47 protein-coding genes and 2 pseudogenes (1 of these 49 running past the window's edge) are annotated in these 57443 nt (G+C 72.3%); 27 read left to right on the top strand and 22 right to left on the bottom strand.

The genetic code is table 11. The features are described 5' to 3' along the window. From AC0680_RS28470 to AC0680_RS28450, 5 genes are all read left to right on the top strand, one after another. Positions 1-574: the 3' portion of an SDR family NAD(P)-dependent oxidoreductase gene (locus tag AC0680_RS28470; RefSeq protein ID WP_478634287.1), read on the top strand. It extends 413 nt beyond the left edge of the window; the window shows 574 of its 987 coding nt (coding positions 414-987); its start codon lies beyond the left edge, outside the window; it ends in the stop codon at positions 572-574. Between the two features lie 67 nt (positions 575-641). Next, positions 642-1007, top strand: coding sequence for a hypothetical protein (locus AC0680_RS28465; RefSeq protein ID WP_384489020.1), 366 nt, complete (start codon positions 642-644; stop codon positions 1005-1007). Positions 1008-1478: 471 nt separating this feature from the next. Then, positions 1479-2654 carry a macrolide family glycosyltransferase gene (locus tag AC0680_RS28460; RefSeq protein ID WP_478634136.1) on the top strand — a complete coding sequence of 392 codons (1176 nt, stop codon included), beginning with the start codon at positions 1479-1481 and terminating at the stop codon, positions 2652-2654. Between the two features lie 454 nt (positions 2655-3108). Next, on the top strand, positions 3109-3963 hold the full coding sequence (locus AC0680_RS28455; protein ID WP_478634133.1) for a dienelactone hydrolase family protein: 855 nt from the start codon (positions 3109-3111) through the stop codon (positions 3961-3963). Between the two features lie 162 nt (positions 3964-4125). Further along, on the top strand, positions 4126-4743 hold the full coding sequence (locus AC0680_RS28450) for a flavodoxin family protein (protein WP_478634130.1): 618 nt from the start codon (positions 4126-4128) through the stop codon (positions 4741-4743). A gap of 115 nt (positions 4744-4858) precedes the next feature. On the opposite strand, the gene AC0680_RS28445 is transcribed toward AC0680_RS28450, so the two are convergent. Next, on the bottom strand, positions 4859-5467 hold the full coding sequence (locus AC0680_RS28445; protein ID WP_478634127.1) for a hypothetical protein: 609 nt from the start codon (positions 5465-5467) through the stop codon (positions 4859-4861). A 206-nt stretch (positions 5468-5673) separates the two neighbouring features. Beyond that, positions 5674-6492 carry a polyphosphate kinase 2 gene (gene ppk2, locus AC0680_RS28440; RefSeq protein WP_478634124.1) on the bottom strand — a complete coding sequence of 273 codons (819 nt, stop codon included), beginning with the start codon at positions 6490-6492 and terminating at the stop codon, positions 5674-5676. Between the two features lie 355 nt (positions 6493-6847). Between ppk2 and AC0680_RS28435 the strand changes: the two genes are divergently transcribed. Continuing rightward, positions 6848-7966: a PP2C family protein-serine/threonine phosphatase gene (locus tag AC0680_RS28435; RefSeq protein ID WP_478634122.1), complete on the top strand. Its 1119-nt coding sequence runs from the start codon at positions 6848-6850 to the stop codon at positions 7964-7966. 75 nt (positions 7967-8041) lie between these two features. Here AC0680_RS28435 and AC0680_RS28430 read toward each other — a convergent pair whose 3' ends face one another. Further along, positions 8042-8881 carry an alpha/beta fold hydrolase gene (locus AC0680_RS28430; RefSeq protein ID WP_478634119.1) on the bottom strand — a complete coding sequence of 280 codons (840 nt, stop codon included), beginning with the start codon at positions 8879-8881 and terminating at the stop codon, positions 8042-8044. A gap of 80 nt (positions 8882-8961) precedes the next feature. Here AC0680_RS28430 and AC0680_RS28425 point away from each other — a divergent pair, with 80 nt between their 5' ends. Continuing rightward, the gene (locus AC0680_RS28425; protein ID WP_478634116.1) at positions 8962-9444 is read left to right on the top strand and encodes a MarR family winged helix-turn-helix transcriptional regulator; all 483 of its coding nucleotides are present in this window, start codon (positions 8962-8964) and stop codon (positions 9442-9444) included. Positions 9445-9523: 79 nt separating this feature from the next. Here the strand turns inward: AC0680_RS28425 and AC0680_RS28420 are convergent, their stop codons facing one another. Next, a complete protein-coding gene (locus AC0680_RS28420) occupies positions 9524-9937 on the bottom strand; it encodes a hypothetical protein (RefSeq protein WP_478634115.1) in 414 nt (137 codons plus the stop codon). 108 nt (positions 9938-10045) lie between these two features. After that, on the bottom strand, positions 10046-11149 hold the full coding sequence (locus AC0680_RS28415; RefSeq protein ID WP_478634112.1) for a GlxA family transcriptional regulator: 1104 nt from the start codon (positions 11147-11149) through the stop codon (positions 10046-10048). A 159-nt stretch (positions 11150-11308) separates the two neighbouring features. On the opposite strand from AC0680_RS28415, the gene AC0680_RS28410 reads away from it, so the two are divergent. Continuing rightward, positions 11309-11899, top strand: coding sequence for an isochorismatase family protein (locus AC0680_RS28410; protein ID WP_478634110.1), 591 nt, complete (start codon positions 11309-11311; stop codon positions 11897-11899). A gap of 178 nt (positions 11900-12077) precedes the next feature. On the opposite strand, the gene AC0680_RS28405 is transcribed toward AC0680_RS28410, so the two are convergent. After that, positions 12078-12323, bottom strand: coding sequence for a hypothetical protein (locus tag AC0680_RS28405; RefSeq protein WP_478634108.1), 246 nt, complete (start codon positions 12321-12323; stop codon positions 12078-12080). 427 nt (positions 12324-12750) lie between these two features. Between AC0680_RS28405 and AC0680_RS28400 the strand changes: the two genes are divergently transcribed. Next, the gene (locus tag AC0680_RS28400) at positions 12751-13920 is read left to right on the top strand and encodes a macrolide family glycosyltransferase (RefSeq protein ID WP_478634105.1); all 1170 of its coding nucleotides are present in this window, start codon (positions 12751-12753) and stop codon (positions 13918-13920) included. Between the two features lie 214 nt (positions 13921-14134). On the opposite strand, the gene AC0680_RS28395 is transcribed toward AC0680_RS28400, so the two are convergent. The 9 genes from AC0680_RS28395 to AC0680_RS28355 form a co-directional block, all read right to left on the bottom strand. After that, positions 14135-15673: a hypothetical protein gene (locus AC0680_RS28395; RefSeq protein ID WP_478634103.1), complete on the bottom strand. Its 1539-nt coding sequence runs from the start codon at positions 15671-15673 to the stop codon at positions 14135-14137. A 330-nt stretch (positions 15674-16003) separates the two neighbouring features. Beyond that, positions 16004-16417, bottom strand: coding sequence for a DUF7144 family membrane protein (locus tag AC0680_RS28390; RefSeq protein WP_478634100.1), 414 nt, complete (start codon positions 16415-16417; stop codon positions 16004-16006). 119 nt (positions 16418-16536) lie between these two features. Further along, positions 16537-16947, bottom strand: coding sequence for an SHOCT domain-containing protein (locus AC0680_RS28385; protein ID WP_478634098.1), 411 nt, complete (start codon positions 16945-16947; stop codon positions 16537-16539). A 147-nt stretch (positions 16948-17094) separates the two neighbouring features. Further along, positions 17095-18693 (bottom strand): MFS transporter, encoded by a 1599-nt coding sequence (locus AC0680_RS28380; RefSeq protein WP_478634095.1) that lies wholly within the window; start codon positions 18691-18693, stop codon positions 17095-17097. 138 nt (positions 18694-18831) lie between these two features. Beyond that, positions 18832-19392, bottom strand: a complete 561-nt coding sequence (locus AC0680_RS28375; RefSeq protein WP_478634093.1) for a hypothetical protein — start codon at positions 19390-19392, stop codon at positions 18832-18834. Beyond that, positions 19385-20734, bottom strand: a complete 1350-nt coding sequence (locus AC0680_RS28370) for a hypothetical protein (protein ID WP_478634091.1) — start codon at positions 20732-20734, stop codon at positions 19385-19387. Before AC0680_RS28370 ends, AC0680_RS28375 begins: the two co-directional genes overlap by 8 nt. Before the next feature lie 85 nt (positions 20735-20819). Beyond that, positions 20820-22226 carry a DUF2252 domain-containing protein gene (locus AC0680_RS28365; protein WP_478634089.1) on the bottom strand — a complete coding sequence of 469 codons (1407 nt, stop codon included), beginning with the start codon at positions 22224-22226 and terminating at the stop codon, positions 20820-20822. Beyond that, positions 22223-22423, bottom strand: a complete 201-nt coding sequence (locus tag AC0680_RS28360; RefSeq protein WP_478634087.1) for a hypothetical protein — start codon at positions 22421-22423, stop codon at positions 22223-22225. The genes AC0680_RS28365 and AC0680_RS28360 overlap by 4 nt, the downstream gene beginning before the upstream one ends. A 105-nt stretch (positions 22424-22528) precedes the next feature. Then, entirely contained in the window at positions 22529-25291 is a 2763-nt protein-coding gene (locus AC0680_RS28355; RefSeq protein ID WP_478634084.1) for a winged helix-turn-helix domain-containing protein, read from the bottom strand. A gap of 447 nt (positions 25292-25738) precedes the next feature. Here AC0680_RS28355 and AC0680_RS28350 point away from each other — a divergent pair, with 447 nt between their 5' ends. Next, on the top strand, positions 25739-27121 hold the full coding sequence (locus AC0680_RS28350; RefSeq protein WP_478634081.1) for a diacylglycerol/lipid kinase family protein: 1383 nt from the start codon (positions 25739-25741) through the stop codon (positions 27119-27121). Here AC0680_RS28350 and AC0680_RS28345 read toward each other — a convergent pair. Next, positions 27070-28011 carry an MBL fold metallo-hydrolase gene (locus AC0680_RS28345; RefSeq protein WP_478634078.1) on the bottom strand — a complete coding sequence of 314 codons (942 nt, stop codon included), beginning with the start codon at positions 28009-28011 and terminating at the stop codon, positions 27070-27072. The genes AC0680_RS28350 and AC0680_RS28345 overlap by 52 nt on opposite strands. A gap of 182 nt (positions 28012-28193) precedes the next feature. Here AC0680_RS28345 and AC0680_RS28340 point away from each other — a divergent pair, with 182 nt between their 5' ends. The 10 genes from AC0680_RS28340 to AC0680_RS28295 all read left to right on the top strand — a co-directional run bounded on the left by AC0680_RS28340 (position 28194) and on the right by AC0680_RS28295 (position 39239). Beyond that, positions 28194-28403 (top strand): hypothetical protein, encoded by a 210-nt coding sequence (locus AC0680_RS28340; protein WP_478634284.1) that lies wholly within the window; start codon positions 28194-28196, stop codon positions 28401-28403. Beyond that, positions 28390-29781, top strand: a complete 1392-nt coding sequence (locus AC0680_RS28335; protein WP_478634076.1) for an amidase — start codon at positions 28390-28392, stop codon at positions 29779-29781. The genes AC0680_RS28340 and AC0680_RS28335 overlap by 14 nt, the downstream gene beginning before the upstream one ends. A gap of 69 nt (positions 29782-29850) precedes the next feature. Further along, complete coding sequence (locus AC0680_RS28330; protein WP_478634281.1) at positions 29851-30405, top strand: TetR/AcrR family transcriptional regulator; 555 nt, start codon at positions 29851-29853, stop codon at positions 30403-30405. A gap of 137 nt (positions 30406-30542) precedes the next feature. Beyond that, the gene (locus AC0680_RS28325) at positions 30543-31016 is read left to right on the top strand and encodes a carboxymuconolactone decarboxylase family protein (protein ID WP_478634073.1); all 474 of its coding nucleotides are present in this window, start codon (positions 30543-30545) and stop codon (positions 31014-31016) included. A 150-nt stretch (positions 31017-31166) separates the two neighbouring features. Then, positions 31167-32102, top strand: a complete 936-nt coding sequence (locus AC0680_RS28320; RefSeq protein WP_478634071.1) for an RNA polymerase sigma-70 factor — start codon at positions 31167-31169, stop codon at positions 32100-32102. 131 nt (positions 32103-32233) lie between these two features. Beyond that, positions 32234-33700 carry a membrane-associated oxidoreductase gene (locus AC0680_RS28315; RefSeq protein ID WP_478634068.1) on the top strand — a complete coding sequence of 489 codons (1467 nt, stop codon included), beginning with the start codon at positions 32234-32236 and terminating at the stop codon, positions 33698-33700. 233 nt (positions 33701-33933) lie between these two features. Continuing rightward, the gene (locus AC0680_RS28310) at positions 33934-34773 is read left to right on the top strand and encodes an SDR family oxidoreductase (RefSeq protein ID WP_478634067.1); all 840 of its coding nucleotides are present in this window, start codon (positions 33934-33936) and stop codon (positions 34771-34773) included. Between the two features lie 67 nt (positions 34774-34840). Beyond that, positions 34841-36355 carry a cytochrome ubiquinol oxidase subunit I gene (locus tag AC0680_RS28305; RefSeq protein ID WP_478634064.1) on the top strand — a complete coding sequence of 505 codons (1515 nt, stop codon included), beginning with the start codon at positions 34841-34843 and terminating at the stop codon, positions 36353-36355. Next, entirely contained in the window at positions 36352-37392 is a 1041-nt protein-coding gene (locus AC0680_RS28300) for a cytochrome d ubiquinol oxidase subunit II (RefSeq protein WP_478634062.1), read from the top strand. Before AC0680_RS28305 ends, AC0680_RS28300 begins: the two co-directional genes overlap by 4 nt. A gap of 47 nt (positions 37393-37439) precedes the next feature. Next, positions 37440-39239, top strand: a complete 1800-nt coding sequence (locus AC0680_RS28295; protein WP_478634060.1) for a cation:proton antiporter — start codon at positions 37440-37442, stop codon at positions 39237-39239. A 17-nt stretch (positions 39240-39256) separates the two neighbouring features. Here the strand turns inward: AC0680_RS28295 and AC0680_RS28290 are convergent, their stop codons facing one another. Then, positions 39257-41092 carry a glycoside hydrolase family 15 protein gene (locus AC0680_RS28290; RefSeq protein ID WP_478634058.1) on the bottom strand — a complete coding sequence of 612 codons (1836 nt, stop codon included), beginning with the start codon at positions 41090-41092 and terminating at the stop codon, positions 39257-39259. Positions 41093-41399: 307 nt separating this feature from the next. Here AC0680_RS28290 and AC0680_RS28285 point away from each other — a divergent pair, with 307 nt between their 5' ends. The 3 genes and pseudogenes from AC0680_RS28285 to AC0680_RS28275 all read left to right on the top strand — a co-directional run. Further along, entirely contained in the window at positions 41400-44258 is a 2859-nt protein-coding gene (locus AC0680_RS28285) for an AfsR/SARP family transcriptional regulator (protein ID WP_478634055.1), read from the top strand. A 118-nt stretch (positions 44259-44376) separates the two neighbouring features. Further along, a complete protein-coding gene (locus AC0680_RS28280; protein ID WP_261958127.1) occupies positions 44377-44541 on the top strand; it encodes a hypothetical protein in 165 nt (54 codons plus the stop codon). A gap of 91 nt (positions 44542-44632) precedes the next feature. Beyond that, a pseudogene (locus tag AC0680_RS28275) lies at positions 44633-45028 on the top strand (MauE/DoxX family redox-associated membrane protein); the annotation flags it as partial. 132 nt (positions 45029-45160) lie between these two features. On the opposite strand, the gene AC0680_RS28270 reads toward AC0680_RS28275, so the two are convergent. Further along, on the bottom strand, positions 45161-46519 hold the full coding sequence (locus AC0680_RS28270) for a phosphomannomutase/phosphoglucomutase (RefSeq protein WP_478634051.1): 1359 nt from the start codon (positions 46517-46519) through the stop codon (positions 45161-45163). 136 nt (positions 46520-46655) lie between these two features. Beyond that, positions 46656-47099, bottom strand: a complete 444-nt coding sequence (locus tag AC0680_RS28265; protein WP_384433044.1) for a DUF3499 domain-containing protein — start codon at positions 47097-47099, stop codon at positions 46656-46658. Positions 47100-47367: 268 nt separating this feature from the next. Between AC0680_RS28265 and AC0680_RS28260 the strand changes: the two genes are divergently transcribed. Then, on the top strand, positions 47368-47826 hold the full coding sequence (locus AC0680_RS28260; protein ID WP_384433047.1) for a metallopeptidase family protein: 459 nt from the start codon (positions 47368-47370) through the stop codon (positions 47824-47826). Between the two features lie 361 nt (positions 47827-48187). Here AC0680_RS28260 and AC0680_RS28255 read toward each other — a convergent pair whose 3' ends face one another. The 3 genes from AC0680_RS28255 to AC0680_RS28245 all read right to left on the bottom strand — a co-directional run bounded on the left by AC0680_RS28255 (position 48188) and on the right by AC0680_RS28245 (position 54191). Beyond that, on the bottom strand, positions 48188-49783 hold the full coding sequence (locus AC0680_RS28255) for a DUF5719 family protein (protein WP_478634048.1): 1596 nt from the start codon (positions 49781-49783) through the stop codon (positions 48188-48190). Beyond that, positions 49780-53610: a glycosyltransferase family 2 protein gene (locus AC0680_RS28250; protein ID WP_478634045.1), complete on the bottom strand. Its 3831-nt coding sequence runs from the start codon at positions 53608-53610 to the stop codon at positions 49780-49782. The genes AC0680_RS28255 and AC0680_RS28250 overlap by 4 nt, the downstream gene beginning before the upstream one ends. Before the next feature lie 317 nt (positions 53611-53927). After that, positions 53928-54191, bottom strand: a complete 264-nt coding sequence (locus tag AC0680_RS28245) for a WhiB family transcriptional regulator (protein WP_003983763.1) — start codon at positions 54189-54191, stop codon at positions 53928-53930. Between the two features lie 705 nt (positions 54192-54896). Between AC0680_RS28245 and AC0680_RS28240 the strand changes: the two genes are divergently transcribed. The 3 genes and pseudogenes from AC0680_RS28240 to AC0680_RS28230 form a co-directional block, all read left to right on the top strand. Next, positions 54897-55406, top strand: a complete 510-nt coding sequence (locus AC0680_RS28240; protein ID WP_478634042.1) for a cysteine dioxygenase — start codon at positions 54897-54899, stop codon at positions 55404-55406. Positions 55407-55439: 33 nt separating this feature from the next. Further along, a complete protein-coding gene (gene cofD, locus AC0680_RS28235; protein WP_478634039.1) occupies positions 55440-56450 on the top strand; it encodes a 2-phospho-L-lactate transferase in 1011 nt (336 codons plus the stop codon). Positions 56451-56514: 64 nt separating this feature from the next. Then, a pseudogene (locus AC0680_RS28230) lies at positions 56515-57390 on the top strand (coenzyme F420-0:L-glutamate ligase); the annotation flags it as partial. Positions 57391-57443: the final 53 nt, after the last annotated feature.

The raw sequence follows: 57443 nt of genomic DNA, 5'->3' as shown, positions 1-57443 counted from the left end.
GGCCGGCGGCCGGCTGGCCCTCATCGGATCGGTAGGCGGCTTGCTGGCGGTGCCCCACCTGTTGCCGTACTCCTGCGCCAAGGCGGCGGTCGCCGCGCTCGCGGAGGGGCTGCACGCGGAGGAGTCGGCGCACGGCGTCACGGTGACGGGTGTCCACCCTGGTCTGATGCGCACCGGCTCGCATCTGCATGCGCACTTCGGTGGGGACCGACGGCGGGAGTACGCGTGGTTCCAACCGCTGGCCGGTGCTCCGCTCCTGTCCATGAACGCCGAACGAGCGGCGGAGCGCATTGTGTCTGCGGTGCAACGACGACGAACCCGGGTTGTCCTCACACCGGCGGCCAAGCTGGGCTCCGTGGCCCATGGTGTGGCACCCGTGGCCACCACCCGGCTCATGTCGGCGGTGAGCCGCCTGCTCCCCCGCAACGCCACCCAGCACGAAATCCGGCAAGGAGCCGAAGTCGCCGCGGAGGATCAGCCGCCCGCGCGGCGGCTCCGCGGCATCCTGGGCGTGCTCAACGAGAGGGCGGCCGACAGGTTCAACCAGCGTGACGGAACAGGAGGCAGACGGTAGCGGCCACCGGGGTGCGGATCTGTCAGCGGGTCCGCAGGCTGAAGGTAGAGGGGAAGGAGACGACGACATGTCCAAGGAGCGGAAGTCCTCCCATCCGAAGATGGGTGAGGGACCCAGCAGGCACAAGGGAACCGAGCAGCACGGATGGTCGCCCGACGTCGACCAGACCGAGCAGCAGAGGAACGAGAGTGCGCATCGGTCCTTCCACCCGGAGCGTTATGCACCCGAGGCGGACGCCGGTAAGGAAGGCAAGGGTCGGGAGAAGGTGCCGCCGGCGAGCGACGTGAAGAGCGACACCAAGAGTGGCGAGCAGCGCGCCGCCGAGACCGATGAAAAGGGCATGCGGGATCTGGGCCCCAAGGGTCGGTCGCGTCGGCCGAGTGGAACTCGGGATGACGAGGCGCAGACGGGTGTCGATCCGAAGGATTCCTGAGCGGCTCAGGGCGGGGTGAGAGTGGCCAGGACGAACCCGGCCCCGCCATGGTCAGCCACGAGCCCCGGAGCACTGTCTCGGGCTTGATGTGGAAGACGACGGTCAGGAGAGAGCCGAACACGTAATCGCCGAGCTTCGGGCGCTTCGAGCTATCTGTGGCGCTCATCTGTGCCGAGCATCGCTGAGCGCCCCGAGCCATGACGGCCGGCCCCGAAGCCGCCCGGACCGGCACCCGCGTGCGGCGGCCCTGAACGGCGGCCGACGGAAATTGTGGTGCTCACAAGCCCGAGCGCGGCTACAGTCGCGGGCATGCACCTCCCACAGATCTACGGCTGACAGGGCCGGGGCGCAGCGCCCCGACCTCCCCCCCGCATGTCCCTGTGCGCCCCCACGACCGAGCCTTCCTCGGAGAGGCCGGCGCACTGGCTTGTGGTACCCCTTTCGCCATAGACCTGAAATGAGTGAGCTTCCATGTCCCGTCGCCGTGCCCACATCGCGATGGTCGGCATCCCCGCCGTCAGCCACGTCCTGCCCAGCCTGGAGATCATCCGCGAGCTGGTGGCCCGCGGCCACCGGGTGACCTACGCCAACGACCCGGCGGTTGCCGACCTGATCGAGTCCACCGGCGCCGAACTCGTCCCCTGCACGTCCCGACTGCCGGTCGCCGACAACGACTGGCCCGACGACCCGATCGCCGCGATGGGCCTCTTCCTCGACGACGCCATCCAGGCACTCCCGCAGTTGCGCGCCGCCTACGACCAGGACCCGGCGGACCTGTACCTGTACGACATCGGCGCCTACGCCGCGCGCGCCCTCGCCGAATCGCAGGACCGGGCACTCGTGCAGCTGTCCCCGACGTTCGTGGCCTGGGACGGCTACGACCAGGACGTCGCGGCCCACCTGCGCCAACTGCCGGGCGCCGACGCCTACCGGGCGAAGTTCGCCCAGTGGCTCGCCGGCTGCGGGGCGTCCACCACCGACGTGGACGCCTTCTCCGGCCCGCCGTCACGGGCCCTGGCTCTGATCAGCCGGGCGATGCAGCCGCACGCCGACCAGGTCGACACCGACACGGTGACCTTCGTCGGTCCCTGCTTCGACCCCCACGGGGACGCGGACGGCTGGCTCCGCCCGGCGGATGCGGAGAACGTGCTGCTGATCTCCCTGGGCTCGGCGTTCACCCGTCAACCGGAGTTCTACCGCCAGTGCCTGGCGGCCTACGGCAACCTGCCCGGCTGGCATGTCGTCCTCCAAATCGGCAAGTACACCGACCCGCGGGAACTCGGCCACATCCCGCCCAACGTCGAGGTGCACCCCTGGGTCCCGCAGCGGGCGATCCTGGAGCAGGCGGACGCCTTCGTCACCCATGCCGGTATGGGCGGCTGCGGCGAGGGACTGCTGGCGGGCGTCCCGATGATCGCCGTACCGCAGGCCGCCGAACAGTTCATGAACGCCGACCGGCTCGTGGAACTGGGGGTGGCCCGCCGCATCGACACCGCGGAAGCAACCGCCGACACCCTGCGGACGGCCCTGAAGGACCTGGTCACCGACGCGGAGGTCGCCCGCCGCTCGGCCCGGCTACGCGCCGGCGCACGTGCCGAGGGAGGCACCCCGCGCGCCGCCGACCTCATCGAGAACATGCTGACCTGAGCCCTGCCCGCCACAACCGGGGGTGGTGAAGCAGCACTTCGCTGTTCACCATCCCCTCCCGTGCTTGTTGTCGAACCAGCCGAGATACGGAACACGTGCGCCGGGCACGTAGCCCAGTGCAGTCACCTGGCCAGGTGGGCCTCATCAACTCCCCTCGGACATCGGACAGGTCATGGGAAACGGCGCGCGTCGCGACATGCTTGAGGAGCGTTGCGCAGGCCGGCGATGCCGTCGCGGTGGGGGAGGGGGAGTGGACGGGTTGGCGTAGCCCTCCCGATTCGACCTGGCGATGCGTCAGGGAAGTCGGCAGGTGGTCGGCACGAGTCCAGAAGAAACCTGGGGAACGCTGCCCGGAAACGCAACGCGCTGTAGGGTAGGCAAACCGCATTTGACCTGCAAAAACGCAGGCAGGGAGCCTAGACCCGGGAGTGCCTCGATGATGCGCACGATGTCCATGGCAGATCATGACCTGAGCGGCTTCGCACGCGGCACCTTCACCCACGACGGCAGCACCCGCCGGATCCTGCGGCGCGGTACGGGGCCCGCGGTGATCGTCATCGCGGAGATCCCGGGGATCACGCCCAAGGTCCTTCAGTTCGCGGAACGCGTGGCCGCGATCGGCTGCACCGCGGTGCTCCCGGTGCTCTTCGGTACGCCCGGACGCTCGGCTCACCCGAAGGTCGACGGCCGGTTGAAGTCCGGGCTCTACACGGCCTCGTCGGTGTGGCGGGTCTGCGTGAGCCGGGAGTTCACCGTGCTGGCCACCGGGAAGACCTCCCCCGTGGTGACCTGGTTGCGGGCGCTGGCCGCAGCGGAGCACCGGCGCTGCGGCGGCCCCGGAGTCGGGGCCGTCGGCATGTGTCTGACCGGCGGCTTCGCCCTGGCCATGGCCGCCGATGAGCGCCTGCTGGCTCCCGTTCTGTCCCAGCCGTCCCTGCCGCTGGCCCTCACCAAGAGCCGGGCCGGCGGCATCGACATCTCCGCCGAGGACCTCGCCGCCGTACGGGGCCGCTGCGAACGGGACGGCCTGCGGGTCATGGGTCTGCGCTTCCGCGGGGACCGGCTGGTGCCGGGGGACCGATTCGCCTTTCTGCGACGCGAACTCGGCGACGCCTTCACCGCCGTCGAACTCGACGACTCCACCGCGAACCCCCAGGCCGCGATGCCGCCGCACGCCGTACTCACCGAGCACCTCATCGACGCACCCGGCCAGCCGACCCGCGCGGCGCTGGACCAGGTGCTCGACCACTTCCGTACCCGCCTGCTCGAAGAGCCCGGTGGTGCCGCGGAGACGCGGTCGGGCGCCTGACGCACCGCTGACCGCCGTCTCGTTCGGCCACGGCTCGTTCACTGTTGGAATATCCCCTGTAGACGGCGGGTTGGAGGCGAGGAACTCACCGTTTTCCCCGGGCGGCGGTCGGCCTCACGCCGCTGCGGCGGCCTCGCCCGGGGGTCCGAGACCGGAGCAGACATGACCACCGACGCGCCCCAGGGCACGGACCGTTCGTTCCTCTTCGTCCTCGGCAGCTCCCGCCCCGAGGGCAACACCGAGATCCTCGCCCGGGCCGCCGCCGAGCAACTGCCCGCCGATGTGCCGCAGCGGTGGGTGGACCTGGCCCGGCTGGCGCTGCCCGACTTCCAGGACGGGCGGCACGAGACCGGCGGCTGGCCGGCCGGGGAGAGCGAGGAGATACTGCGGCAGGCCACGCTGGACGCCACCGACATCGTCCTGGCCTCGCCGCTGTACTGGTACAGCCTCTCCGCCCACACCAAGCGCTACCTCGACTACTGGTCGGGCTGGCTGTCGGTCCCGGGTCTGGACTTCAAGGAGCGGATGGCGGGTCGGACCCTGTGGGGGGTGACCGTCATGGCGGACCACGACGAGGTCGTCGCCGACGGGCTGAGGACCACCCTCCACCACACGGCGGCGTATCTGCGGATGCGATTCGGCGGGGTGCTCCTGGGCAACGGTTCCCGCCCCGGTCAGGTGCGGGACGACGAACGAGCGGTGATCCGGGCCAAGACGTTCTTCCAGGGGGCGGCCCCGCTCGCCCGGTTCCCCTACGAGGACGGGGCCGCGGAGCGGTAGCCGACGAGCCGGCCGCCGCCGGTGCACCCCGCAGCCGGCCAACAGCGGGGGTCCCTGGGGGCGGTCGTCGGGCGCGCCGTGACGGTCGTCCGGAGGCCGGACGCGAACCGCCCCGTCAGGACTGACTGTTGAGGAAGCCGATCAGGCTGGCGCCCCACCAGCCGAGCTGGCTGACGGTGGCGACCGTACCGGACCGGACGAGCAGACGGCGCGGCGCCTCGGCGTTCCTGTACTGCTCCAGGCGCTGGCCGAGCCAATGGGCGTGGAGGCCGTTGAGGGTGATGACCAGGACCAGTGCGAGCTTGATCCGGGTCAGCGGCGAAGCCAGGTCCGGGTGGAGGAACAGGCCGGTGACGACGAGCCCGGCCAGCCCCAGCCAGATGGGGAACTGCAGGGTGCAGGCGGTGTGCAGGACATCGGCCAGGCGTCGCCGGCCGAGCAGCCACAGGATGGCGAACCAGTCGACGGCGAGCACGGATCCGAGGCCGACGACGAGTGCGACGAGATGCACGAAGCGGGCCGCGGTCTGCAGCGGTGGGTCGGCATGGAGGTGGCCGGCCACCCAGCACAGCACCGCGAGCGCGGCGGAGCAGAAGACGCCCAGGAGGATCAGCGCCCAGACCGGCGTGGGCGGGTGGGGCGCGGAGGCCCCGCGCTCGGCGGGTGCGGGCCGCCCCGGGCACCCGGCGGACCGGGGGACCGCGGCGGCCAAGGATCTAGGCATGGCTGAAAACTTTCGTTCTTAGGTAAGGTTAGGCGAACCTAAAGGGCTGACGTGCGCGAGTCAAGCTGGCCCATAGCGCAGACATTGCGAGCAAATCAGGCACTTCGGGGAGTTCCCGCTCGGCCGTAGAGCAGTTGACGCGCCATCGGAAGTCGAGCCCGCCGCATCGATTCCGGGGTGAGGGTCGGTATCGAGACGCGTCGCGGTCACTCCAGCCCGGCCGCGTGGTCGGGCACATAGGTCTGCAGGTCCCGGGGCGGTCGCCGGTAGCCGGTGGCCGGGGGCCGCGCCGGGAGCTCGAGTGCCGGCGGGGCGACGTCGCGGTAGGGCACCGTGGACAGCAGGTGGGCGATCATGTTCAGCCGGGACCGGCGCTTGTCGTCGCTCTCGACGACGTACCACGGCGCCTCCGCGATATCCGTGTGGACGAACATCTCGTCCTTGGCCCGCGAGTACTCCTCCCAGCGGGTCAAGGACTCCAGATCCATGGCGGAGAGCTTCCAGCGCCGCGTCGGGTCCTCCAGGCGGCGCCGGAACCGCTGCTCCTGCACCTCGTCGCTCACCGAGAACCAGTACTTGCGCAGCAGGATGCCGTCCTCCACCAGCATCCGCTCGAAGACCGGGCACTGCCGCAGGAACAGCTGGTACTCGGCCGGGGTGCAAAAGCCCATCACCCGCTCTACGCCGCCCCGGTTGTACCAGCTCCGGTCGAACAGCACGATCTCGCCCGCCGCCGGCAGATGCTCCGCATAGCGCTGGAAGTACCACTGGGTACGCTCGCGCTCGGTCGGCCGGGGCAGCGCCACGATCCGTGCCACCCGGGGATTGAGGTACTGGGTGACGCGTTTGATCGCGCTTCCCTTGCCCGCCGCGTCGCGCCCCTCGAAGACCACCACGAGCCGGGCGGCTTCGGCCCGCACCCACTCCTGCAGCGCCACCAGCTCCGTCTGCAGCCGGTACAGCTCCCGCTCGTACACCGAACGCGGCAGCTTGGCGTGTCCTGTACCGCCCTGTTTCTCTCCCATGCCGTCCCGCCCCTCACAATTCAGCCCCGGGCCGCGCCTTCCTGGACGCGACCCGGGGCCACCGGAGTTATCTTCATACTTGCATCGAGCGCCGGGCACCGCGCGTTGTCGTCGTCCGGACGGGGTACGGCGGCGCATCCCGCCGGCGTCCTTGTCGCGATCCGCGCCCCGGCGAGGTCGCCTCGCCGCCCTCGCCCCGTCACCCCGCCGGCCCCGTCCCGAAGCCGCCCACCTGCGCTTTCCCCGTCCGGCCGAGGACCGGCGCGGACCCGTACGGCCGCGCCACGACTGGCAGCCGCAATCCCGCACGAGGATGCTGGACACGTCGCACGGCGGACAGAGCGGGAGCGGGTACGTGAGGGCACCGAGCGCGGGTCGCACCACCGTCAGACGCTGGTGTCTGCGCCACCTCCAGCTGCTGCCCGTCATCCTGCTCGCCGGAGGCGCCTTCCTCGATTACCACACCTCCCCGCACTTCAGCGGAGAGGCCTTCTACACGGCCGCACCGATGACCGCCGCGGCACTGCTGTCGCTGCGCGCGACGGTCCTGGCGGCCGTCGGTGCCTGTGTCGCCGACTTCGCGCTGCTCAGCCACTTCGGTTTCATAGGGGGTTCCGGCGGGCGGAGCGAGCTGGCGGCGGTCGCGACCGTCTCGGCCTTCGCCATCGTCGTCAACCGCCTCATGTACTACAGCGACGTGCGGCTGCAGTCGGCCCGCAGAGTCGCGCTCGCCGTGCAGCGCGCCGTGCTGCCGGAGCTGCCGGCGTCGGTCGGGCCGCTGCGGATCGCGGTGCGCTACCAGGCAGCGGTGAAGGACGCTCAGATCGGTGGCGACCTCTACGGCGCACAGGACACCCCGTACGGCGTGCGCTGCCTGGTCGGCGACGTACGGGGCAAGGGCATGGAAGCCGTCAAGGTGGTGACCGTGGCCATGGGGGTGTTCCGGGAGGCCGCCGAGGAGGAGGCCACGCTCGCCGGGATCGCCGCCAGACTGGAGCGGGCACTGGTGCGGGAGAGGGCCCGGAGGGCGGGCCCCGAGCGGACCGAGGGGTTCGTCACCGGCGTGCTCGTCGAGATCCCGCACGGCGGCGAGGAGCTGCGGCTGGTCAACCGCGGCCACCCCGCACCCCTGCTGCTGCACGCCGGCCATGTGCGCAGCGCGGATCCCTCCGAGCCGACCCTGCCCTGGGGGCTGGCCGAGCTGGGCGCCGACCAGGACCGTGCCGACACGGTGCCCTTCCCCCCGGGGGCGACCCTCCTGCTGTACACCGACGGCCTGACCGAGGCGCGCGACCGCGCCGGGGACTTCTACGACCCGGCCACCGGGCTGACCGGGCGTGAGTTCCCCGGCCCGGATGCGCTGCTCGACACCCTCCTCGCCGAGGTGGGCGAGCACACCGACGGCCGCATCACCGACGACATGGCGCTGCTCGCGGTCACCCGCGACAAGGGCCGCACCCAGGATCCGGCGTAGGAACGCCGCGCTCCCCGCGGATGCCCGAGGCGCGGAGCGGAGAGGGGGTGGGACGGTCTTCGCCGTGCGGGGCGATCAGCCCAGGAACTCCCTCAGCAGCCGGTTGAGTCCGGCCGGCCGCTCGGTCGGGAGGGAATGGTGTGAGGCGTCCGGCACGGTGGCGACGGCCACGTTCGGCAGGAGCCGACGAGCCGCGACGGCGACCCGCCGGACATCGTGCGCCCGGCTGCGACCGGCCAACAGCACGAGGGTGGTGACGGTGCAGGCCCTCAGCTCCGCCGCCCCGGGACGGCGCATCACCACGACCTTCGAACGCCGGGCGCTCGCGGTGCTGTCCAGGAACTCCTGCCACCCGGGGTCGTCGGGGGCGCCGCCGGTCTCCCAGCGGCGAAAGGCGCGTTCGCGCTCGGCGGTGCGCCTCAGCAGCAGTGGCGCCGCACGCAGCAGGTAGCGCGGGCTCAGCGGGGCGAAACAGCCGGTGGGTTCGAGCAGGGCCAGCCGGCCGACCCGGCGGGGCGCGTGGAGCGCATAGCGCAAGGCGATCCAGGCCCCGTAGGAGTGGCCGCACAGCTGCGCCTCGTCCAGCCCCAGTGCCTCGTAGACCTCGTCCAGCCACGCCATGAGGTCCTCGGCACCGCGCAACGGCGCCCCGTCGTGGACGCTACGGCCGATGTCGCCCATCAGGTCGACGGCGTACACCCGATGGCTGCGGGCGAGTTCCTCGACGTTGGCGAACCACACCATCGACGTGGTTCCGCCGCCGGGCAGGAGGACGAGCGGGGCTCCGTCCGCGGGTCCGCAGACATGGACCCGCGTGGTGCCGAAGGCGGACGGTATGTCGACGCCGCGCACCGCCACCGGCCATCGGCGCAGCGCGGCGTCGTACGCCGCGGAGAAGACCTCCTCGTCGCCCACGACCACCCCCAGGCAGAATGACCCGACATCACTCGACAACCGAAACTCTCGATCATCGAGATAATAGCTCGGAGGGACGCATGGACGACCAGGACCCCGCACTCCAACTGGTCCATCTGCTGCGAGCCGTGACGGTGGAACTCGACCTCTTCGGCGCCGAGTTCGCCGACGACAACGGACTGCACCCCACGGACGTGCGGGCACTGATCCACCTGCTGGACGCCGGCCGGGCCGGTCGCACCGCCACCCCCGGATGGCTCGGCGCCCAACTGGGGGTGAACTCGGCATCGACCACCGCACTGATCGACCGGCTGGAGCGGCTGGGGCTCGTCCGCCGGGAGCGGGACACCCGCGATCGCCGCCGCGTGCTGCTGGCCGTGGAGGACAAGGCCGTCGCCATGGGCTGGTCGTTCTTCGGACCGCTGATCGACGAGATGGTCGCGGCGACGGGCTCCTTCGACGAGGCGGAGCTGGCCGCCGTACGACGCTTCCTGCTGGCGATGCGCGACGTCGTGGCCGCCGGACGGCAGGGCCGACGCGCGGCGGCGCCCGATGGTGCATGACACCGTCGGGCGCCGGGCGGCCGGGGGCGGGCGGACCGTCTGGAACGGGTTGTCCCGGGCCCTTTCGAAGCCCGTTGCCTCAGGCCCTGTAGAGCGCCTCTTCCAGGTTCCGCTTCACGACCGCTTCGTGCTCGCGGCCCCGGCGCTTGTCGCCGTCACGGTTGGCGTCCAGGGCGCTTCGGGCATGCTGCTCGGCCTTCTTGAGCAGGTCCCTGACCCGCTCCCTGTTGTGCGAGTGCCGGCAGGCGGGCACGGCGTGGTCGATCTCCCTGACGGTGGCGGAGTTGTACCGCGCGGCCTCCCTGGTGTCCCCGTCATTGCTGGACATGATGGCGTAGTAGTTGCGCGAATTGGCGTAGTCGATCCGGCTCTTGCACTCCGATGCGGCAGCGGCGGGCTGGGCCGTCGCGAGAGGGATGAGGAACGTGGCCGCGGTCACTGCGAGCGTCGTGGCCGCTCCCGCCGTCCTGAACTTCCCCGTTTTTCCACGCATGGCGACTCTCCTCGGTTTCGGGGCGCCTGCCGGGCCCCGTGGTGGTCGGCTGGTGGTCGTCCAGCAGCCACCCATCATGCCGATCTTGGTGAGGACGTCGCATCCTCTTCAGGTCGCAGACCTCTCCGCCGCGTGGGGGAGAGGGCCGGCGGGCGGTCCCGCTGATCGTGCTCCCTGCCCGCCCGGTCGAACGGTACCGTCGCCCGGCGCCTCGACCGCGGGGCCGCCGGAATGCCGGAAGCGATTGCGGTACTCCGTCGGTGTCGTACGCAGTTGCCGGCGGAAGGCACGGATGAGGGTGGCGGTCGTGTTGAATCCGCAGGCGGACGCGATGCGTTCGAGGGTGTCGTCGGTGGATTCCAACTGATTCCGCGCCACTTCGACGCGGGCCGATTCGAGGTAGGCGGCCGGGGTCATGCCGAGTTCCGTCTTGAAGATGCGGGTGAGCTGCCGATCGCTCACGTGGGCGTGTGCGGCGAGATCGGCGACGGTGAGCTGCTCGGCGATGTTCCGAGTGATGTAGTGCCGGAGGTCGTCCATGCGCCGCGTCGTCGAGACCGGTTCGATCGGGACGCTGAACTGGCTCTGCCCACTGGGTCGTTTCAGGTACATCACCAGCTGGCGGGCGACGCGCAGTGCGACGGCCTCGCCGAAGTCCTCGGCGACCAGGGCGAGGGACAGGTCGAGGCAGGCGGTGATGCCCGCGCCGGTCCACACCTCGCGGTCACGGATGAAGATCGGGTCGGCGTCGACCTCGATCGACGGATGGTCGGCCGCGAGTTGTTGCGCGGTCGACCAGTGGGTCGTGGCGCGTCTGCCGTCCAGCAGCCCGGCGGCCGCGAGGAGGTGCGCTCCCACGCAGACCGATGCGATGCGTCGTGACCTGCCGGCGAGCGTCTTCACCCAGTGGACCACCGTCGGGTCGGTGACGGCGTGGGCGCGCCGTTCTTCGTCGACCTCGACCGAGCCGGGGACCAGGAGGGTGTCGATGCTCTTCCTGGCCGCGTCCTGGAACGTGGTGTCGGGGAGGACGCGCACCCCGGCAGCGGTGGTCACGGGGTCCATGGTCTCGGCGGCCAGCACGACGCGGTACCCGGTCGCGTCGTCCACCTCCCGCCGCAGCAGGGAGAACACCTCCGGCGGGCCGGTGACGTCCAGCAGGTCGACGCCGTCGAAGAGGAGGACGACGATGAACCGTTCCATGCCGCTCAAGGGTTCTCCATCCGCTCGGCCCAGCGAGGTGGCGGCGCACCGAGTGTCGGTATCTGCAAGTTGCATGACATTGCCGCCATGTGAGGCGGATCGTAGCGTGGAATGCGCCACCGAGTGGTGGCCCGATTCTTTCGACACATGACCCAAGAAGGTGCGGCAATGCCTACGACGACTCTGCGGGAACTCAATGGCTTCGATCAGACGCCGGCGTCGCTGGCCGACGCGACCTTGATCCTGATCGACTATCAGAACACCTACACCCGCGGTGTGATGGAGCTGGCGGGATGGCGGCCCGCCCTCGACTCGGCCGCCGCGCTGCTGGCCCGAGCCAGGCGTGCGGGTGCCGAGGTCATCCACGTCATCAACGACGGCGGCGAGGGAACCCCGTACGACGTCCAGGCGGAGATCGGGCAGATCCACCCCCGTGTGGCGCCCGTCGAGGGTGAGTCCGTCGTCGTCAAGACCGCGCCCGACGCGTTCGTCGGCACCGCCCTCGGCGACCACCTCGACGCCGCCGGCAAGAAGGACGTCGTCATCGCCGGGTTCATGACGCACATGTGTGTGGCCTTCACGGCGGCGGGTGCGTTCCTGCGCGGCAACCGGCCCACCGTCGTCGCCGATGCCTGTGCGACGCGACCGCTGAGGACGGCGGTGGCCGACCTGTCCGCCGAACAGCTCCACCACGGCGCGCTCGCGACGATCGACGACCTCTACGGCGTCGTTGTCCCGTCCGGCTCGTCCTTGAACTGACCGCCGGATCACGGTACTTCGCTTCGCGGAACGCCGCGGCCCGCCCCGCGGGACCGCGGCCGGTGATCCGCCCGGCCGCCGCTCCGGTGTCGTCGGCGGCGAGCAGGATTTCCAGCCGGGCGAATATCACCCGGCATAAAAACATACGAATAGGCCGGGCAAGGTATTTGCTGCCCGGTTACTTCCTGAAGGCGTTGTTGCAGCCGATGGACGACCCAAGAGTGGTGGACTGCAGACCGCCGACGATTCCGACCTCGCCGAGGACATCCACGCCCAGATCGTGTGACCTGCACGAACTGCCCTGCAGGATCTGAAGCGAGGGGCCGCCGCCCGGTCCGCCGTCGGCATGGGCGGTTCCGGCGCAAAGGACGGCGACGCTACCGAGGGCGGCGATCCCCACGGCAGCCTTGCGAAGCTTGCACATTTCATCTCCGGTGGATTGAGCGAATGAAGATCTGCGATTGATCGACTTCGTGAGGTTACGAAAGGCTAATACGAAATAGGTGGCAATCTCCCGGCGGCGCGCCGAATCCCGTGAGCGCCGCGAACCGGTGCCGGTCGTGCGACGGATGCCCCTGCAGCCGACGTGACCGCAGGGGCTCCGAGCGGATGACCGGTGCCTGTCCGCCGGCGCCCGGCTCGGTGCGCTTGGGCGTCGCCCGGCCACCTGACCGTCGGACAACCTCGATCGGACGGCTTCGAACTCGCGCCTCGTGACGGAGGGCCGTCGACGATTCCCTGAACCGCGCCCACGGCCTGCGGCCCGTCATGGCCTCACCGTGTGGTGCGGGTCTCGTCATGTGGTAGGGGGAGCCCGAGGCCGGCGAATGCGGGCTGGGTAGCATCGGGGTATGCCGAAACACCTGTTATTCGTAGCCCTTTTGGGGCACGGGCACGTCAACCCCACATTGCCGTTGGTCGAGGAACTGGTACGGCGCGGGCACCGCGTGGACTACGCCACCACGGCCGAACACGGCGACATCGTCACCCGGTCCGGTGCCCGCTGGGTGGAGATGCCGACACCGGAACACATTCCGGTGCCCCACGAGTTCGGTCCCGAGACGTTCGGTGTCTTCATTCGCCATCTCTTCACGGCGATGAGTGCGACCTACCCGGTCCTCCAGGAGTACTGCGCCACAGAGTCGCCCGACGCGATCTGCTATGACGCGATGAGCTGGGCACCCCGCGTTCTCGCCGAGCAGCTGGGCCTGCCCGCGGTGCGCTGCATTCCGAACCTCGCCTCGAACGAATCGTATTCGTTGATGGGCCAGTTCCTGGAGGGGCTCGGCGAGGACAATCCCGTCGCGACCGCGGTCGCCGAAGGCTGTGCGGCATTCTCCGCCGACCACGGCATCGCGCTCGATCCGGCGAGCCTGGACGTCATCGAGAAGCTCAACCTCGTCTTCATACCGCGGGAGTTCCAGCCCGCCGGTGACACCTTCGACGAACGCTTCCAGTTCGTGGGCCCCTCGCTGGGCAGCCGCGAGCATGCCGAACCGTGGACGCCGGCGGACCCCGATGCGCCCGTACTGTTCATATCGCTGGGCACGGTCTTCAACGACCGGCCCGAGTTCTACCGCACCTGCATCGAGGCCTTCGCCGACGGTCCGTACCAAGTGGCCATGTCCGTCGGCGATTTGGACGTCGAACTGCTGGGAGACATACCGTCGAACTTCGACGTCCGGCCGCGATTCCCGCAGCCGGCCGTGCTGCGGCACGCCGCGGCCTTCGTCTCCCACGCCGGTATGAACTCCACGATGGAGTCCCTGCATTACGGCGTCGGACTGATCACCGTCCCGCAGATGCCGGAGCAGGCCGCCAACGCGGGACGAGCACAGGAACTGGGGCTCGGGGAGCAGCTGGACCCCGCCACGGTGACCGCCGAGTCGCTGCGTGCCACGGTCGCCCGAGTCACCTCCGACCCCGCGATACGCGCCGGTCTCGACCGGATGCAGAAGGTCGTGCGGGAGAGCGGCGGAGCGACCCGGAGCGCGGACCTGATCGAGGAGTACATCCGCTGAACGACGTCGTGTGACGTCGTGACCGGGCGTGGCCGGGGGCGGGTCGGCGGTTCGTGCGGGCGGTACCGCCGACCGGGCGGACGACCGTCCGCGCCCCCGGACCACGTGACGGGCGCTTCAGCCGGCACTCTTCGCCGGCTGAAGCGCCCGGTGACGCCGAGAACACGTCGTGGACGGCGTCAGTCCGTCGGGGGAGAGTCGAGGGCGGGTGCCCTCAGTGCCGCTTTCCCGCAGGGGTCCGGCTCACGGTCCCCTTGCCGCTCGCCAGCTTCCACTCGCGGTTCAGCGTGCCCAGCGGGATGCGGCGGTCGAAGATGGGCGTGCCGAAGATGTCCAGGTGGGCACGGAGCGCGCCCGAGACGTCGATGCCGCCGTAGGCGGACCAGCTGCCGGTGGCCGAGGCGGAGCCGTCCGTGCCGGCGGAGGCGGTGCCGGCGACCTCGGCACGCAGGTAGGGGGCGACGTCCGCGGTGACGCCGACCGCGCCGTAGAGGCCGACGCTGGCCTCGGCGCCGAGGGAGGCCTTGACCTTGCCGGCCGCGGCCGCGGTGGCCCGTATCGGTGTGCTGTGCATCTCGGCCTTGGCGACCGGTGCCCAGCCCTTGGCGTGCTGGTAGCTGCCGCCGACGGTGAAGTCGCCCTTGAGGTCCTGCTTGACGTCGACACTGGCCTTGCCGTCGGCGTCGACCTGGAGGTAGCAGGTGAGGTCGAGGTTGACCACGACCGGCACCGGCCCGACCTGGATGACGGGGTCGGCGTGCAGCTTGGCGAAGGGCAACCGCAGCGGCTCGGCCTCGGTGGAGGCGGCCGCCCGGCCCTTGAGCTCCCACTGGGAGGACCAGTCGCCGGACAGGGTCAGCGAGGCGCCGCCGACGCCGCCGCCCTTGCCGCCCTCGTAGGAGAAGTCGACCTTGGGGGCGAGCTGGACGTAGCCGGTGGCCGACGCCTCGGCGGAGACGGGGCCGCCGGAGGGCGTGGGCAGCGAGGCGCCCACGTCCAGGCGGAGGCGGCCGAGGGGCAGCGTGGCGCCCTTGGGGCCGAAGTGCAGTCCGCCGGTCTTGGCCCAGGACACCTTGACCTTGGGGGCGATGGGCTCGACCTTCATGGCGGCCGGGTCGACGGGCACCGTGCCGTGCGCAGTGGAGCCGCCGAGCAGCGCGTCGAGCGTGGCCGGGGCGGTCTTGACCTCGGTTCCCCGGTCGGTCTTGCCGACGACCTGGGTGACCTTGGCGAGGAGGCCCTGGGGCGCGCCGGGTGCCGGTGCGCTGGCGATGATATCGCCGACGGCCACGGCCGCCTTGGGCGCGGGCGCGCTCTTCGAGGGCGCGGCGGACGGGTCGGCGGACGGCGCGGTGGAGTGCGGGGCGGAGGGTGTGGCGGTCGGCGATCCGGACGGACTGCCGGACGCCGGCGGTTCCGACGGGGTGCCCGGCTTGCTCGGCGAAGGCCGCACCGCCGGGGCGGTGATGACGGCCCGTCCGCTGTTGCGGTCGAAGGACGCGACCTTGAGCGCGGACTTCTGGGCGAGTCGTCCCGGGTGGCTGCCGCCGGGCCGGGCCACGGCGCTCGGGGCGCCGCCGGCCTCGCCGTCGGCGGTGCCCTTGACGGTCAGCTTCGGTGCGGCGGCCGCCGTCTCCTTGCCGCTGTCGGACGCATCGGCGGACGAGTCGGATCCCGGTGACGAGCACCCTGCGACGAGCAGGGACGCGGTGGTGAGGGCCAGGAGAGGAGCAATTCTGCTGGATCTGCGCAAGGTGGGGTCCTGAAGGGGTGAAGTGGGGGTAGACCCGGGGAAGTCCGCGAGAGGCGGGCCCCAGGCAGGCGCCGCTACCGACAGGTAACGATCGGCAAGATCGTGTCATGGACATCAGGAGCAAAGAACCGATTCATCCGTCGTATGCGGATGATCTGGATCACATGTGCTCGGCGCAGATCCTGGGCGGTCCGGACAACCCGAACCGCCAAGTGGAGCGGTGTTGGTGAGTGGCCGTCATGAGCGGCCGTCGTGCCATCGCGGGGCAGACGCGCGTCACCGCCCTCCCAGGAGTGGGGGGCGGTGACGGGGAGTTGGGCGGTGCGGGGGCTAGAGGAGGCTCTTCTGCTCCACGACGCACAGCGCCCAGATGACGAAGGCGTACAGCGCGATCAGGACGATCGACCAGAGCGGGTAGTACGGCAGCGAGAGGAAGCTGCTGATCAACAGCAGCGCCGCGATGACGATCCCGGTGATCCTGGCCCATGTCGCGGCCTTGAACAGGGCGATACCGGCAACGGCGGCCACGATCCCGAGGATGAGGTGGATCCAGCCCCAACCCGTCACGTCGAACTTGAAGACGTAGTTCGGCGTGGCGACGAAGATGGCGTCTTTGGCGATCGCCATGATGCCGCGGAAGATGGCGAGGAAGCCGGAGATGGTGAGCATCACGGCGGCGAACAGGGTCAGCCCGCCGGCCAGTGCCTCGGATCTCGCAGGGCCGTGATTCGTTGTTGTTGACATGGTCTCGGACCTTCTTTTCGTCATGGCGGCTGCGATGGCGGCCGCCGACGGGCACCTGCCGGATCAGCCGGTCCGGCGAACCGCCGCCGGACGTGTCCGCCGGGTCTCCCGGCCGGCCGTCAGTGCAGGATCTTGTCCTTCGCCCGCTGGAACTCCTCCTCCGAGATGTCGCCCTTCGCCTTGAGGGCCGACAGCTTGGTCAGTTCGTCCGCGTGGCTCGTACCGCCGCGGGTCGCTGTTTCGCGGATGTACGCGTCGATCGCCTCCTGCTGGTGCCGGGCGTGCTGCATCTCGCGCTTTCCCATGTCCGTGCCGCGCACCATGACGTAGACCAGGACGCCCAGGAAGGGCAGGATGATGACGAAGATCAGCCAGCCGGCCTTGGCCCATCCGTTCAGGGCGTGGTCACGGAAGATGTCGACGATGACGCGGAAGAGGACCATCAGCCACAGAATCCACAGGAAGATCCACATGACGGTCCAGAAGGCGCCCAGCACCGGATAGTCGTAGGCCAGGAACACGTTGCCCATGGCTTTCCTCCTGTCACTCGGAGTCGCCCCTCCAGACTGCGCCCACCCGGGGGCGGGGACATCACCCTCCGCGGGTGAACACGGCGGGGGCCCGGCGCGTGCCCGGCCGGTCCGCCGGCCCCTGCCCTCCGGCCGTTCCCGTCCGCCTCAGGGGGACGCCTTCCCGGTGAGTCGACCCGTGGGCAGGTTGCGGGTGAACGGGAAGCCGGCGAGGGTGACGGCGGCGGCGGTCAGGACGGCGATCTTGAGGCTGTTGAGCTGGGCCTGGGCGTAGGCGTCCACGACCGCGTCGGCCTCGGCCGCCGGCAGCGAGGCGCGCTCGGTCGCGGCCCGGATCTCGTCGGTGCTCACAAAGCTGACCCCGGCCTCGATCGCGATCCCGGCCTGCTCGCGTACCGCGTCGGAGACCTTCGGGTTGTCGGCGATCTGAGTGGTGAAGGCGCTGACCAGGGTGCCGATCAGGATGGAGCCGATGAGGGCGGTGCCGAGGGAGGACCCCAGGTTCTGGGCGGTGTACTGGAGGCCGCCCACCTCGCTGCGTTCGGACTCCCCGACGCTGGACTGCGCGACATTGCCCAGTTGCGAGGCGAGCAGTCCCATGCCGAGTCCCAGCAGGGCCATCGACAGGGCGAAGTTGAGGTCGTCGATACGGGGTTGGATCGTGGCCAGCAGCCACACGATGGCGATGAGCAGCACCAGCAGGCCGGTGCGTACGATCGCGCGCGGACCGGCGAACCGGCCCAGGAGGGGGCCGCTCATGGCGGACAACAGCATGGTGATCGACACCGGCAGCAGCCGCAGACCGGTCTGGAACGCGCTGAAGCCCTGCACCACCTGCAGGTAGAGGGGGATGACGAAGAACAGGCCGAGCAGGATGAGGTTCTGGCTGAGCAGCATGCTCAGGCCGGACCGCAGCGGCGGTCGCGTGAACAGCGAGAACCGCACCAGCGGGTCCCGCCCGCGGCTCTCCCGCCGGCGCTCCCATACGCGGAACAGCCACAGGACGACGGCGCCCGCCGCGATGAAGAAGAGGGTGAGGGAGAAGCCGAAGACGGTGACGGGGGAGTTCCGGGGCTTCAGCCAGCCCCAGGAGCTGCTCTGCAGGACGCCCAGGACCACGATGGCCAGGCCGACGGCGGAGAGTACGGCGCCCGTGGTGTCGAGCCGGGGTCGCGGCGCGGGCGGTGGGTGGTCCTCGACCCACTGGATGAGGCAGAGCATGGCCACCACCAGGACGACTTCGCCGGCGAAGACCAGCCGCCAGGTCAGATACGTCGTCACCCAGCCGCCGAGCAGCGGGCCCACGGCGATGCCCGCCCCTGCCAGCCCGCCGACGACGCCGTAGGCCACGGCGCGGTCCCGGCCGGTGTAGGCGCCGGCCACGAGTGCGGCCAGGGCCGGGAGGACCAGTGTCGCGCCGAGGCCCTCGATCACCGACCAGCCGAGTGTGAGCACCCACAGGGTGGGCGCCACGGAGGTGAGTGCGGACCCCGTGCCGTACACCGCCAGACCGACGGCGAACATCCGCCGGCGGCCGAACATGTCGCCGAGCTTGCCTCCCGTGATCATGAACGCTGCCATGACCAGCGTGTAGAGGGTGATGACGGCCTGGATCGCGGTGACCTCGGTGTCGAAGTCCTCGACCAGCTGACTGATCGACACGTTCATCACCGAGGTGTCCAGCACCATCAGGAACTGAGCCGTGCCGAGGATGGCCAGCGGCCGCCAGCGCCCCACCGCATGCACCTCCACAGGTTCCGACGTGCCGCACGGTGCGATCCACCGCCACGACGGCCAGCATAGGCAGGGGTTGGCAACATTTATTGAGCTATAAGGCTGCATGTCCCCCGACTGGCCGGGGTGGCCGGAGCCGGTGAGCGGCGGTCAGTGCAGCGCGGCCTTCAGGGCCACGATCGTCAGGCCGAGGAGGAGATTGACCGCCCCGGCGACCACCACCAGGCGGCGCGGGGCACCGGCCCGGACGACCGCGACGCTCGCCCACCCCACCTGCTCGGCCGCGGCCACGGCGAGCCCCAGCCACGCCGCACCGTACGGACCGAGCCCCAGCAGCGGACTGACCGCCACGGCGGCGGCCGGCGGGACGGCCGCCTGGACGATCGGCCACTCGTCCACACAGACCCGGCGGATCTCCTGCCGGCTCAGGGACTCGTGCACCAGCCGGTCCCCGACGAGACGGGCGTAGACGTGCGCCGCCCAGAACACCACACCGGTGCACAGGAGCAGCAGCACCAGCTTGAGCCGCGGGAAGGAACCGAGGGTGCCCGCCCCGGCCACCACCGAAGCGGCGAGCAGCGATCCGTAGACGGCGCCGGCGTAGTCCCTCCGGACCGTGGCCGGCTCCCGCCGCTCGGCGTGTTCGGGCTCGTGACCTCCCACCGTTCCAGGATCCCCGGAGTCGGCGCGGTGCGCAGGGCGGTCAGCCATCGTCCCCGCTGAGCCCGGGGCCGGGCCCCGGCGACGCGGGCGCCGTTCGCGCGGCGGCGAGGATGCCGAGGAGCACCAGGACCAGCACCACGATCCCGAGGACCAGGGCCACCACGCCCGGGGTCGGGAAGTTCCAGAGGAACAGCGTCAGCGCTCCGGCACCGATGACGATTCCGGTCGTCCAGCCGCGGTGGCCGTCGAGCCAGCTGCCTGCGCCGCCCGTGCGCAGACCTGCTCGGGCGAGGCCCCGTCCGGCGGCGTCGGTGCCGCGGAGGGCGACGGAGCGTATCCAGCGGGCGCCGCGTCCGGGCCCGTAGAGATAGCCGGCGATCAGGACGATCACCGCGATGACGAGCACGGTGCGGGTGCTCTGCTGAAGGAACCGCACCAGGTCGTCGTAGACGGCGGCGGCCGCCTGCGGCGACTGGACCTTGGGCTGCACGGAGTCCAGGTACTTCCCCCGGGCGAAGGCGAGCGCGATGAGCAGGACGACCATCATCACGCCGATGCCCACGGACGCGCTCATCATGGCCACCCGGTGCGAGGGCCCCGACCACACGGCCAGTGCCGCCAGCACGATGACCAGCACGGGGAGCCAGACGCCGACGATGTTGAGCAGGCGCATGGCGTTCTGGGCCTTGCTCAGCTGGTCGGTCTTCACCAGCACGATGGACTTGTCGATGTCGGGGATCTTGTCGGCGTTCTTGAATCCCTCGTCGACCAGCTTCTTCTGCACCTGGCTGATCACGGTGCCGATGTCGAGGCTGATGGTGCTCCCCTTGGCCTCCACGGCGCTGCCGCCCTGCCCGGTGAGGACGTTGACCATCGCCAGGTGGGCCCTGCGGTTGGCGGCGTCCCAGACGTCCGCGAACTGGTCGCTGCTCACCACCTTGTTCACCACCGCGCGCACCGCGCTGGTGGCGCCGGACTTCAGCGCGCCGGCCAGCACATCCGCCTTGTCGACCACGATCGGCGGGGCGCCGGTCTTCTGCAGGGCACGGGTGAGCGCCGCGGTGACCTCCGCGGTGTTGACATAGCCGACGATCTTGTCCGTCACCCGGTTGGTCACCGCGCTCTGGACCGCCGGGTCCTTGGCGAGGGGCGCGACGGTCTGGACGTACCGGTCGGTGTCGGACATCTGGGAGTCCACCCAGGCGGCGACGACGCCGAGTGGGGCGAGGACGAAGGACAGCGCCAGCAGCAGACAGGTGACGACGTAGCGCAGCCGGCGGCGCCGCATGTCGGCGGCGCGGCGCAGACGCGTGTACTCCACCCGCTCGGCGGCGCTCAGGGGTCCCTGGGGGCCTTCGGGGGTGGGGGCGGCCGCGGATGACGAGTCCATCGCGTGCTCCTTCGCGCAGATCCTCGAACCACCGTCACCCGCCCCGGGCCGGGCCACATCACCCGTAACGGGCGGCCTTGTGCGGTCATCCGGCCCGGGCCGTGACCCGCCCCGTGCGCACGGCATCGGCCAGGGCCTGGTGGTCGCGCTCGTTCTGGTCGGCGTAGGCCTCGGCGAAGTCCGCCAGCGCCCGGTCGAAGGTGTCGGCCTGGCCCAGATAGGAGGCGATGGCGATCCGGTCGCCGGAGCGCGCGTGGGCGCGGGCGAGCGCGGCACCGCACAGGTCCCCCAGGAGCTCCATGCCGGCCGGGGCCAGGGTTTCCGGCTGGGGGGCGCCCTTCCAGTCGCGCAGCTGGCGGACGTAGAAGTCGCGCTGTCGTCCGTCGATGCCCACGGCCCGCTCCCAGCCCAGGAAGATGTCGCTGGCGGCCTGCATCAGCCGCTGGCCGCACACCACCCGCTCTCCCTGGTTGTCGTACGCGCTCGCTCCGGCGTACGGGGCCAGCACGGACTGCCCGGCCTCCTTGGCCTGGAGCAGCAGGGGGTCCTCGTCGTCCCTGCCGAGCATGAGCAGGATCCAGCAGCGGGTGCCCACGCTGCCGACGCCGACGACCTTGCGCGCGATGTCGGCCAGCCGGAACTGGTCGAGGAGATGTCTGCGGTCGGGTTGCAGGCTGCGGCGGTAGCCGTCGACGAGGGTGCGCAGCCGGTGTTCGAGCGCGGCGCGCTCGGCCTGGGGAAGGAGGTCGCCCAGCGGGACGAGCAGCGGCGGGTCGGCGGCGATCCGCCGGAGGCCGCCGACGATCCGGGTGAGCTTGGCGAAGGCCTGGAGGCTGTCGCGGCCACGTGCCTTGGCCAGCGCGCGGTCGATCTTCTCCCGCGCTTCCCGGTCCATCCGGCCGGAGATCAGCTCGCGGAGCCGGTCCGCATCGGCCTGGGTGTACCAGACGTCGAGATTGCGCATCCGCGCGAAGCGGCGCATCGCCTCGCGGTAGGCCCGGACGGCTTCGCGCACCACCGCGCCGCGCTCCTTGGCCGTGAAGCCGTTGTTGCGGCCGGCGACCGCGAATCCGGCGGCGAGGCGCTTGACGTCCCACTCCCACGGGCCCGGCAGCGTCTCGTCGAAGTCGTTGATGTCGAAGAGCAGATGCCGCTCGGGGGAGGCGAACAGCCCGAAGTTCAACGGGTGCGCGTCCCCGCACAGCTGCACCGGGATCCCCGTGTCCGGGGACGCCCCAAGATCGCTCGCCATGACCGTGGCCGCACCACGGTAGAAGTGGAACGGCGTCTCCAGCATGCGGCCGTAGCGAAGCGGTACGAGTTCCGCCACGCGCCCGGCGGACTGGCGCTCCAGCTGCTCGACCGGGTCGGGCCGCCGCGACGGAGGATCGAATCCGGCGTGGCCGGAGCGCGGCATACGGGCGCGCGCCGCCTTGCCGAGGGCGGCCCGCTCCTGCGGTGTCGGGGGGATGCCCGGTCCGGGGGCCGTCATGGTTCCGGCAGTTGACGCATCTCCAGGACCCGCAGGCCCAGATCCTGGAAGCGGGTGAGGAGCCCGTAGAGATGGGCCTCGTCGGTGACCTGGCCGACGAGGACCGTCTGCTGCGGCGCGAGCGCTCTGTCCAGCTCGGGAAACGCCTCGGCCATCACCGTCGAGATGCGGCCGGTCACGCGGAACTCGTATCGCATGAGCGCGCGCCTCCCCGGCGTCGGTGCGGTCGGTCCCTTCCATGCTCGGCGGCCACCGGGCGCGGCCACATCACCCGGACCAGGTGACATCCGGCCGCCGCCGGGTCACAGCAGATGCAGCTCACGCGCGCGCCGTACGGCGTCGGCTCGGCGGGAGACCGTGAGCTTGCGGTAGATGCTCCGCAGATGCGTCTTGACCGTGTTGACCGACAGATACATCGCCTCGGCGATCTCCTCGGTCGACAGCAGCTCCGCGCCGTGCCGGAGCACCTCGCGCTCACGGTCGGTCAGCGCCTCCACCATGACCGGCGCCGACGGGCGGCCGCCGTCCGTGCGGGAGGGACCGTTGACGCGCGCCGGCCGGTCCAGCAGCCATGCGTGCCCGGTGGCCAGATCGGGCCGCTGCTCCAGCAGATGCCACACCCATGGGCCCGCCTCGGTGAAGGGCCGGCGGGTCCGCTCGGGGCGGGCGATGGCCAGCGCGTCGTGCAGCAGGCGGCATGCGGCGTCGGTGTCCTGGGCCAGGGACGCGGCACGGGACCGCAGCAGGAGAACGCGGATCTGCTCCGCGGTTCCCGCGTCCGGCCGGCGGTCCAGGGAAGCGAGGAGGCCCAGGGCCCGGTCGAGGTCTCCGGCGGCGAGCCGGGCCTGGACGAGGGCGAGGGTGTGCGCCGCACCGCCGCCGTCGGACTCGGCCAAGGCGGCGAGCGCCGACGCGGGGTCGCCTCGGGCCAGTTGGGCCGCCGAGCGGGCGAGGGCGAGGCGCTGCGCCGGCCACGGCGCCGGGGGGCCGGCGTCGGCGTCGCCCTTGAGGGCCGTGAGTGCGGCCTGCCACCGTCCGTGCGCGAGCTCCAGCCGGGAGCGGACGATGGCGATCTCGGCGTCCGTGACCGGGTCGTGCCCGGCATCCGGGGACGCGGCCGCGAGGTCGAGTCGACGGCGGGCGGCCCGCAGTTCGCCTCGTTCGAGGGCGACGGCGGCCAGCGCGAGGTGGCCGATCCCGGACCACGGGGTCGGCGGAACGGACCGGTCCCCGACGAGTTCCAGCGCGAGCAGGGCGTGCTTCTCGGCCCGGCTCAGCTCCCCGCGCTGGGACTCCAACAGGGCCAGCCGGCCGAGGCTGCCCTGCCGGACGGTCCGGGTCACCTCCGTGGTGCAGCCCTCCACCGCGTGCTCGAAGGCCGCCATGGCCTCGTCGGGGCGGCCGCCCAGTTGCAGCCCGCACGCCAGCCCGTACCGCCGCAGCGCCTCGATCTCCTGGTGGGCCTCGACGAGTGGCCGCGGCAGCCGCTCGGCGAGTGCGCGGGTCCGCCGGGCCGCCGACTCCGCCGTGCGGCAGACGTCGTCGCCGTCTTGCGCCGGGGTGCCGGCCAGCAGCCGGAGCAGGGCGGCGGCGAGTCGGGCTTCCGGTGCCTGCCGGGCTCCCGGCTTGCGCAGAGCGCCCTCGGCCCGGTCCAGTTGCGCCCGGCAGTCCGCGGTGTCGTACCGGGCCAGCGCGCAGGCGGCCGCGACGAGCGCGCAAGCCGCGCCCGGCAGGTCGCCGGGCAAGGCGGAGAAGACCCGCTCCAGCCTGGGTGCCTCAGGGCCGGTGAGCAGGTGTCCGATCTCCAGGCGGCTCACCACGCGGGTGCAGGCCCACTCCCAGTCCGCGGCCGCGGCGGCCTGTTCCATCCCCTCGGCGAGCCTGCCGGTGTCAGCGAGCCAGGCCGCCGCCCGGCGACGCAACCAGGGTTCGAGGCCGGGCCGGTGATGGCGCAGGTGCATCCGCAGCACCTCCGAGAACAGCGGCTGGTAGCGGCACCACGGTGTGCTGTCGATCGGCTCGACGAAGAGGTGGGCACGGGTGAGTTCGGCCAGGATCCACTCGGCGTCCTCGCGTTCCGTCAGCACGTTCGCCAGGTCCGGGTGCACCCGGTCGAGGATGCTGCTGCGCATCAGCAGTTCCTGGGTGGCGGCGGGCTGGGCGGCGAAGACCTCGGTGAGCAGATAGTCGGCGAGGGCGCTCTGGGAGGCGGCGAACGACCGGGCGAACTCGGCCGGGTCGTCGGCCCGCTGCATCTCCAGTGCACACAGCCGCAGTCCGGCAGCCCAGCCCTCGGTGCGCGCCAGGAGTGCGTCGACGCTCTCCTCATGGCCTCCCAGGCCGTGACCGCGCAGCAGCCGCGCCGCCTCCTGCCGGGTGAACGCGAGGTCGGGGCCGCGGATCTCCCTGATCCGGCCGTCGGCGCGGTAGCGGTGCAGCGGCAGCAGCGGGTCGACGCGGCTGACCAGCACCAGGCGCAGTTGCGGGCCGGCGTGGTTCAGCACGAAGTCCAGGCCGGAGGTGACCGCCCGTACCGGCACGTGCTCCAGGCCGTCGATGACGAGCACGACCGGCCGGCGCAGCTGTGCAAGTGCGGACGCGAGCCGGGCGAGCAGGGAGTGGTCGACGCGGTCGGCGGCGCCGGGCTGCCCCACCTCGTCGGGCAGCACGACCTGGTGATGGTTCAACGCCTCCAGCACGTAGGCCCAGAACACCCCGGGCGCCCTGTCGTCCTGCTCGGCCGTCAGCCACGCCACCGGGCCGGGGGCACTCCCGCCGCGCGCCCAGGAGGCGGCCAGCGTGGTCTTTCCGGCGCCTGCCGGGCCCGTGATCAGGGTCAGCGGCCCGGCCGTGCCTTCGGTGAGCCGGTCGAGCAGCCGCTGCCGGCGGATGGCCTTGCGCGGAACGGACGGTACGGAGAACTTCGCGGCCAGCAGCGGGTCACCGGTCGGCGCCAGGTGCGCGGGGGCGCCGCCGCGGTCGGACGCCGCGGCGAGCCTCCGTAGAGCGGGGAGCGCGGACTCCCCGTCGTCGGCTGCCGCTGCTGAGGCTGTGCTGCGGGGCATGGGCATCACCGTCTGGGTGCGGGCTCCCTGGCACCGCCGTCCGCCGGCCGCCGCACACGTGCCGGACGAGGCGGTCATCTCCTGTCGAACCGCTTCCCGCCCCATGAGGACCCGTCTCCCACTGTGCGGCCCCCGAACCATGATCGCCATACGGGGGCCGGGACGCGGCGGCCGGCGCCCACCGCCCGGGCTGCCGCGCCACCACCCGCACACCCGCGCCCGTCCTCACCGCTCACCCGCCCAGGGTGATGCCGGGCCCGGCCGCGGGCTGTGGACTGGCAGCCGGCAAGCCGAGCGGCAGCCGGCCGAAGCGGTGGCACGCCGAGCGGCCGGCAAAGCCGTAGCGGTGGCACGCCGAAGTGCCGGTATGCCGCTCCCGCCGGCACGCAAGGCATCGCCGCCGGGAGATGTCGACACCACCGGGCCTCGTGACCGCCAGGAGTCTCCATGGGCAGTACGGATACCGGCGCACGCGACCGGACGCAGCGCTGGTCCGCACTCGCGGCCTTGGCGGCCGGAGCCGCGGCCGCTCTGGTCCCGCTGCTGTTCGCCGGGCTCCGCAGCGTCGCTCTCCTGGGCGTCGGGCTGGCCGGACTCGCCGTCGGCGCGGCGGGCGTCTGGTGGATGCTGACCCGGCGCGGACTGGTCAGGGTGCTCGCGGGCGCCCTGGCCGTCATGGCTCCGGTCGTCGTGCTCGTGCTGTACGCGGGGGCCGGTCTGCTGTGGGTGGTCCTCGTCTCCCTCGCCCTGTGCGCACTGGCCGTCTCCACCGGCGGAGCCGCGCTCAGCCGGGGCGCTCGGCCGGGTGGCCCGCCAGGAGTCCGCGCCGCGCCGCCGAAGAGCCCCTTCCTGGTCATGAACCCTCGCTCGGGTGGTGGGAAGGTGGGCAGATTCCGCCTGAAGGAGCGGGCCGAGGAGCTGGGTGCGCAGGTGCACCTGCTGGACCCCGCTCACCATGAGGACGTGGTCGCGCTCGCCCGCCGCGCGGTGGACGACGGCGCCGACCTCCTGGGTGTCGCGGGAGGGGACGGCACGCAGGCCATGGTGGCGGGTGTGGCCGCGGAGCACGGCCTGCCGTTCATGGTGATCTCGGCCGGTACCCGCAACCACTTCGCACTCGACCTCGGCCTGGACCGGGATGATCCGGCGAACTGCCTCGACGCCCTCACCGACGGCGTCGAGATCCGTGTCGACCTCGGCTTCATCGACGGGCGGCCCTTCGTCAACAACGCGTCCTTCGGGACGTACGCGTCCGTCGTACAGAGCCCCGCCTACCGCGACGACAAAGTGCGGACCATCCTGGAGCTGCTTCCGGACCTGCTGACGCACCAGCGCGGCCCGCGGCTGGCCGTGCGCGTCGGGGGCACGGCCATCGACGGCCCGCAGGCCGTCCTCGTCAGCAACAACCCCTACCGCATGGATGATCCGGCCGGACTGGGACGGCGCGAAGAGCTGGACGCGGGCGTCCTCGGGGTCCTGGGCGTCACGGTCGACAACGCGGCGCAGGCGGCCGGCATCCTCAGGGGCAGGCACGGCCCGGGCCTCACCGTGCTGACCGCCCAGGAGGTCGTCGTCGACGCCGACGAGCCCGAGATCCAGGCCGGGGTGGACGGCGAGGCGCTCACCCTGCCGACCCCCGTCCGCTGCACGATCCGGCCCCGAGTCCTGCGGGTACGCGTGCCGCGTCGCCGTCCTGGTGTGCCGCGGGCCAAGCCCCCGATGGACTGGCGGCGGCTGCGCAGACTCGCGTTGGGGCGGGAGCGTCCGGCGGCGGACCCTCAGCCGCCGACGCCGGACCGGCCGGCCGGGGGGACCGGCAGCAGCCGGTAGGCGTTCCCCTGGACGGTCACCCGGCCGGCTGTGGGCGGCGCGAAGTGGGTGCCGAGGATCAGGGCGTCGGTGCCGGCGAGCGAGCCGAGCAGGGAGCGGCGGGTGGCCTCGGACCGCTCCGGGTCGATGTCGACACAGCTGCCGATGGCGGGGTGGGCGAACTGGACGGGGTGGTGGATGCAGTCGCCGGTGATCAGCGCCGTCTCGCCGCGGCTGCTCACCTGGACGGCGACGTGGCCGGGGGTGTGTCCGGGGGTGGGCAGCAGGCGCACGCCGGGGGCGACCTCGGTGCCCTGGGCGGGGACGTCGACGAGGTCGAGCAGTCCGGCCTCCTCGACCGGGTCCACGGAGTCGCGGAACATCTGCCGCCGCGGCTCGTCCATCTCGTACCCGTTCCAGAACTCCCGCTCGGCGCGGGCGGTGACGTAGCGGGCGTGGGGGAACGTGGGGACCCAGCTGCCGTCGTCCTGGGCCCGGGTGTTCCAGCCGACGTGGTCGGCGTGCAGGTGGGTGAGGACGACCAGGTCGACGCGGTCCGGGGGGAATCCGGCGTTGGTGAGGCGCTCGAGATAGTCGGTCCTGAGGTCGTGCCACGCCGGGTTCGCCCGCGTCTTGCCGTTGCCGATGCCGGTGTCGACGAGTACGCGCAGCCCGCCCGCTTCGAGCGCGAAGCTGTGGCTGTCGATGTGCAGTACGCCGTCGCTCCCGGCGAAGTCGGGGCGCAGCCAGTCGTGTCGGGCGACCACGTCCGCGGTGGCGCCGGGCAGCAGCCAGCGCCCGGTCGCGGGCGGGAGGGGGACCTCGTCGATGCGGTGAACGGTGACGTCGCCCACGGTCCAGGACGGGGTGGCGGCGGGCGGGTGGGCTTCGTCGGCCGGTGGTGTCTGCACGGCTCGTTCGATTCCTTTCCTTCGTCTGCCCGAGCGGGCCCGGCTCAGAGATCGGAGCGGGCCAGCTAAAAGCAATGGGTTTGCTTTAAGTGACTGTAGGCTCTACGGTCCCTTAAGGCAAATGCTTAGCTTTTGTGTCGCAGTCGCTCCGATTCCCCTGAGGGAGACCCATGTCCGCCGATGTGTCAGCCGATGAACTCAATCCGCCCGAGGCGGCCCGATGGGCTTCCCGTGCCGGACTCCCCTTGGCGGACGACCGCCACGCGGAGGTGGCGGCGACCGCCCAGCACATCCACACCGTCGTCGCGATCCTGCGGGAGCTCGACTTCGGTGACACCCAGCCCGCCTTCGGCTACCGCGCCGGAGAGGAGCGGCGCGATGCGGCCTTCTGAGCTGTCCCTCACCGCCGCCGCGGACGCGATACGCGAGCGGCGGGTGTCGCCCGTCGAGTTGGTGGACTCGGTGCTCGACCGCATCGCGAGCGTGGAGCCGCACCTGGGGGCCTATGTCACGGTGACGGCGGAGCGGGCGCGCCGGTCGGCGCGTGCGGCCGAGCGCGAAGCCGCGGCCGGCCGTCTCCGGGGCCCGTTGCACGGGATCCCCATGGCGCTGAAGGACCTGATCGATGTCGCCGGCACGGCGACGACGGCCGGCTCCCGGGTCCGTGCCGACCACCGCGCGACGGCCGACAGCACGGTCGCCGCGCGCCTGGCGGCGGCCGGCGCGGTCCTGCTCGGCAAGACCGAAACCCATGAATTCGCCTACGGGCTGACCACACCGCAGACGCGCAACGCCTGGGACCGCGACCGGGTCGCCGGCGGATCCAGCGGCGGTTCGGCCGTCGCCGTCGCGGCGGGGGCCGCGGTCTTCGCCCTGGGGACCGACACCGGCGGATCGGTCCGGGTACCCGCCGCACTGAACGGCGTCGTCGGCCTCAAGCCGACGTACGGCCGCGTACCCCGCCACGGTGTGACGTCGCTGTCGTGGTCGCTGGACCACGTGGGCACCCTCACCCGCAGCGTCGAGGACGCGGCCCTGGTCCTGTCCGCCGTGGCCGGACACGACCCCCGCGATCAGGCCTCCCTGCCCGCGGCCGCCGGGGGCCACCGGCCGGGCGGGGAGGGGGACCTGACGGGGCTGCGCGTCGGGGTGCCGGGCAACTACTACTTCGACCGGGTCGACCCGGAGGTGGAGTCCGCCGTCCGGAACGCCGTCGACCGGCTCCAGGCCCTCGGCGCACGGCTCGTCGACGTCGAGATCCCGATGACGCGCTATGTCCAGGCGACACATTGGGGCCTGATGGTCCCCGAGGCCACCGCCTACCACGAGCGGACCCTGCGCGCGGTCCCCGACCTGTACGAGGCGGACGTCCGCGTGCTGCTCGAAGCCGGGGAACTGATGTCCGCCGGGGACTATCTGCGCGCCCAGCGGGCCCGGACGCTGATGCGGCGGGAGTGGGCGCGGATGCTGGACGAGGTCGACGTGATCGCCGCCCCGACGGTCCCGCTGACCGCGGTGCCGGCCGGGGAATCGTCGGTCACCTGGTCCGACGGCACGGTCGAGAGCGTCTCCGACGCCTATGTGCGCCTGTCGTCGCCCGCGAACATCACCGGGGTGCCCGCCTTGTCCGTACCGGTCGGCCACGACCGGGCGGGGCTGCCGATCGGCATGCAGCTGCTCGGGCGGCCGCTCTCCGAGGCCCTGCTCCTGCGGGTCGGTCACGCCTACGAGCGGACCGAACCGGCCCGCGGGCTCGCGCCGGTGGGCTGAGGGCGTCGCGGGGGCACCCCTCTAGAAGCAAGTATTTTGCTTTAAGGTGGAGGTATGGCTCGCAGACAGATGGTGCGCCCCGGGGGGCGCAGCGCCCGGGTCCAGGAAGCGGTGCACTCCGCCGTACGCGCACTGGAATCCGAGGTGGGCCGGGACGCCCTGACGGTGCCGCTGGTGGCCCAGCGCGCCGGAGTCACCCCGTCGACGATCTACCGCCGCTGGGGCGACCTGCAGGAACTACTGTCGGACGTGGCCGTCGAGCGCCTGCGCCCCGACACACAGCCGGGGGACCACGGTGACCTGGCATCCGACCTGACGGCCTGGGCCGAGCAGTTCCTCGACGAGATGGCCGCTCCCTCGGGGCGCGCCTACATCCGCGACGCGCTGCTCGGCGACCCGGACGGCAGCAACGCCGGCCGGTGCTCGGCCTACGCCGCCGAGCAGATCGAGACCGTCCTTGCCCGCGCGGCCGACCGCGGGGAGCGCGCGCCCGCCGCCGAGACGGTCATCGACCACGTCGTCGCCCCGATGATGTACCGCATTCTCTTCCGTCCCAGCGGACTTGACGCCGACTACGCGCGCGGGCTCGTGACGAAGCTGCTGGCCCCGGCCCGCAAGCGCTGACGGAGCGCGTCGGTTCCCGCTCCTCCCCCGTACGCCGGCGGCCGGGAGACCCAGGTCACATGCGTCCATGTCACAGGGGGTCGGGCTACCCCGTCTCAGAGGGTGTAGCCACTTACGACGACGCACAGGAGCACATCATGGACGCACGCCTGAACTACTTCGCCGCCCCGATCGCCGGCAAGGCCCTCAAGCACGTCATGGCGGCGGGCAAGGTGCTCAAGGACGCGCCGCTGCCGGCCGCGACGCAGGAGCTCGTGGCGCTGCGCGTAAGCCAGATCAACGGGTGCGCCTTCTGCATCGACATGCACACCAAGGATGCCGCCGCTGCCGGCGAGACATCGGTGCGGCTGAACCTGGTCGCGGCGTGGCGGGAGGCCACGGTCTTCACCGAGGCCGAGCGGGCCGCCTTGGAACTGGCGGAGGAGGGGACCCGGGTCGCGGACGGGGCCGGCGGGGTCGGTGACGCGGTGTGGGCGTACGCCGCCAAGCACTATGACGAGGAGCAGCTCACCGCCCTGGTGCTGCTCATCTCCTTCATGAACATGGCGAACCGGCTGAACGTCATCGCCCAGCAGCCGGCCGGCAGTTACCAGCCCGGGCAGTTCCACTGAGGGGCACCGCGTCAGCGGCCCGGGGTCCCACGGCGGGCTCCGGGCCCCGTACGCGGGGCACCGCACCGGCCCGCCGACGGGCCACACGATCATTGGATGATGCGCACCGGCACATACGGCCGGGCACGGGGGCTTGAAGGAAGGACCGGCGTGAGCAAGGTCGAGGAGTTCGAGGAGCTGCGGCCACTGCTGTTCTCGATCGCCTATCGCATTCTGGGCAGTGTGGGCGAGGCCGAGGACGCGGTGCAGGAGACGTGGCTGCGCTTCGACGGCTCGTCGGCCCGGCCCGCGTCGACCAAGGCGTATCTGTCGACCGCGGTGACGCGGATCTCGATCGATGTGCTGCGCTCCGCGCGGGTACGGAGGGAGGAGTACGTGGGCCCGTGGCTCCCCGAGCCGCTGCTCGGCGACCCGTATCAGGACCCGGCGAGGTCGGCGGAGCTGGCCGACTCGGTGTCGATGGCGGCGCTGTTGCTGCTGGAGCGGCTCAGCCCGCTGGAGCGGGCGGTCTTCGTGCTGCGGGAGGTGTTCGCCTTCGGGTTCGACGAGATCGCCGCGGCGGTGGGGCGTTCGGAGGCGGCCTGCCGGCAGCTGCTGGTGCGGGCGCGGCGGCACATGGAGGCCGGGCGGCCACGGTTCGCGGCGGACCGTCAGGAGCGCCAGGAGCTGGCGACGCGGTTCTTCGACGCGCTGCGCAACGGCGATGTGGACGGGCTGCGTAGTCTGCTGGCCGCCGACGTGCAGCTGGTCGGGGACGGTGGCGGCAAGGCCCCGCAACTGGCCAAGGGCGTCCTGGGCGCGCGGAACGTTGCCCGTTTGCTGGGCACGGTCTCCCCCTGGCTGTTCCGGATCGACGTGACGTGCGAGCCGCGCGAGGTCAACGGCCAGCCCGGCGCGATCTTCCGCGACCGGGACGGCGGGGTGATCCACACCCTGGCCCTCGACGTGCTCGACGGACAGATCCAGACCATCCGCACCGTGGTCAACCCCGACAAGCTCGGCCACCTCGGGCCGGTCGCCGACGCCTGGGCCGTCGACCGCGAGGTCAAGCAGGCCCGCCGGCAGCGGAACCGGTCCGAGAAGTAGCGCCCACGAAGGCCCGTTCACCGGCAGCGCCGGCGCGCTTCGCCGCGGCGGACGGCAACCACAACGACTGGTTCCCATGAGTGCTTCGTGAGCCGGTTGACAGCTCGAACGCCGCAGGCCAGAGTCCCGGCGTGAGCGAGACCAATGATCTTACGCCGGCCGAGACGCGTGTCTGGCGGGCCTTTCCCCGAGGCGAGTCCGTGGACTTCCGCGCTGCCGAGAACGAGGACCCGGAGCTGTGCGACACCTGGGGTGCCGAGCGGACTCTACGGGCGAGCGTCCTGCGGGCGCTGCTGGTCAAGGCTCCGCAGGAGGAAGGGGAGATCGCCGCGCTCAAGATCACGGGTGCGCGGATCACCGGCACACTGGACCTGAAGTACGCCGCGATCGACGCCCCCATCCGGTTCGGCCACTGCCACTTCGACGGCGTGCCCGACCTCTATGGTGCCCGGCTGCGCCAGCTCGATCTGAGCGGGTCCGTTCTGCCGGGCCTGACCTCGGGGACGTTGCGGGTCGAGGGGGTACTGCGGATGACGGACTGCCGTATGCGGGGGCCGGTGCGGCTAGGAGGGGCGCGGATCTCCGGGGCGCTGTTCATGGAGCGGGCGGAGTTCACCGAACAGGACGGCGCCGAGCCGGCGTTGCAGCTGAACCAGGCCGCGATCGGGGACGACCTGTGGGCGCCCCAGATGCGTGCGCACGGACAGGTTCGGCTCACCGGCGCCTCCATCACCGGGCGGATCAACCTCCAGGACGCCGAGTTCAACAACCCCGGTGGCACCGCGCTGGACGCCCAGAACCTCACCGTGGGAGCCCATGTACGGGCGCGGTGCCTACGTACGCAGGGCCGGGTCGAGCTGCGAGGCTCACGCATATCGGGTCGGGTCGACCTTCTCCACGCCCGTCTGTCGCATCCGGGCGACACGGCGCTGCGGGCGAGCAGCTGTGTCATCGGCGAACTCTGGCTGAGCGGAGGCGACCGCATCGAGGGCGCCCTGAACCTGAGGCGCTCTCACATAGAGATCCTGACCCTTGACCCCGAGATGCTGCCGGCGGAGGTGCATCTCGGCAACCTCACGTACACCGCACTCACCCCGCACGAGCCCGCCGGTCGTCGCCTTGCGATGCTGGAACGGGACGGCGGCCAGTATGAGCCCTACGCCTACGAGCAGTTGACCGCCGCCTACCGCCGCATCGGTGACGACGACGCGGCCCGGCTCGTCCAACTCGCCAAGGTGCGCCGCCGGCGCACCACGCTCAACTGGTACGGACGGCTGTGGGGGTACATGCAGGATGCGACCGTCGGCTACGGCTTCCGTCCGATGCGCGCGGCTGTCTGGCTGCTGTCCCTCGTGGCCATCGGATCGATCGCGTACGGCCTGGACCACCCACGCCCCGTCAAGGCGGACGAGGCCCCCGACTTCAACCCCGTCTTCTACACCCTCGACCTGCTCCTGCCGGTCGTCGGCTTCGGCCAGGAGTCGGCATTCGCCCCCGACGGCTGGCACCAGTGGCTCTCGTACGTCTTGATCATCACCGGCTGGATCCTGGCGACCACGGTCGTCGCGGGCGTGACCCGATCGGTCAGCCGCCAATGAGCGGTTCTCAAGCCCGTACACCTCGCATCACCTCCTCGCAGAGCCCGCCGATGCCGGGCGACGGGCCGCCCGGTCGGCGAACCCGGCCTCCGACCGGGCGAAAGATCCTCGGCCGGGCGGCGTAATCCCAGCACGCCCCGGCCGCCGCCCGTCCCCGGTGGTGGTTCCGTGACGCTCGACCTTTCCGGGTGCGGTCCGGCGGTCGGGTCACGGAGCGGAGGAGGCTGTCGATCGTGAGTCCTGCTGAGGGCGCCCCCCGGGGCGTGGTCCCGGCGCATCTGCTCAAGGGACAGAAGGCGCTGGTCACGGGCGCCAACTCCGGTATCGGCAAGGCGACGGCGGTGGGTCTCGGCCGGGCGGGCGCGGACGTGGTGGTGAACTACGTGGCCGGCCGGGAGGCGGCCGAGCAGGTGGTCGAGGAGATCACCTCGTGCGGAGTGCGGGCGGCCGCGTACGAGGCGGACGTGTCCCAGGAGGATCAAGTCGTCGCCATGATGGACCGGATGGTCCAGGAGTTCGGGACGATCGACATCCTCGTCGCCAACGCCGGCCTGCAGCGTGACGCCTCCTTCACCGAGATGTCCCTCGCCCAGTGGCAGAAGGTGCTGGACGTCAACCTCACCGGGCAGTTCCTCTGCGCCCGCGAGGCGACCAAGGAGTTCCTCCGCCGCGGGGTCGTCCCCGAGGTATCGCGCGCCGCCGGAAAGATCATCTGTATGAGCTCGGTGCACCAGCTCATCCCGTGGGCGGGCCACGTCAACTACGCCTCCTCCAAGGGCGGCGTACAGATGATGATGGAGACCCTGGCCCAGGAACTCGCACCGAAGAAGATCCGCGTCAACGCGATCGCCCCGGGGGCCATCAAGACCCCCATCAACCGCGGTGCCTGGGAGACACCACAGGCGCAGCAGGACCTCCTGCGCCTGATCCCCTACGACCGGATCGGCGACCCCGAGGACATCGCGCACGCGGCCGTCGGCCTCGCCTCCGACCTCATGGACTACGTCGTGGGCACCACCCTCTACGTGGACGGGGGAATGACCCTCTTCCCCGGATTCGCCACCGGCGGCTGACCTCCGCTCGGCTGCCCACCGGCGGCTGACCTCCGCCCACCTGCGCCGGCTCCCGGGGGAGACTCCCATGCACACCACGCTTCACCTGCTGGCGGACGCGCCGCCCCAGATGCTGCCGGCCAGATCGCTGATGGCCTTCACCCTCGCCACCCACATCATCCTGGTCCCCTTCGGGGTGGCACTGCCGCTGATCACCCTCATCATGCACGCCTACGGAATGCGCCGCGGCTCCCCGATTGCCCTGCTGCTGGCGCGGCGCTGGTCGGCGGTCATGGCGGTGCAGTTCGCGATCGGCGTCGTCACCGGCACCGTCCTGTCCTTCGAGTTCGGTCTCCTGTGGCCCGGCATGATGGGCAGATGGGGCGACGTCTTCGGCATCGGCTTCGGCGTGGAGGCCTGGGCCTTCTTCCTCGAAGCGGTCCTCATCGCCATCTACCTGTACGGCTGGCGCAGACTGCCGCCCCGGGCCCACTTCCTGCTGGCGCTCCCCCTGCCGGCCGCCGCCCTGCTCGGCGCCTTCGGCATCCTGGCCGCCAACTCCTGGATGAACACCCCCCGGGGCTTCACCCTCGACTCCGCGGGCAACCCCACCGACGTGCACGTCTGGAAGGCCGTCTTCACCCCGATGTTCGGGCCCCAGTACTGGCACTTCGTGGTGGCGATGCTGGTGACCGCGGGCTACGTCGTGGCCGGGGTCTACGCCGCCGGCTGGCTGCGCGGCCGCCGGGACCGCTACCACCGTCTCGGCTTCACCGTTCCCTTCACCGTCGCCGCGGTACTCACCCCCGTCCAGTTCGTGCTGGGTGACGCCATCGCCCGCGCGGTCTTCCACAAGCAGCCGGTGAAGTTCGCCGCGATGGAGATCGTCTGGCGGACCGACACCCACGTACCGGAGTACCTGTTCGGCCGACTCCATCCGGACGGGAGCATCTCCGGCGGCATCAAGATCCCGCAGCTGGACTCCATCCTCGCCGGGTTCCGTGCGGACACGAAGGTGACCGGACTGACGTCGGTGCCGGCGCGGGACCGGCCGACGGCCACTCAGGCCACCATCGCCCACTGGGCCTTCGACATCATGGTCGGGATCGGCTCCGTGCTGGTGCTGCTCGCCCTCTGGTACGGCCTCGTCTGGCTGCGCCGCCGCCGGCTGCCCGAGTCGAAGTGGTTCTTCCGGAGCGCCGCAGGCGCGGGCGCCGCCTCCGTCGTCGCCGTGGAATGCGGCTGGATCACCACCGAAGTGGGCCGTCAGCCCTGGATCGTCTACCAGAACATGCGGGTCGCCGAAGCGGTCACCGCGACGCGTTCCGTCGCGTTGTGGACCACCTTCGGCCTCGTCGCCGTGGTGTACGTGTTCGTCTTCGGCTCGTTCCTCGTCGTGCTCCTGAAGATGCGCACCCGCTGGCGGCTCACCGACGAACAGCACAAGGAGGCGGGAGCGAAGGAGGCGGGAGTGGCGGAGCAACCGGAGACGGACACCCCGTACGGGCCCCGCTCCGCGGTGGTGGCCGGTGGCGCTCCGGCCTCCCCCGAGCAGGGCCCACCGACCGACCAGGGCCCACCGACCGGGCAGGGCCGGTCGTGACCGCCGGTCTCGTCGCCGTCGTCCTGCTGCTCGCGGTCGCCGCGTACGCCTGCGCCGGCGGCACCGACTACGGGGCCGGCTTCTGGGACCTGACCGCGGGCGGAGCGGAGCGCGGCAAGCGCCCCCGGTGGCTGATCGACCACGCCATGGCCCCGGTGTGGGAGGTCAACAACGTCTGGCTGATCTTCGTCCTGGTCATCATGTGGACCGGCTTCCCGGTGCTGTTCCAGACCGTCTTCTCCGCGATGTGGCTGCCGCTGGCGCTGGCCGCCGTCGGGACCGTGCTGCGCGGCGCCGGCTTCGCCCTGCGCAAGCCCAGCCGCCGGCTGGCCGGCCGACGCCTCTACGGGGCGGTGTTCGCGATCTCCTCGCTCCTCACGCCGTTCTTCCTCGGCGCCGCCGCCGGGGGGATCGCCTCCGGCAGGGCGGCCCCGGGCACCGAGCCGTCGGCACATACCTGGTCCAACCCCACCTCGATCCTCTTCGGCCTCCTCGCCGTCGCCACCACGGCCTTCCTGGGAGCGGTGTTCCTGGCCGCGGACGCCCGCCGCTTCGACGCCCACGACCTGGACGGCTACTTCCGACGGCGGGCTCTCGCCGCCCTCGCCGCCGTCGCCGTACTCGCCGTGATCACCCTTTTCCTCACCCACGGCGACGCCCCGCACGTATGGCACGGCCTGACCCACGGCGTGGGCCTGGCATTCGTCGTCATCGCGGCACTCGCCACGGTCGCGACCGCCTGGCTGCTGCTGCGCACCTCCGCCGCCTGGTCCCGGGTCACCGCCGTCGGCGTGGTCGCCTCGGCCGTCCTGGCATGGGGCATGGCCCAGCGCCCGTACCTCATCCCGACCTCACTGACCGTCGCCGAGGGGGCGGGCGCCCCGACCACACTGCGCTGGCTGATGTTCGTCAGCCTCGTCGCGGTCGTCCTGGTCCTCCCGGCGGTCGCCCTCCTGTACTGGCTCGACACCCACGGCGAGCTGGAGGCCCTCAGCGACGCCGACCTGCGGAGCAGCGGTGCCCGGGACGAGGGCTGACCTCAAGTGCCCCCTGGCGCACGGGGCGTCCGCGGGGTGAAGCGGCCATGACCGAGGACGAGATCCTGCTGGGCGTCGGCCTGACCGTCGCCCTCGCCGTCGGCTCCCAGATCCTGGCGAGCCGGTTGCGGGTCCCGGCCCTGGTGGTGCTCCTTCCGGCGGGTTTCGCCGCCGGGGCGCTGACGGACGTCGTCCACCCCGACGAGCTGGCGGGGCAGGACTTCTCCGCCCTGGTGTCCCTGTCGGTGGCGATGATCCTCTACGACGCCGGGCTGGGTCTGGACCTGCGCCATCTCAGGGGCGCGACCAGGAGCGTGGTCGTCCGGCTCATGCTGCTGGGCGTGCTGGTCACCTGGGGGGCCGTCATGGCGCTGGGACCCGCCCTGTTCGGCGTACCGCTCACCGTGGCCTGCATGCTCGGCGTGATCCTCGTCGTGTCGGGGCCGACGGTCGTCGGGCCGCTGCTCGACCACGTGCGCCCCACGGACACGGTGCGACGGGTGCTGATCTGGGAGGGCTCGCTGATCGACCCGGTCGGGGGCATCCTCGGCGCCGTCGTCTTCCACTCCATCGTCTCCGGCGGACTCCGGGCCGGTCACGGCTTCCGGTTCGCCGACTTCTTCGCCAGCATCGCCGTCGGGCTCGTCGGCGGCCTGATCGGGACCGCGCTGCTGTGGCTCACCCTCCGGGTGCTGGGCCTGGGCGAGACGCTGGGCACGCTCGCCCAGCTGGCCACCGTGGTCGTGGTGGCCGCGGGGTGCGACATGGTGCTCGACGACACGGGCCTGATCGCCGCGATCGTCACGGGGATGACCGTGGCGAACCTGCCGGGCTTCGACATGCCCGCCCGCCGGCCGTTCTTCGAGACGCTGGTGCAGCTCATCATCGGCCTGCTGTTCGTCTCCATCTCGGCCACCGTGACGCCGAAGTCCGTCGTTCCGGTGCTGCTGCCCACCCTCGTACTCGTCGCCGTGCTCGTCCTGGTGGCGCGGCCGTTGATCGCGCTCCTCTCCACCGCGCGGACGGAACTGACCACCGGGGAGCGCGCGTTCGTCGGCTGGATGGCGCCCCGCGGCATCGTCGCCGCCTCCACGGCCGCCACCTTCTCGTCGGACCTCGTCCGCGACGGTCTCAGGGGCGCCGACCGGATCCTGCCGGTCACCTTCCTGACGATCGTCGGCACCGTCCTGGTCTACGCGCTGACGGCCAGGCCGGCGGCCGCCGCACTGGGCGTCGTCCGGTCCGCGCGTACCCGCCCCCTGCTGGTGGGCGGCGACCCCTGGGCGGTGGACCTCGCGCGGTCGCTGCGCGCCGCCGGGCTCGACGTGCTGATGTGGGCCGGACCGGCACGGCAGCGGGACCGGATCCGGGACGCGGGGATCGAGCTGGCCGCCGGGGAGCTCATGGCCGCGGCGACCGACCCCGAAGCCCGGCTGGAGGGGGTCACGGCGGTCCTGCTGCTCACCGACGACGACGACTTCAACGCGCTCGCCTCGGTCGTCGTGCGGGAGGGCGTCGAGGGGCCCGTCTACCGTGTCGGCCCACCACCCGGCACCCTGGGCGTGGTGGCCCCGTCCACCGGCGGTGCCGTCCTCTTCGGCTCCGGCCTGCTCCGCGACACCCTGGCGGCCCGCCATGAGCAAGGGGCCCGCTTTCCTGTGCAGCCCGCCGCCCGACCGCTGCCACCGCAGCACCGGATCCTCTTCGTCGTACGGGCCGACGGCCGGCTCGAACCGGTCACCGACACCCGGCGGGCCGCGCCGGCGGACGGCGACACGCTCGTGCTCTTCGGGCCGCTGCCGCACGACCGCCCGGACCCCACGGGGGCACACCACGACCCGGGCTGACCGGCCGGGGCGGTGCCCTAGCGCCGCCGGTTCAGGGACGCGTCCAGGGTGATGGCCGCGTCGATCAGCGCGAGATGGGTGAACGCCTGGGGGAAATTGCCCAGTTGACGGCCCGTCAGGGCGATCTCCTCCGAGTACAGACCCAGGTGGTTGGCGTAACCCAGCATCTTCTCCAGCACCAGCCGGGCCCGGTCGGTCCGCCCCGCCCGCGCCAGCGCGTCGACGTACATGAACGTGCACAGCGAGAAGGTGCCTTCCGATCCGCGCAGCCCGTCGGGTGAGGCCTCGGGGTTGTACCGGTAGACCAGGCTGTCGGTGACCAGCTCCTGTTCCATCGCGTCCAGCGTGGAGACCCACATCGGGTCGTCGGGCGTGATGAACCCGACCGTCGGCGCGCGCAGCAGCGAGGAGTCCAGCACATCGCTGCCGAAGTGCTGGACGAAGGCGTGGCGCTGCTCGTTCCAGCCCTTCGCCATGACCTGTGCGTAGATCTCGTCCCGTGCGCTGCTCCACCGGTCGGCGGTGGCCGGACGGCCGTTGTCCGCCGCGAGCCGCAACGCGCGGTCGAAGGCGACCCACGACATCACCCGGCCGTACGTGAAGTGCTGGCGGCCGCCGCGGGTCTCCCACAGGCCCTCTCCCGCCTGGTCCCAGTGGTCGACCAGCCAGTCGAGCAGGGTGAGCAGCGACGTCCAGCCCCGGTGACCGAGCTGGAGCCCGTGCCGGTGAGCGAAGGAGATGCTGTCCAGCGCCTCCCCGTAGATGTCCAGTTGGAGCTGGGTGGCCGCGCCGTTGCCGATGCGCACCGGGGCGGAACGCTCATAGCCCTCCCAGTGCTCCAGGATCTCCTCGTCCAGGTCCGAGGAACCGTCGACCTTGTACATGATGTTCAGCGGACCGGAGTCCCCCTGGCTGCCGACCCGTTCCTGGACCCGGTCGCTCAGCCAGTCGATGAACGCCTTCGCCTCGTCGGTGAATCCCAGCCCCAGCAGGGCGTAGACGGAGAAGGAGGCGTCGCGGATCCAGGTGAAGCGGTAGTCCCAGTTGCGTTCACCGCCCAGCTGCTCCGGGAGTCCCGCCGTCGGGGCGGCCACGAGGGCGCCGCTGGGCGCGTAGGTCATCAGTTTCAGCGTCACGGCCGCGCGTTCCACCGCCTCCCGCCAGCGTCCCGTGTACCGCGACTGGCCCAGCCAGGACCGCCAGAAGCGGATGGTGTCGTCGAAGAGCTGCTGGAACTCGTCGTGCCGGATCTCCCGGGGCGGTCCGTCCGCCGACGACTCCAGGACCATGCCGCGCTGCTGGCCCGCCTGCAGGGTGAGGGCGAAGTGCAGGTCGTGCTGGCCGGTGAGGGTGTTGAGCAGCCGCTCGTCCTGTGGTTCACGGACCGTGTGCACGGTCAGCTCCAGCCCCTTCGAGGCGAACACCACGCCCTGCTCGGTGAAGTGCAGTTCGTGCGGCTCGCGCCCGTAGTCGAACCGCGGCGCGATGTCGATCTCGAAGGTCATGCTGCCCCGCACGCAACGGATCATACGGACCAGACGGTGACGGGCCGAGACCGTGGTCCCGGTCACCGGCATGAAGTCGATGACCTCGCCGGCCCCCGCCTCGGTCATGAACCGGGTCACCAGGACCGCCGTGTCGGGCAGGTACAACTGCTTGGTCGCGTAGGTCGTATGGGCCGGCCGGACCGTGCAGTGTCCGCCCTTCTCCCGGTCCAGCAGAGCGCCGAACACACTGGGGGAGTCGAACCGCGGGCAGCAGAACCAGTCGACCGTCCCGTCCGTGGTCACCAGGGCCGCGGTCTGCAGATCCCCGATCAGACCGTGGTTCTCGATCAGCGGGTAGTGGTCCATCGGGGCGCCCCTTTCGGCATGCGCTGTCACCCGGATGCCGCCCCACGACCAGCGTAGTCCGGAAACCCGGCACCGGCCCGCCGAGCCGGTGGCGGGCACTGCGCCCAGGGCCGGCAGCCGGGTGGGCGGCCTCGGCGCGAGTGGTCGGAGCCCCGGGCAACGGAAGCCGCCATGGTCGGCGCACCGCGCTCACGCAGCAGGGGGGACGCCTGCTCGCACCCGGTGCGGACGGGAGAACGTCCTGGATGTCCCTTGCCTCCCCTGCCGGATCCCCGAACACTGGCGCACACGGGGGAAGGGGTACGGGGTGGCCGTCGAATTCTGCTTGCTCCACACGATCAGCGCGCAGGTGGACGGCCGGGAGGTGGATCTGGGGCATCTGCGCCAGCGCCAGGTCCTCGCGGCTCTCCTCGTCGACGCCAACCGCCCCGTCTCCGTGGAGCGGTTGATCGACCGGCTCTGGGGCGAACGCCCGCCGCAGCGCGCCGCGACGACGCTCTACAGCTATGTGTCGCGGCTGCGTCGCGTCATCGAGCCGCTCGGCGCGTCGATCAGCCGCCATCCGCACGGCTACGTGTGCGAGGTGGACCCGCGAACGGTCGACCTGCACCGCTTCCGCGACCTGGTCGCACGGGCCCGGTCGGGGGACGACAGCCACGCCGCACGGCTGCTCACCGAGGCGCTGCGGCTGTGGCCCAGCGACGCGCCGGCCGAGCCGGACACCCCGTGGTTCAGCGCGCTGCGCGACACCCTCGAAGGCGAGCGCCTGGGCGCCGAGCTGGACCTCAACGACCTGCTGCTGCGGCAGGGCCGGGAGTCCGAGCTGCTGGCCCCGCTGCGTCTGCGGGCCCGGGAACACCCCCTCGACGAGCGGATCGCCGCGCAACTGATGCTCGCCCTGCACCGGCAGGGCCGCACCCCGCAGGCACTGGAGGTCTACCGGGGCATCACGCGGCTCCTGGACGCGGAGCTGGGCCTCGCCCCGAGCCCCTCGCTACGGCAACTGCACCAGGACCTCCTCATGGGCGCGCCACTCCTGGGCGCCGACAGAACGGCGGGGGCGCCCGGCGACTCCCTCCCCGGCTCCGCTACCGGTTCCGGTTCCGGTGCGGGTCCCGGCCCCTCGCCGGTGGCGGCCGCCGAAGCCGGCCGGTTCCCCGTGCCGCGCCAATTACCGCCGCCCCCACCGGTGTTCACCGGGAGGGGGCGCGCCATGGCGGAGCTCGACCGGCTCCTGGAACCACCGTCCGCCCACGGCGGTACGGTGCCGATCGCGGGCATCGGCGGATCCGGCGGCATCGGCAAGACCTGTCTCGCCCTGCACTGGGCGCACCAGCGACTGGACCAGTTCCCCGAGGGGCAGCTCTACCTGAACCTGCGCGGCTTCGAACCCTCGGGGACGCCGACGACCGTCGCCTCGGCCCTCCGCGACCTGCTCGACAGCCTGGGCGCGCCCGAAGGGGCCGTCCCCACCGGACTGAACGCCCAGGTGGGGCTCTACCGCAGCCTCATCCAGGGCCGCCGCATCCTTGTGATCCTGGACAACGCACGCGACGCCGAACAGGTCCTGCCCCTGCTCCCCGGCAGCCCCACCTGCGTCGTCATCGTCACCAGCCGCCACCACCTGGCCGGCCTGGTCACCACGCACGGCGCCCGCCTCCTCACGCTGGGCCCGCTGTCCACCGCCGACGCCGCGTCACTGCTCACCCGCCGGCTCGGCCGGGAGCGACTGCGCAAGGAACCCACCGCGGCCGCCGGTCTGCTCCAGCTGTGCGGCGGGCTGCCACTGGCCATCAGCATCATCGCCGCCCGCGCCGCCGTCCACCCGACGTTCCCGTTGCGGGCGCTGATCCGCGATCTGCACGGGGCGGGCGGCGCCCTCGACACCCTCGACGCGGGGGACGACTCCGCCGACCTGCGGGCCGTCTTCGCCTCGTCCTACGGCGCGCTCAGCGAACCCGCACGCCGGCTCTTCCCCCTGCTCGGCCTGCACGCGGGCCCCGACATCGGCCTGGCCGCGGCGGCCGCCCTGGCCGGGGCCGAGCCGCACCAGGTCAGCCGGGCCCTGACCGAACTGGTCCGCTCGCACCTGGTCACCGCCCACCGGCCCAACCGCTACACGATGCACGACCTGCTGAGCGCCTACGCCGCCGAACTGGCCGCGGCGGACCCGGCGAGCCGATCCGCCTTCGAGCGCCTGGTCGACCACTATCTGCACACCGCCCACGCCGCCGACCGGCTGCTGTCCCCCCACGGCGAGCCGATCGCCCTGGCACCGGCCTTGCCGGGCGCGGCGCCCGCCCAGCCGGCCGACCACCAGGCCGCCCTGGAGTGGTTCGCCGCCGAACGCGCCGTGCTGACCTCCCTCGTGGCACAGGCCCGCCACACCGAACTCCACGCCAGGACGTGGCAACTGGCAGCCGTCCTCCCCACGTTCCTGGCACGACGCGGCCTGTGGGACGAGCTCACCGCGACGCAGTACGCCGGGCTCGAAGCAGCGACCGCCCTCGCCGACCGCTCGTACCAGGCCCGCACCCACCGCGAACTGGGCAACTCCTGCTGCGAGACCGGCCGCTTCGACGATGCGCACGCCCACCTGGAGCAGGCCCTCACCCTGTACCGGGAGCTGGGCGACATGGTGGGCCAGGCCCACACCCACCTCAACCTCGGCTGGCTGTGGGAGCGCCGGGGAGATCAGCAAAGGGGCCTGGAACACGACCTGCTCGCGCTCGACCGCTTCGAGGCCGCGGACCACGAGACCGGCCGTGCCAGGGCCCTGAACGCCGCCGGCTGGGACCACGCGCAGCTCGGCAAGTACGAGGAGGCCGCCGACTTCTGCCGGGAGGCGCTCGCCCTGCAGCAACACCTCGGGGACCGCCGCGGCGAGGCGAACACCTGGGACAGCCTCGGATACGCGCTCCAGCACCTGGGCGACCACCGGCAGGCCGCCGACTGCTTCCTGCGGAGCCTGCACCTGAACGAGGAACTCGGCCACCAGTACAACCAGGCCGAGACGCTGGAGCACCTCGGCGACACCCACGAAGCCGGCGGTGACACCGCGGCGGCCCGCGCGGCCTGGCAGCGGGCGGCGGACCTCCTGCACGCCGTCGGACACAACGACGCGGACCTCCACCGGCTCCGCACCAAACTCCAAAACCCGTCCTGACCAGCTCATTCAAGAGATGGACAAGGTTTGTCCAGGACCGCCCGAGCATCGTCGGAGATGCCAGTACGGCACCTGGAAACGAGTAGGGAGTGTGGACGTGTACCGGAAGATGGAAGCGATGGGAAGCAGGCTCCTGGAGCGGTTCGTACCCAAGGCCGAGGCATCCGCCGCCGGCTGCTACGTGTGCGTCACCGGCGGGCCGGGATCCGGCTGCGCGCGGTGGAACCACACCTGGGTGAAGGACCAGTGCACGAATACGTTCATCCGCTGCGGCTGCTTCTGACGCGCGGTTCTCACAGGGCATCGCCGTCCGGCCGGGTCGCGCAACTCCGCGCCGCCCGGCCGGCTCCGGCGCACTAAGGGGTATCCGTACCGTGGACATACTCGCTGTAGCCTGCGCGTCCTGCCTCGCCGTGGTCTTCGGGGCGGCGGCGCTGGGCAAGATCCGCAGCCGGGCCGCCTTCTCCCGGTTCACCCAGTCGCTGACCACCATGGCCCTGCTGCCGGCCGGCTGGGTGCGCCCCTGCGCCGTGCTCGTGGCGGGGAGCGAGGTGGTGGTGCTCCTGCTGCTGCTGGCGAGCCCGCTGACGGTGCCTGCGGGCGTCGTGGGGTTCGTCCTCGCCACCGGCCTGCTGCTGGCGTTCACCGTGGGCGCCGTGCTCACCGTCATCCGACAAGTACGTGTGGTGTGCCGCTGTTTCGGGGCCTCCGGCGCCCCGATGGGCCGGCTCCATGTGCTGCGCAACGCCGCGCTGACGCTGATCGCGGCGGGGGGAGCGCTGAGCGGCGGGGGGGGGGGGGGGGGGGGGGGGGGGCAGGGGGGGGGGGGGGGGGGGGGGGGGGGGGGGGGGGCCCCCCCCCCCCCCACCACCTGTGCCGGCCTGGTGTCCGGGCTCGCGGGGTCAGCCGCGGATGATCGCCAGTGCCTCGTCGCGGGCCCGTTCGGCGGTCGCGGTGTCGCGGGCCTCGACGTTCAGGCGGAGCAGCGGTTCGGTGTTCGAGGGGCGTACGTTGAACCACCAGTCGTCGGCGGTGACGGTCAGGCCGTCCAGCTCGTCGAGGGTGACGCCGGGGCGGCCCTCGTAGGCGGCCCTGATCGCGGCGAGGCGGCCGGCCTGGTCGTCGACGGTGCTGTTGATCTCGCCGGAGGCCGCGTAGCGGTCGTACTGGGCGACCAGCTGCGAGAGCCCGCCGTCCTGGCCGCCGAGGGCCGCCAGGACGTGCAGGGCGGCGAGCATGCCGGTGTCGGCGTTCCAGAAGTCGCGGAAGTAGTAGTGCGCGGAGTGCTCGCCGCCGAAGATCGCGCCGGTCTTGGCCATCTCCTCCTTGATGAAGGAGTGCCCGACGCGGGTGCGGACCGGGGTGCCGCCGTTCTCCTTGACGACCTCCGGTACGGACCAGGAGGTGATGCAGTTGTGGATGATCGTCCCGCCCTGGTGCTTGGCCAGCTCGCGGGCGGCGACCAGGGCGGTGATCGCGGACGGGGAGACGGGGTCGCCGTTCTCGTCGATGACGAAGCAGCGGTCCGCGTCGCCGTCGAAGGCCAGGCCCAGGTCGGCGCCGACCTCGCGGACCCGCGCCTGGAGGTCGACGATGTTCTTGGGGTCCAGCGGGTTGGCTTCGTGGTTGGGGAAGGAGCCGTCCAACTCGAAGTACATGGCGTCGAGTTCGAGGGGCAGTCCGTCGAAGACGGTGGGGACGGTGTGGCCGCCCATGCCGTTGCCCGCGTCCACCACGACCTTCAGCGGGCGGATGCCGGACAGGTCGACGAGCGTGCGCAGATGGGCCGCGTAGTCGCCGAGGACGTCGCGGCGGGTGACGGAGCCGGTGGCGGCGGCCGGTTCGGGGGCGCCCTCGGCGGACCAGCGTTCGACCAGCGCGCGGATCTCGGCGAGGCCGGAGTCCTGTCCGACGGGGGCCGCGCCGGCCCGGCACATCTTGATGCCGTTGTACTGGGCCGGGTTGTGCGAGGCGGTGAACATCGCGCCGGGCAGCCCCAGGGAGCCGCTGGCGAAGTACAGCTCGTCGGTCGAGCACAGGCCGATCTCGGTGACGTCGGCGCCGCGGGCCGCCGCGCCGCGGGCGAAGGCGCCCGACAGGCCGGGCGAGGAGGGCCGCATGTCGTGCCCGGTCACGATCGCGTCCGCGCCGGTGACCTCGACGAAGGCCGCACCGAACAGCTCCGCGAGCGATTCGTCCCACTGGTCGGGGACCACACCGCGCACGTCGTACGCCTTCACGATCTGCGACAGATCAGTCACAGCCAGCCCTCCTGTGGAGTCTTTGGGGTGGCTCCAACCTACCGGGCGGGCCGGTGCGGGGGCCGGGGATCCCCTCGCGTCGCGCGCTGACGGCCGGATACGGCCGGAGGGGCCCCAGGAGACCGGGGAAGGGGCCCTAGGAGTCCGGCGAGCGCAGGACCCGCAGATGGCCGCGGCGGGCGACCTCCATGGGGCGGCCGTCGCGGTCGCCGGGGGGCGGTGAGCCGTCGCCGGCGGCGCGTTCCTGGGGGCGGGCCGCCTCGCGGACGGCGTTGGCCAGGGCTTCGAGGTCGTCGCCGCTGGGGCGGGCCGGCCCGGAGTCGATGGCGAGGCGGACGACCTCCCAGCCACGGGGCGCGGTCAGCCGCTCGGAGTGCTCGGCGCACAGGTCATAGCAGTGCGGTTCGGCGTAGGTGGCGAGCGGTCCGAGCACGGCGGTCGAGTCCGCATAGACGTACGTCAGCGTTGCGACGGCGGGGCGGCCGCACGCAGTGCGCGAACAGCGACGTACAGGGCTCACGACGTTGGACGGTACCGCACTCTTGAGCGGGCCGCGACGACTCTCCCCCGGCTCACCCAACCGTGTCGTCCCGCTTCGTCCGATGCGTCTGACCTGGGCCCGCTCGACCCGGCCTGGGGCGGGCGGGCCGCCGCGGGCGGCATACGGCGATGAAACCCGTCACCACTCCATGCATTTCCGGCCATTCCGGGCGAGTTCCGCGATCTGATGCGGGGCCGCAAACGAAACCGACACGCATCGGTCCGGTCAGTGGACGACGGCAGCTTCTTGCCGCGGATCGCCGCGCTCTGCCGTGCCGTGGGGCCGGTGACGGCTACGCTCGATGCTGATGGACAGCCCCGTACCTCCCCGACCGTCGGAGCCGCGGCTCCGCCGCCGCGACCGCCACGGCCGTGGCATGCGCGGCCCCATCGCGCCACCCCAGGTGCCGCTGTCGGTGACCCGCGCCGACGCCTTCGTGGATCTCGTGTACGACTCCCGGGACCGCCTGGAGCGGCGCTGGCCGCAGCTCTCCCAGGTCGACTTCATGATCTTGGAGGTGCCCGGTTTCGGCCCGGACGACGGCCCGGACGCGGTCGACGGCGAGGAGACCGTGCCGCTGGGGCGGGTGCTGCCCGCGGCGGGCGGACATCGCGACCGGATCGTGATCTACCGCAGGCCGGTGGAGATCCGTACGAAGAGCCGCGACGAGCGCGCGCTGCTGGTCCACGAGGTGGTGGTCGAGCAGGTCGCCGAGCTGCTCGGGCTGGCTCCGGAGTCGGTGGATCCGCGCTATGGCCAGGAGTAGCTGGTACGTCGTGGTCGCCCGGGGCGGAGCCGTCGCTGGTTGCCGTTCACGTCGTGGCGGCGGTGGGATCTTCGGCGAAAACACGAACCCAGGCTCGGACCGCACGTCGTGGCTGCCCGGGGCGGAGCCGTTGTCGGTCGCGGTTCACGTTGTGGCGGCGGTGGGACCTTCGACGAAACACGAACCCCGGCTCGGGCCGCACGTCGTGGTTACCCGGGGCGGAGCCGTTGCCGGATGCCGTTCACGGCCTGGCGATGGTGGGTTCTTCGGCGGAATGCCGGGCCCAGGCCCAGGCTCAGGCCGGGGGGCCTGTCCCGGATCGGCAGGACAGGCCCCCGGGCGCAGGTCCCGGTGACGCCGGTCAGTCCGTGAGCACCGACAGGTCCTGGCCCGCGGTCGGGACGAGGACCGAGCCCCGGTCGTCGGGCATCGTCTGGATGGTGAAGGCGGGCACCTGGCCCTGGGGCCGGGCCAGCATCCGGGCCGCGTAGACGGGGCCGCTGTCCGCTTCGGGCTCCACGGTCAGCGCATAGCCGCCCTTGAGGCCCTGCGGGCGGGGCGGGACGACGTCCAGGGCGGTGCCGCCCTTGACCGTGTACGTCTTGGTGACCGGGGTGCCGCCGCCGCTGCCGGCCGACGCGGTGACCTTCACCTTGGCGTCCTTGCCCTTCTCGGGCGCGACCAGCGACAGGGTGCTGCCCTTGTCGCGGTTGTCGGCGACGGTGGCGCGCTTGTCGACCGGGCGGGTCGCGGGGATGAACGCCATCTCCTGTGCGGCGCCCTTGCCGCGGGTCACCCGCAGGGCGGCCGCCACGGGGGCCTTGGAGCCGCCGTCGGCGGGCGTGAGCACCAGCGAGCCGGCCTCGCCCTTGGTGACGTCCTTGAGGTCCACCGCCGTGGTCATCCCGCTCTTGACGTGCAGGGTCTCCAGACCGGCCGGGGTGATCAGCCCGGTGGGGGTGGCCAGCTGCACCTTGAGGTCGGCGTCGGACTCGCCGGGCGCGACGGCGACCAGCCGGACGGAGGTGGCGTCCTTGGGGATGCCGGGCAGCACCACGCTCGGCGACGGGTCGGCGGCGGCCGGCAGCCAGTCGCTGCCCAGCTTGCCGTCGGCGGCCTGGACGGCGGCACCGACCCGGCCCTCGCGGGCGACGACGTGCAGGGAGGCGTTGGTGGTGGGGGTGGTGGTCAGGGTGGAGAGCAGCACCGGGACCGTGGCGTGCGCGGGGACGGGGATGTCCTCGCCGGCGGAGCCGGTCAGCGAGCCGTCCTTGCCGTGCAGTTCGAGGTCGACGACGGCCGGGGTGGCGTCGGGGTTGGTGAGGTGGACGTAGTCCTGGCGGTCGGCGTCGGTGCTGACGCCGGGGAACCAGAAGGTGGTGTCGGGGGTGGGGCAGCTCAGACCGAGGAGGCCGCGCCCGGTGCCGGCCGCGACGGCGGTGGTCTGCTGCACGGTCCAGCCGGGGGCGAGGGTGCCGTCCGCGGCACCCACCAGGGCAGGGGCGTCGGCGCGGTCGGTGGAGGTGGTGACCGGCTTTCCGGCCTGCTGGAGGGGGAGGACGGGCTTGGTGTCGCGGGGCGGGACGGTGAGGCTTCCGGAGCCGTCGGCGACACCGCCCCCCTTGCCGTCCTTCTTGCCCTTCTTGCCCTTCTTGCCCTTGCCGCTGCCGTCGCTGCCGGCGTCCTTGACGGTCGCGGCGGGCACCAGCTGGGCGGTGCCCTTCTTGGTGCCGGCGCCGGCTGCGGCGCCCTGGGGGGCGAAGGCGGTGTAGGTCGTCTCGCCGACCTCGGAGGAGGTGGGGGCCGGGCACAGCAGCGCGGAGCGCTGGACGGGCAGCCGGGTGCCGCTGCCGGCGGTGTCCTGGGCGCCGCCGCCGGGGGCCGCGACGGCGGCGACGCCGGTGACGGCGGCCAGCGCGACGGCCACGCCGGTCAGGGACATCATGGTGCGCTTCACTGCGGGTCGCTCCCGTCACGGCGCGGCTCGGGGTAGGAGCCGGAGTACCCGGGGTACTCGGTGCCGTCGTCGTAGGGCTGCTGCTGGGGCTGCGGCGGTTGGTCGGCGTACTGCGGGGCGCCGTAGCCGTACGGGTCGTAGGCGCCGGCCTGGTAGGGGTCGGCGGCGTACGCCCCGGCCCCGTACGGGTCGGCGGCGGCCTGGCCCTGCTGCGGGTACTGCCGGCCGTAGGGGTCGGCCTGGTAGGGGTCGGCCGCGGCGTAGGGCTGCTGCTCGCCGGCCTGCGCCGGCGGGCCCTCCGGCGGGAGCGGGGCGACCTGCTGGACCGGCTGCCAGTCCTCGTAGGACTGCTGCTGCGGCACCGCGGCATACGGGTCGCCGGTCGGGGCGGCGTCATGGACCGGGTTCGGCCCCGCCATCGGGTCAGCCATCGGATCCGTCGTCGGGTTCACCGTCTGCTCGCCGGTCCGCGCGGCCGGGACGGTGGGCTGCCCGGCCTGCTCGGGGGCGCCCGCGGCCTCGGCCTGGGCGCGCAGGCGGCGGGCCCGGCGGCCCTCGCCGGCGGCCGCGGCGGCCTGCTCGGCGACGGCGTCCTCGGGGAGGTCGTCGTCGATCTCCCGGCGGCGGCCGGGCAGCGCGAGGACGACCAGGACGACGGCGAGCAGGCCCTGCGCCCACAGCCAGAGGGTGTGGCTGAAGGGGTCGTGGTGGGTGAGGTCGAGCCGGCCGCCGTCGGCGGGGAGCGTGAAGCCCTGCGCCCAGCCGTCGACCGTGACGGGCTTGAGCGGGGTGCCGTCGAGGGTGGCCTGCCAGCCCTCGTCGACGGTGTCGGCGAGCCGCAGCACCCGTCCGGCGGGCCCGGCGGGGATCTTGGTGTGCGCCTCGACGGGTTCGGACGCCACCGGGACGGGCGCGGCGACCTCCCCGGCGGCGGTGCCGTCCGCGGCGTGCCCGGACACGATCGAGACCCGCGAGACCCGGCGGTTGACCCGCCACAGGGCGCTGCCGTCCTCCTGGCTGCGCCGGGTCAGGCCCGGGGTGGAGTCCAGCACCCGGCCGATTTCGCGCGGTGCGCCGTCCCTGACCAGGACGTAGCGGACCGCGTAGCCGCCGAGCTGGTTGGTCTGGTCGGCGCCCGAGCCGGCGACGAGGTGGGCGACGATGGTGCCGAGCCGCTCGTCCTCGCCCGCCTGGGCGGCCAGGTCGGCGTCACCGAGCCGGGCGCCGGAGCCGCGGACCAGGGTGTAGTCGACATGGCCGGGGCGGCCGTCGAGGACCAGGGTGCGGGGCCGGTCGGAGCTGCCGGACTCCTCGGCGACGAAGGCCGGGACCTGCTCGGGGTTGCGGCGCTCCAGCGGGCCGGCCGCACCGGTGATCATCCAGCTGGCCGCGGCGTAGAGCGGGGCGAGGACGGACGCCAGCGCGATCAGCACGGCGACCGGCTGCTTCCAGCCGAAGCCGAGGCTGGCCATGCGGGTGCGGATGCCCTCCGCGCCGATCGCGGCGGCGCACAGCAGCGCCAGGCCGTAGACGAGCATCGCGGGCCCGGTCCAGCCGGAGCCGTTGCCGAGCGCCGCGCACAGCAGCCCGGTCAGCGCCACGGCCCAGGCGACGCGGATCGCCGGCTGCCGTGCGTCGCGCAGCGTGGCGGCGAGCGCGGCCAGCACGATGCCGAAGAGCAGCACTCCGCCCGCGGCCTTGGGGCCGCCGGGGCTGAGGCCGACGAGGTCGAGTACGGAGGCGGAGCCGGCGCCGTAGTCGAGCCCGGCCTCCTGGAAGAAGCGGGAGGGGCTGGTCAGCAGCGACAGCGACCAGGGGGCGAGCACGACGAGCGGGGCGAGCACCACGGCCAGGAAGCGCAGCCCGTAGGCGAGCAGCTGGTCGCGGTTGCCGTCCAGGAAGCGCAGCACCAGCAGGCCGATGCCCAGGAGCACCGCCAGCGGCCAGACGACGGGGGTGAAGGCCGTGGTGAAGGTGATCAGCAGGGCGTACGCCCAGGTGGCGCGCCAGCTGGGCCGGGTGCCCGCCGGAAGCCGCAGTCCGCCGGCGGCGATCGCGGCGCGCGCGATGAGGGGCAGCAGGATGGCGAGCACCGCGGTGCCCAGGCGGCCGCCCGCCAGCGCGCCGGCGGCCGCGGGCAGGAAGGCGTAGGCGATGCTGCCCCAGGCCCGCAGCAGCCGGGAGGCGACCAGCGGGCGGGAGGCGAAGTAGGCGGTCAGGCCGGCCAGCGGGACGGAGCAGACCAGCAGCAGGGTGAGGGCGAAGCCGGTGGAGCCCAAGAAGACGCTGGAGACCAGGGCGACGATCGCCAGGTAGGGGGGTGCGAAGGCGCTGTCGCCGACCCCGACCGCGTGCCAGCTGTCGAGGTAGGCCGACCACAGGTCGGACACGCTGCCGGGCGCGGGCAGCAGCGCGCCGCCGGTCAGCGCGCCGGAGCCGAGCAGCCCGCGGCAGGCGATCAGCGAGACCAGCAGCAGGACGAGGAAGAGCACCGGCCCGGGTTTGCGGGCGATCCGCTTGAGCCGGGCGAACTGCTCGATCTCCAGGAAGTCGGCGTCGTCGCCGCCGGGCCCGGACTCGACGGCGCCGTGCCGGCCGGCCGAGGCCACGTCGGGTGCGGCGCGCCCGGCGAGGTTGCCGGCGACCTGTTCGACGGTGGCCCGTACGGTCGCGCCGGGCGGCGGGAAGAGCGGCCGCAGGTCGCTCGCGTCGACCGCGGGGCGGCCTCTGCGCTTGCGGGCGGCGAGGATCTTGCCGGGGCGCAGCAGGGTGCCGAAGAGTCCGGCGAGTTCGTCCAGCGCCTGGCCGGGGACCTTGCCGACGAGGTAGGCCAGCACCCTCAGGACGGTGCCGACCACCAGCCGCAGCAGGACGTACGGGAGGGTCGCGCCGCGGGTGTTGGTGAGCAGGGTGTAGACGGCGCCGGCCTTGTCGACGCGGTGCGGGTTGGCGACCGAGCGGCCGACGCAGTCGATGGGGCGGCGCTCGCGGGCGGCGGCCTCGGCGTGCCGCAGGATGGCGTCCGGCGCGACGAGGACCTGGTGGCCGGCGGCCTGGGCGCGCCAGCACAGGTCGACGTCGTCGCGCATCAGGGGCAGCCGGCGGTCGAAGCCGCCCAACTCCTCGTAGGCGTCGCGGCGGATGAGCATGCCGGCGCTGGAGACGGAGAGCACGGGCCGTACCTGGTCGTGCTGGCCCTGGTCCTGTTCGCGGCGGTCCAGGCCGGTCCAACGGCGGCCGCTGCGCGCGATGCTGACCCCGGCTTCGAGCAACTGACGGCGGTCGTACCAGCTGCGCAGCTTGGGGCCGACGATGACGGTCGAGGGGCTGGCGTCGGCGACCCGCAGCAGCTCGGCGAGGGCGTCCGGCTCCGGTGCGCAGTCGTCGTGCAGCAGCCACAGCCACTGGACCGGTTCGCCGTGCGGCAACTCCGGCATGTCGTAGGCCTCGTCGCGCCAGGTGCGGCTGACCGGGTCCCAGCCGCTGGGGCGGCGCAGATAGGGCAGGTCGTCGGGGGTGAGCACGGGGGCGGTGCGGACGGCCTCGTCGACGGCGGTGCCGAATCCGGAGCGGCGGGCGAGGTGGAGCACCCGTTGGTCGCCGATCGCCTCGGCGAGCAGTTGGGCGGAGTTGTCCGCGCTGCCGGTGTCGGCGCCGATGACGTTCTGCACCGGGCGCTCCTGGCCGAGCAGGCCGGTGAGCGCGTCGGGCAGCCAGCGGGCACCGTCGTGGGAGACGATCACGGCGGTGACCACGTGCCGTGGGAACTCTGGGGTGGCGGCTGCGTGTGAGGCGGCCTGGGCCGCCGACTGGCTGTGCAAGGACATCGAGGTACGGGCCCTCCGGACCCGGGAGTTCGAAGGCCCGCGGCGAAGTCGCTCAAGGCCCCCGCCCCCGGAAGACACTGCGACGGACTACGAGGCGACGCGCGCGCCCGGTGGGGCGGCGGCGCATCTCGGACGGGGCCCCACACTAATGGTTCGTGCCGCCGCCCCGGCCGGATCCCCGCACAGCAGTCCGCCTCCGGCGGCCGGGGCGCTGGAGGCGGAGTGTTCGCTATAGGGGGATATGGGGAGTTGGGGTGGTACGGCGGCGTGGTCCACAGGGCCGCGCGCCGTCGGTCCGGACGGCTGCCTGGTCATCGTCAGACGGCGGCCTTCTTGAGCCGGCGCCGCTCGCGTTCGGACAGACCGCCCCAAATACCGAAGCGCTCGTCGTTGGCGAGGGCGTATTCGAGGCATTCGGACCGGACTTCACAGGCGAGACAGACCTTCTTGGCCTCGCGGGTGGACCCACCCTTCTCCGGGAAGAAGGACTCGGGGTCGGTCTGGGCGCACAGTGCGCGCTCCTGCCAGCCGAGCTCCTCGTCCGCCTCCTCGACCAGCAATTCCTGGAACAGCTCGGTCATGTGCGCCCCTCGTCTGTCTTTACGTCCCCGTGATCAAGCCGTGATCGATTTCGGCTGAACGACACGAGTGAAATTACAAGTGTGGTGATCCGGGCCAGTCAAGCCGAGATCTGCTATTGAGCCTCTTATTCACTCGGCGGAACCAAGCGGATGCAGAAAGTGTTCAAATCAGTAAAAACCAGGACACTTCCCCGGGCGTACCGCCTGGCACGTCCGCGTCGTTCACCAAGACGCGATCAGGCGGTGTCCGCGTTGCACCCCGCACACCGAAGCGGGGAAGATCACAGACGGATCACGGAGCCGCAACGGCGTTTGTGGGTGCGGATACCGGCCGATGTCTCCGGGTCGGGGGCTGCACAAACCTTTCTCCGACCGGAGCAACCGGATGTGGTGAAAGATTCGCGGCAAACCAGACATCCGGTTGACATCGCGCCGTGAACCCGGTCTCCTTGTCCCCATGCCAGTGACTCCCGCGCCCCGACTGACCCGTGCCTACGGGTCGCTCTGCGCTGCGCAGGCTCGCTGTCGCTGTTCCAGCTGTCGTAGCCACTGAGCTCCAGCTTTTTCGCTCGCACCACCCCGCAGCACCTCTGCACCGCGACCACCGCGCCGTGCCCCCCACAGGGAACGCCCGCGCCGTGCCGCACCCCTTCCGCGCCGCCCGGGCGCGCCACCCCAGCACTTCCGCCGAGGAACCCGACACCGATGAACAGCGACGTCCAGATCGCCGGCGATCCGCTCGCCATCCCCCACCTGCTGCCGCCCGTCCCCGCGCACCCGGCCACCGTCGCCGGCTTCGCCGGACTGGCCCGCTCGATCGCCGCCGACCGGGACTCGTGGGCCCCGCTCGTCCGCTACGACGCCACCACCCGCTGGTACCACCGGCTGCGCACCGGCCCGGGCTATGAGGTCTGGCTGCTGAGCTGGGTGCCCGGCCAGGGCAGCGGCCGGCACGACCACGGCGAGTCCTCCGGTGTACTGACCGTCCTGGAAGGCGAGTTGACCGAGCGCGTCGAGACCGGGCCCCGCACGCTCGCGGCCGGCGCCCAGCGGGTGTTCGCCCCCGGCTATGTGCACGAGGTCGTCAACGACTCGCTCACCCCGGCCGTCAGCCTGCACGTGTACTTCCCGGGCCTGACCGACATGCCGATGCACCCGAGCCAGACCGCCGCCGACCGGGCCACGGCCGCCTCGCCCGAGGTACCGGCCCCCTGACGCACGGTCGCGGGCCCCTGACATCCTGGGGTCATGCGAATCGTGGTTCTGGCCGGCGGTATCGGCGGCGCCCGCTTTCTGCGGGGACTGAAGGCAGCGGCTCCGGACGCGGACATCACCGTCATCGGCAACACCGGCGACGACATCCATCTGTTCGGGCTCAAGGTGTGTCCCGACCTCGACACCGTGATGTACACGCTCGGCGGCGGCATCAACGAGGAACAGGGCTGGGGCCGTGCCGACGAAACCTTCCGGGTGAAGGAGGAGTTGGCGGCCTACGGCGTCGGCCCCGAGTGGTTCGGGCTCGGCGACCGGGACTTCGCCACCCACATCGTGCGCACCCAGATGCTGAGCGCCGGCTATCCGCTCAGCGCCGTCACCGAGGCGCTGTGCGACCGCTGGCAGCCCGGTGTGCGGCTGCTGCCGATGTCCGACGACCGGATCGAGACCCATGTGGCGGTCGACGAAGACGGCGAGCGCAGGGCGATCCATTTCCAGGAGTACTGGGTGCGGCTGCGCGCCTCGGTGCCCGCGCACGCCGTGGTGCCGGTCGGCGCCGACCAGGCCAAGCCGGCGCCGGGCGTGCTGGAGGCGATCGCCGCGGCGGACGTGGTGCTCCTCCCCCCGTCCAATCCCGTCGTCAGCATCGGCACGATCCTGGCGGTACCGGGCATCCGCGAGGCCATCGTGGCGGCCGGGGTGCCGGTGATCGGCCTCTCCCCGATCGTCGGGGACGCCCCGGTGCGCGGCATGGCCGACAAGGTGCTGGCCGCGGTGGGGGTGGAGTCGACGGCGGCGGCCGTGGCCCGGCACTACGGCGCGGCGAGGCCGCTCCCGGCGCAGGAGGGCCAGGAGCGGGGCGAGGGCGGTGCGGGGCTGCTGCACGGCTGGCTGGTCGACTCCGTCGACGCGGGCACGGTGGACGAGGTGACGGCCGCCGGCATCCGCTGCCGCGCCGTACCGCTGATGATGACGGACCTCGACGCCACGGCCGCGATGGCCCGCGAGGCACTGGCGCTGGCCGAGGAGGTCCGCGCGTCGTGAGCGGGCGAGCCATGGGCGGGTGCGCGCCGCGCGCCTGCGGGGCGGGGCGAAGCGAGGTGCCGGCATGAGCGCGGCGCAGGTGCCCGGGTACCGGGTCTGGGCGCTGCCGGGGATGCCCGAGGTGCGGCCCGGCGACGACCTGGTCAAGCTGATCGCCGCCGCGGCGACGGCCGACGGCCTGCCCCAACTCGTCGACGGCGACGTGCTGTTGGTGACCTCGAAGATCGTCAGCAAGGCCGAGGGCCGGGTGCTGCGGGCCACCGACCGGGAGGCGGCGATCGACCAGGAGACGGTGCGGGTGGTGGCCCGCCGGGGCACCCTGCGGATCGTGCAGAACCGGCAGGGCCTGGTGATGGCGGCGGCCGGCGTCGACGCCTCCAACACCCGGGCCGGGACGGTGCTGCTGCTGCCCGAGGATCCGGACGCCTCGGCCCGCGCCCTCCGGGCGGGCCTGCGCACCGCGCTCGGCGTGGACGTCGGGGTGGTGATCAGCGACACCTTCGGCCGCCCCTGGCGCGCCGGCCTGACCGACGTCGCCATCGGGGCGGCCGGTGTGCGGGTCCTGGACGACCTGCGCGGCGGCACGGACGCGTACGGCAATCCGCTCAGCGCGACGGTGGTGGCCACCGCGGACGAACTGGCCGCGGCGGGCGACCTGGTCAAGGGCAAGGCGACCGGGCTGCCGGTCGCGGTGGTGCGCGGGCTGGGGCACGTCGTCGAGCGGGCGGACGACGGCGACGGGGCGCGCGCGATGGTGCGCGACGCCGCGCACGACATGTTCCGGCTGGGCACCTCGGAGGCCGTACGGGAAGCGGTGACCCTGCGGCGTACGGTCCGGGCGTTCACCGACGATCCGGTCGATCCCGGGGCGGTGGGGCGGGGGGGGGGGGGGGGGCGCCCCCCCCCCCCCCCGCAACCAAACCCAAAACGGCGGGTGGTGTGTGCGGGGTTGGGCTGGGGGAGGGGGGGGGGGGTGGGGGGGACGTGAGGGGA

Source organism: Streptomyces sp. NPDC043738, from assembly GCF_056436545.1.
This window is presented reverse-complemented; position numbering and strand designations above follow the sequence as displayed.

What these genes read in the sequence shown, in the direction of transcription:
- AC0680_RS28465 (WP_384489020.1), top strand. Translation starts at nt 642, where the DNA reads ATGTCCAAGGAGCGGAAGTCCTCCCATCCGAAGATGGGTGAGGGACCC.
- AC0680_RS28460 (WP_478634136.1), top strand. Translation starts at nt 1,479, where the DNA reads ATGTCCCGTCGCCGTGCCCACATCGCGATGGTCGGCATCCCCGCCGTC.
- AC0680_RS28455 (WP_478634133.1), top strand. Translation starts at nt 3,109, where the DNA reads ATGGCAGATCATGACCTGAGCGGCTTCGCACGCGGCACCTTCACCCAC.
- AC0680_RS28450 (WP_478634130.1), top strand. Translation starts at nt 4,126, where the DNA reads ATGACCACCGACGCGCCCCAGGGCACGGACCGTTCGTTCCTCTTCGTC.
- AC0680_RS28445 (WP_478634127.1), bottom strand. Translation starts at nt 5,467, where the DNA reads ATGCCTAGATCCTTGGCCGCCGCGGTCCCCCGGTCCGCCGGGTGCCCG.
- ppk2 (WP_478634124.1), bottom strand. Translation starts at nt 6,492, where the DNA reads ATGGGAGAGAAACAGGGCGGTACAGGACACGCCAAGCTGCCGCGTTCG.
- AC0680_RS28425 (WP_478634116.1), top strand. Translation starts at nt 8,962, where the DNA reads ATGGACGACCAGGACCCCGCACTCCAACTGGTCCATCTGCTGCGAGCC.
- AC0680_RS28420 (WP_478634115.1), bottom strand. Translation starts at nt 9,937, where the DNA reads ATGCGTGGAAAAACGGGGAAGTTCAGGACGGCGGGAGCGGCCACGACG.
- AC0680_RS28410 (WP_478634110.1), top strand. Translation starts at nt 11,309, where the DNA reads ATGCCTACGACGACTCTGCGGGAACTCAATGGCTTCGATCAGACGCCG.
- AC0680_RS28405 (WP_478634108.1), bottom strand. Translation starts at nt 12,323, where the DNA reads ATGTGCAAGCTTCGCAAGGCTGCCGTGGGGATCGCCGCCCTCGGTAGC.
- AC0680_RS28400 (WP_478634105.1), top strand. Translation starts at nt 12,751, where the DNA reads ATGCCGAAACACCTGTTATTCGTAGCCCTTTTGGGGCACGGGCACGTC.
- AC0680_RS28390 (WP_478634100.1), bottom strand. Translation starts at nt 16,417, where the DNA reads ATGTCAACAACAACGAATCACGGCCCTGCGAGATCCGAGGCACTGGCC.
- AC0680_RS28385 (WP_478634098.1), bottom strand. Translation starts at nt 16,947, where the DNA reads ATGGGCAACGTGTTCCTGGCCTACGACTATCCGGTGCTGGGCGCCTTC.
- AC0680_RS28375 (WP_478634093.1), bottom strand. Translation starts at nt 19,392, where the DNA reads ATGGCTGACCGCCCTGCGCACCGCGCCGACTCCGGGGATCCTGGAACG.
- AC0680_RS28370 (WP_478634091.1), bottom strand. Translation starts at nt 20,734, where the DNA reads ATGGACTCGTCATCCGCGGCCGCCCCCACCCCCGAAGGCCCCCAGGGA.
- AC0680_RS28365 (WP_478634089.1), bottom strand. Translation starts at nt 22,226, where the DNA reads ATGACGGCCCCCGGACCGGGCATCCCCCCGACACCGCAGGAGCGGGCC.
- AC0680_RS28360 (WP_478634087.1), bottom strand. Translation starts at nt 22,423, where the DNA reads ATGCGATACGAGTTCCGCGTGACCGGCCGCATCTCGACGGTGATGGCC.
- AC0680_RS28355 (WP_478634084.1), bottom strand. Translation starts at nt 25,291, where the DNA reads ATGCCCCGCAGCACAGCCTCAGCAGCGGCAGCCGACGACGGGGAGTCC.
- AC0680_RS28350 (WP_478634081.1), top strand. Translation starts at nt 25,739, where the DNA reads ATGGGCAGTACGGATACCGGCGCACGCGACCGGACGCAGCGCTGGTCC.
- AC0680_RS28335 (WP_478634076.1), top strand. Translation starts at nt 28,390, where the DNA reads ATGCGGCCTTCTGAGCTGTCCCTCACCGCCGCCGCGGACGCGATACGC.
- AC0680_RS28330 (WP_478634281.1), top strand. Translation starts at nt 29,851, where the DNA reads ATGGTGCGCCCCGGGGGGCGCAGCGCCCGGGTCCAGGAAGCGGTGCAC.
- AC0680_RS28325 (WP_478634073.1), top strand. Translation starts at nt 30,543, where the DNA reads ATGGACGCACGCCTGAACTACTTCGCCGCCCCGATCGCCGGCAAGGCC.
- AC0680_RS28305 (WP_478634064.1), top strand. Translation starts at nt 34,841, where the DNA reads ATGCACACCACGCTTCACCTGCTGGCGGACGCGCCGCCCCAGATGCTG.
- AC0680_RS28295 (WP_478634060.1), top strand. Translation starts at nt 37,440, where the DNA reads ATGACCGAGGACGAGATCCTGCTGGGCGTCGGCCTGACCGTCGCCCTC.
- AC0680_RS28290 (WP_478634058.1), bottom strand. Translation starts at nt 41,092, where the DNA reads ATGGACCACTACCCGCTGATCGAGAACCACGGTCTGATCGGGGATCTG.
- AC0680_RS28280 (WP_261958127.1), top strand. Translation starts at nt 44,377, where the DNA reads ATGGGAAGCAGGCTCCTGGAGCGGTTCGTACCCAAGGCCGAGGCATCC.
- AC0680_RS28260 (WP_384433047.1), top strand. Translation starts at nt 47,368, where the DNA reads ATGGACAGCCCCGTACCTCCCCGACCGTCGGAGCCGCGGCTCCGCCGC.
- AC0680_RS28250 (WP_478634045.1), bottom strand. Translation starts at nt 53,610, where the DNA reads ATGTCCTTGCACAGCCAGTCGGCGGCCCAGGCCGCCTCACACGCAGCC.
- AC0680_RS28245 (WP_003983763.1), bottom strand. Translation starts at nt 54,191, where the DNA reads ATGACCGAGCTGTTCCAGGAATTGCTGGTCGAGGAGGCGGACGAGGAG.
- AC0680_RS28240 (WP_478634042.1), top strand. Translation starts at nt 54,897, where the DNA reads ATGAACAGCGACGTCCAGATCGCCGGCGATCCGCTCGCCATCCCCCAC.
- cofD (WP_478634039.1), top strand. Translation starts at nt 55,440, where the DNA reads ATGCGAATCGTGGTTCTGGCCGGCGGTATCGGCGGCGCCCGCTTTCTG.